At 65.6% G+C, this 55,814-nt stretch carries 52 protein-coding genes and 2 tRNA genes (2 of these 54 only partly in view); 30 read left to right on the top strand and 24 right to left on the bottom strand.

The window, feature by feature from the left end:
• The 14 genes from MJ601_RS09630 to MJ601_RS09695 all read left to right on the top strand — a co-directional run.
• Positions 1 to 52: transfer RNA gene (locus tag MJ601_RS09630), tRNA-Leu, on the top strand; it begins 35 nt to the left of the window's first position.
• Positions 53 to 321: 269 nt separating this feature from the next.
• Positions 322 to 2,682 carry a TonB-dependent receptor gene (locus tag MJ601_RS09635; protein WP_242125740.1) on the top strand — a complete coding sequence of 787 codons (2,361 nt, stop codon included), beginning with the start codon at positions 322 to 324 and terminating at the stop codon, positions 2,680 to 2,682.
• Positions 2,683 to 2,763: 81 nt separating this feature from the next.
• On the top strand, positions 2,764 to 3,813 hold the full coding sequence (locus tag MJ601_RS09640; protein WP_242125741.1) for a tyrosine-protein phosphatase: 1,050 nt from the start codon (positions 2,764 to 2,766) through the stop codon (positions 3,811 to 3,813).
• 241 nt (positions 3,814 to 4,054) lie between these two features.
• Positions 4,055 to 4,840, top strand: a complete 786-nt coding sequence (gene lptB / locus MJ601_RS09645; protein WP_242125743.1) for an LPS export ABC transporter ATP-binding protein — start codon at positions 4,055 to 4,057, stop codon at positions 4,838 to 4,840.
• A 48-nt stretch (positions 4,841 to 4,888) separates the two neighbouring features.
• Positions 4,889 to 6,403, top strand: coding sequence for an RNA polymerase factor sigma-54 (gene rpoN / locus MJ601_RS09650; protein ID WP_242125745.1), 1,515 nt, complete (start codon positions 4,889 to 4,891; stop codon positions 6,401 to 6,403).
• A gap of 60 nt (positions 6,404 to 6,463) precedes the next feature.
• Positions 6,464 to 7,315, top strand: coding sequence for a D-amino-acid transaminase (locus MJ601_RS09655; RefSeq protein ID WP_242125747.1), 852 nt, complete (start codon positions 6,464 to 6,466; stop codon positions 7,313 to 7,315).
• 252 nt (positions 7,316 to 7,567) lie between these two features.
• Positions 7,568 to 8,566 carry a winged helix DNA-binding protein gene (locus MJ601_RS09660; RefSeq protein WP_242125865.1) on the top strand — a complete coding sequence of 333 codons (999 nt, stop codon included), beginning with the start codon at positions 7,568 to 7,570 and terminating at the stop codon, positions 8,564 to 8,566.
• A gap of 82 nt (positions 8,567 to 8,648) precedes the next feature.
• Positions 8,649 to 8,724: transfer RNA gene (locus MJ601_RS09665), tRNA-Val, on the top strand.
• A 100-nt stretch (positions 8,725 to 8,824) separates the two neighbouring features.
• Positions 8,825 to 8,989, top strand: a complete 165-nt coding sequence (locus tag MJ601_RS09670) for a hypothetical protein (RefSeq protein ID WP_242125749.1) — start codon at positions 8,825 to 8,827, stop codon at positions 8,987 to 8,989.
• Between the two features lie 56 nt (positions 8,990 to 9,045).
• A complete protein-coding gene (locus MJ601_RS09675; RefSeq protein ID WP_242125751.1) occupies positions 9,046 to 9,273 on the top strand; it encodes a zinc-finger domain-containing protein in 228 nt (75 codons plus the stop codon).
• Between the two features lie 50 nt (positions 9,274 to 9,323).
• Positions 9,324 to 10,766, top strand: coding sequence for a metalloprotease TldD (tldD, locus tag MJ601_RS09680; protein ID WP_242125754.1), 1,443 nt, complete (start codon positions 9,324 to 9,326; stop codon positions 10,764 to 10,766).
• Between the two features lie 93 nt (positions 10,767 to 10,859).
• Entirely contained in the window at positions 10,860 to 11,435 is a 576-nt protein-coding gene (locus MJ601_RS09685; protein WP_242125756.1) for a DUF924 family protein, read from the top strand.
• Positions 11,436 to 11,593: 158 nt separating this feature from the next.
• Positions 11,594 to 11,932 (top strand): P-II family nitrogen regulator, encoded by a 339-nt coding sequence (locus tag MJ601_RS09690; protein WP_013847864.1) that lies wholly within the window; start codon positions 11,594 to 11,596, stop codon positions 11,930 to 11,932.
• Between the two features lie 13 nt (positions 11,933 to 11,945).
• Positions 11,946 to 13,367, top strand: a complete 1,422-nt coding sequence (locus tag MJ601_RS09695) for an ammonium transporter (protein ID WP_242125758.1) — start codon at positions 11,946 to 11,948, stop codon at positions 13,365 to 13,367.
• A gap of 109 nt (positions 13,368 to 13,476) precedes the next feature.
• On the opposite strand, the gene MJ601_RS09700 is transcribed toward MJ601_RS09695, so the two are convergent.
• The 4 genes from MJ601_RS09700 to crtY form a co-directional block, all read right to left on the bottom strand.
• Complete coding sequence (locus tag MJ601_RS09700; RefSeq protein WP_348635568.1) at positions 13,477 to 14,376, bottom strand: phytoene/squalene synthase family protein; 900 nt, start codon at positions 14,374 to 14,376, stop codon at positions 13,477 to 13,479.
• Between the two features lie 219 nt (positions 14,377 to 14,595).
• A complete protein-coding gene (locus tag MJ601_RS09705; RefSeq protein ID WP_242125760.1) occupies positions 14,596 to 15,177 on the bottom strand; it encodes an LOG family protein in 582 nt (193 codons plus the stop codon).
• A gap of 13 nt (positions 15,178 to 15,190) precedes the next feature.
• The gene (locus tag MJ601_RS09710; protein WP_242125762.1) at positions 15,191 to 16,672 is read right to left on the bottom strand and encodes a phytoene desaturase; all 1,482 of its coding nucleotides are present in this window, start codon (positions 16,670 to 16,672) and stop codon (positions 15,191 to 15,193) included.
• Positions 16,673 to 16,688: 16 nt separating this feature from the next.
• The gene (gene crtY, locus MJ601_RS09715) at positions 16,689 to 17,849 is read right to left on the bottom strand and encodes a lycopene beta-cyclase CrtY (protein WP_242125764.1); all 1,161 of its coding nucleotides are present in this window, start codon (positions 17,847 to 17,849) and stop codon (positions 16,689 to 16,691) included.
• 76 nt (positions 17,850 to 17,925) lie between these two features.
• On the opposite strand from crtY, the gene MJ601_RS09720 reads away from it, so the two are divergent.
• The 4 genes from MJ601_RS09720 (at position 17,926) to MJ601_RS09735 (ending at position 20,287) form a co-directional block, all read left to right on the top strand.
• A complete protein-coding gene (locus MJ601_RS09720; RefSeq protein WP_242125766.1) occupies positions 17,926 to 18,198 on the top strand; it encodes a metal/formaldehyde-sensitive transcriptional repressor in 273 nt (90 codons plus the stop codon).
• Positions 18,195 to 19,256 (top strand): CDF family Co(II)/Ni(II) efflux transporter DmeF, encoded by a 1,062-nt coding sequence (dmeF, locus tag MJ601_RS09725; RefSeq protein ID WP_242125768.1) that lies wholly within the window; start codon positions 18,195 to 18,197, stop codon positions 19,254 to 19,256. Before MJ601_RS09720 ends, dmeF begins: the two co-directional genes overlap by 4 nt.
• Before the next feature lie 158 nt (positions 19,257 to 19,414).
• Positions 19,415 to 19,858 carry a glycine zipper 2TM domain-containing protein gene (locus MJ601_RS09730; protein WP_242125770.1) on the top strand — a complete coding sequence of 148 codons (444 nt, stop codon included), beginning with the start codon at positions 19,415 to 19,417 and terminating at the stop codon, positions 19,856 to 19,858.
• 36 nt (positions 19,859 to 19,894) lie between these two features.
• Positions 19,895 to 20,287, top strand: a complete 393-nt coding sequence (locus tag MJ601_RS09735; protein ID WP_242125772.1) for a hypothetical protein — start codon at positions 19,895 to 19,897, stop codon at positions 20,285 to 20,287.
• Between the two features lie 6 nt (positions 20,288 to 20,293).
• Here MJ601_RS09735 and MJ601_RS09740 read toward each other — a convergent pair whose 3' ends face one another.
• From MJ601_RS09740 to MJ601_RS09755, 4 genes are all read right to left on the bottom strand, one after another.
• The gene (locus tag MJ601_RS09740; RefSeq protein WP_242125774.1) at positions 20,294 to 21,478 is read right to left on the bottom strand and encodes a BaiN/RdsA family NAD(P)/FAD-dependent oxidoreductase; all 1,185 of its coding nucleotides are present in this window, start codon (positions 21,476 to 21,478) and stop codon (positions 20,294 to 20,296) included.
• 2 nt (positions 21,479 to 21,480) lie between these two features.
• The gene (locus tag MJ601_RS09745) at positions 21,481 to 21,909 is read right to left on the bottom strand and encodes a TIGR01244 family sulfur transferase (protein WP_242125776.1); all 429 of its coding nucleotides are present in this window, start codon (positions 21,907 to 21,909) and stop codon (positions 21,481 to 21,483) included.
• Between the two features lie 73 nt (positions 21,910 to 21,982).
• Complete coding sequence (gene recQ, locus MJ601_RS09750) at positions 21,983 to 23,752, bottom strand: DNA helicase RecQ (RefSeq protein ID WP_242125778.1); 1,770 nt, start codon at positions 23,750 to 23,752, stop codon at positions 21,983 to 21,985.
• A gap of 49 nt (positions 23,753 to 23,801) precedes the next feature.
• Positions 23,802 to 24,116 (bottom strand): hypothetical protein, encoded by a 315-nt coding sequence (locus MJ601_RS09755; protein WP_242125780.1) that lies wholly within the window; start codon positions 24,114 to 24,116, stop codon positions 23,802 to 23,804.
• A gap of 95 nt (positions 24,117 to 24,211) precedes the next feature.
• Here MJ601_RS09755 and MJ601_RS09760 point away from each other — a divergent pair, with 95 nt between their 5' ends.
• On the top strand, positions 24,212 to 25,333 hold the full coding sequence (locus MJ601_RS09760) for a serine hydrolase domain-containing protein (protein WP_242125782.1): 1,122 nt from the start codon (positions 24,212 to 24,214) through the stop codon (positions 25,331 to 25,333).
• Between the two features lie 98 nt (positions 25,334 to 25,431).
• On the opposite strand, the gene MJ601_RS09765 is transcribed toward MJ601_RS09760, so the two are convergent.
• The 5 genes from MJ601_RS09765 to MJ601_RS09785 form a co-directional block, all read right to left on the bottom strand.
• Complete coding sequence (locus tag MJ601_RS09765; RefSeq protein WP_242125784.1) at positions 25,432 to 26,220, bottom strand: PhzF family phenazine biosynthesis protein; 789 nt, start codon at positions 26,218 to 26,220, stop codon at positions 25,432 to 25,434.
• Between the two features lie 409 nt (positions 26,221 to 26,629).
• Complete coding sequence (gene aroC / locus MJ601_RS09770; protein ID WP_242125786.1) at positions 26,630 to 27,706, bottom strand: chorismate synthase; 1,077 nt, start codon at positions 27,704 to 27,706, stop codon at positions 26,630 to 26,632.
• A gap of 89 nt (positions 27,707 to 27,795) precedes the next feature.
• On the bottom strand, positions 27,796 to 28,602 hold the full coding sequence (gene fabI, locus MJ601_RS09775; protein ID WP_242125788.1) for an enoyl-ACP reductase FabI: 807 nt from the start codon (positions 28,600 to 28,602) through the stop codon (positions 27,796 to 27,798).
• Positions 28,599 to 29,570 carry a YihY/virulence factor BrkB family protein gene (locus MJ601_RS09780; protein WP_242125790.1) on the bottom strand — a complete coding sequence of 324 codons (972 nt, stop codon included), beginning with the start codon at positions 29,568 to 29,570 and terminating at the stop codon, positions 28,599 to 28,601. The genes fabI and MJ601_RS09780 overlap by 4 nt, the downstream gene beginning before the upstream one ends.
• 14 nt (positions 29,571 to 29,584) lie before the next feature.
• A complete protein-coding gene (locus tag MJ601_RS09785; protein WP_242125792.1) occupies positions 29,585 to 30,517 on the bottom strand; it encodes a DnaJ C-terminal domain-containing protein in 933 nt (310 codons plus the stop codon).
• 151 nt (positions 30,518 to 30,668) lie between these two features.
• On the opposite strand from MJ601_RS09785, the gene pdxH reads away from it, so the two are divergent.
• Both pdxH and MJ601_RS09795 read left to right on the top strand, forming a co-directional pair.
• The gene (gene pdxH / locus MJ601_RS09790; protein WP_242125794.1) at positions 30,669 to 31,244 is read left to right on the top strand and encodes a pyridoxamine 5'-phosphate oxidase; all 576 of its coding nucleotides are present in this window, start codon (positions 30,669 to 30,671) and stop codon (positions 31,242 to 31,244) included.
• A 182-nt stretch (positions 31,245 to 31,426) separates the two neighbouring features.
• The gene (locus MJ601_RS09795) at positions 31,427 to 32,758 is read left to right on the top strand and encodes a dicarboxylate/amino acid:cation symporter (RefSeq protein WP_242125796.1); all 1,332 of its coding nucleotides are present in this window, start codon (positions 31,427 to 31,429) and stop codon (positions 32,756 to 32,758) included.
• 4 nt (positions 32,759 to 32,762) lie between these two features.
• Here MJ601_RS09795 and MJ601_RS09800 read toward each other — a convergent pair whose 3' ends face one another.
• Positions 32,763 to 33,647, bottom strand: coding sequence for a bestrophin family protein (locus MJ601_RS09800; RefSeq protein ID WP_242125798.1), 885 nt, complete (start codon positions 33,645 to 33,647; stop codon positions 32,763 to 32,765).
• A 180-nt stretch (positions 33,648 to 33,827) separates the two neighbouring features.
• On the opposite strand from MJ601_RS09800, the gene MJ601_RS09805 reads away from it, so the two are divergent.
• Complete coding sequence (locus MJ601_RS09805; RefSeq protein WP_242125801.1) at positions 33,828 to 34,421, top strand: Pr6Pr family membrane protein; 594 nt, start codon at positions 33,828 to 33,830, stop codon at positions 34,419 to 34,421.
• A gap of 349 nt (positions 34,422 to 34,770) precedes the next feature.
• Here MJ601_RS09805 and MJ601_RS09810 read toward each other — a convergent pair whose 3' ends face one another.
• The 3 genes from MJ601_RS09810 to MJ601_RS09820 all read right to left on the bottom strand — a co-directional run bounded on the left by MJ601_RS09810 (position 34,771) and on the right by MJ601_RS09820 (position 37,115).
• Positions 34,771 to 35,340 carry an NADPH-dependent FMN reductase gene (locus MJ601_RS09810; protein ID WP_242125803.1) on the bottom strand — a complete coding sequence of 190 codons (570 nt, stop codon included), beginning with the start codon at positions 35,338 to 35,340 and terminating at the stop codon, positions 34,771 to 34,773.
• 154 nt (positions 35,341 to 35,494) lie between these two features.
• A complete protein-coding gene (locus MJ601_RS09815; RefSeq protein WP_021239778.1) occupies positions 35,495 to 35,677 on the bottom strand; it encodes a hypothetical protein in 183 nt (60 codons plus the stop codon).
• Between the two features lie 148 nt (positions 35,678 to 35,825).
• Entirely contained in the window at positions 35,826 to 37,115 is a 1,290-nt protein-coding gene (locus tag MJ601_RS09820; protein ID WP_242125805.1) for an adenylosuccinate synthase, read from the bottom strand.
• A gap of 327 nt (positions 37,116 to 37,442) precedes the next feature.
• Here MJ601_RS09820 and MJ601_RS09825 point away from each other — a divergent pair, with 327 nt between their 5' ends.
• Positions 37,443 to 38,270, top strand: coding sequence for an alpha/beta fold hydrolase (locus MJ601_RS09825; RefSeq protein ID WP_491572902.1), 828 nt, complete (start codon positions 37,443 to 37,445; stop codon positions 38,268 to 38,270).
• On the opposite strand, the gene MJ601_RS09830 is transcribed toward MJ601_RS09825, so the two are convergent.
• The 3 genes from MJ601_RS09830 to MJ601_RS09840 all read right to left on the bottom strand — a co-directional run bounded on the left by MJ601_RS09830 (position 38,264) and on the right by MJ601_RS09840 (position 42,345).
• Positions 38,264 to 39,400: an ATP phosphoribosyltransferase regulatory subunit gene (locus MJ601_RS09830; RefSeq protein ID WP_491572903.1), complete on the bottom strand. Its 1,137-nt coding sequence runs from the start codon at positions 39,398 to 39,400 to the stop codon at positions 38,264 to 38,266. The genes MJ601_RS09825 and MJ601_RS09830 overlap by 7 nt on opposite strands.
• A gap of 71 nt (positions 39,401 to 39,471) precedes the next feature.
• On the bottom strand, positions 39,472 to 41,052 hold the full coding sequence (gene serA, locus MJ601_RS09835) for a phosphoglycerate dehydrogenase (RefSeq protein WP_242125810.1): 1,581 nt from the start codon (positions 41,050 to 41,052) through the stop codon (positions 39,472 to 39,474).
• Between the two features lie 120 nt (positions 41,053 to 41,172).
• Positions 41,173 to 42,345 carry a phosphoserine transaminase gene (locus MJ601_RS09840; protein ID WP_242125812.1) on the bottom strand — a complete coding sequence of 391 codons (1,173 nt, stop codon included), beginning with the start codon at positions 42,343 to 42,345 and terminating at the stop codon, positions 41,173 to 41,175.
• A gap of 160 nt (positions 42,346 to 42,505) precedes the next feature.
• On the opposite strand from MJ601_RS09840, the gene MJ601_RS09845 reads away from it, so the two are divergent.
• Both MJ601_RS09845 and MJ601_RS09850 read left to right on the top strand, forming a co-directional pair.
• Entirely contained in the window at positions 42,506 to 43,189 is a 684-nt protein-coding gene (locus MJ601_RS09845) for an extensin family protein (RefSeq protein ID WP_242125814.1), read from the top strand.
• 41 nt (positions 43,190 to 43,230) lie between these two features.
• Entirely contained in the window at positions 43,231 to 44,109 is an 879-nt protein-coding gene (locus MJ601_RS09850) for an LOG family protein (protein WP_242125816.1), read from the top strand.
• A 201-nt stretch (positions 44,110 to 44,310) separates the two neighbouring features.
• On the opposite strand, the gene MJ601_RS09855 is transcribed toward MJ601_RS09850, so the two are convergent.
• Positions 44,311 to 46,560: a S8 family peptidase gene (locus MJ601_RS09855; RefSeq protein ID WP_242125818.1), complete on the bottom strand. Its 2,250-nt coding sequence runs from the start codon at positions 46,558 to 46,560 to the stop codon at positions 44,311 to 44,313.
• Positions 46,561 to 46,675: 115 nt separating this feature from the next.
• On the opposite strand from MJ601_RS09855, the gene MJ601_RS09860 reads away from it, so the two are divergent.
• From MJ601_RS09860 to MJ601_RS09875, 4 genes are all read left to right on the top strand, one after another.
• Positions 46,676 to 47,347, top strand: a complete 672-nt coding sequence (locus MJ601_RS09860) for a pyrimidine 5'-nucleotidase (RefSeq protein WP_242125820.1) — start codon at positions 46,676 to 46,678, stop codon at positions 47,345 to 47,347.
• Positions 47,344 to 48,183, top strand: a complete 840-nt coding sequence (gene dapD / locus MJ601_RS09865; protein ID WP_242125822.1) for a 2,3,4,5-tetrahydropyridine-2,6-dicarboxylate N-succinyltransferase — start codon at positions 47,344 to 47,346, stop codon at positions 48,181 to 48,183. The genes MJ601_RS09860 and dapD overlap by 4 nt, the downstream gene beginning before the upstream one ends.
• 42 nt (positions 48,184 to 48,225) lie before the next feature.
• Positions 48,226 to 50,082 (top strand): ABCB family ABC transporter ATP-binding protein/permease, encoded by a 1,857-nt coding sequence (locus MJ601_RS09870; RefSeq protein ID WP_242125824.1) that lies wholly within the window; start codon positions 48,226 to 48,228, stop codon positions 50,080 to 50,082.
• 426 nt (positions 50,083 to 50,508) lie between these two features.
• Positions 50,509 to 51,489, top strand: a complete 981-nt coding sequence (locus MJ601_RS09875; RefSeq protein ID WP_242125825.1) for a TerC family protein — start codon at positions 50,509 to 50,511, stop codon at positions 51,487 to 51,489.
• 50 nt (positions 51,490 to 51,539) lie between these two features.
• On the opposite strand, the gene MJ601_RS09880 is transcribed toward MJ601_RS09875, so the two are convergent.
• The 3 genes from MJ601_RS09880 to MJ601_RS09890 all read right to left on the bottom strand — a co-directional run bounded on the left by MJ601_RS09880 (position 51,540) and on the right by MJ601_RS09890 (position 54,683).
• Positions 51,540 to 52,157, bottom strand: a complete 618-nt coding sequence (locus MJ601_RS09880) for a hypothetical protein (protein WP_242125837.1) — start codon at positions 52,155 to 52,157, stop codon at positions 51,540 to 51,542.
• A 67-nt stretch (positions 52,158 to 52,224) separates the two neighbouring features.
• A complete protein-coding gene (locus tag MJ601_RS09885; RefSeq protein ID WP_242125839.1) occupies positions 52,225 to 52,623 on the bottom strand; it encodes an acyl-CoA thioesterase in 399 nt (132 codons plus the stop codon).
• Entirely contained in the window at positions 52,623 to 54,683 is a 2,061-nt protein-coding gene (locus MJ601_RS09890) for a S9 family peptidase (RefSeq protein ID WP_242125841.1), read from the bottom strand. Before MJ601_RS09890 ends, MJ601_RS09885 begins: the two co-directional genes overlap by 1 nt.
• Before the next feature lie 93 nt (positions 54,684 to 54,776).
• Between MJ601_RS09890 and MJ601_RS09895 the strand changes: the two genes are divergently transcribed.
• Positions 54,777 to 55,814: the 5' portion of an aminopeptidase P family protein gene (locus MJ601_RS09895; RefSeq protein ID WP_242125842.1), read on the top strand. Its footprint extends 744 nt past the window's final position; 1,038 of the gene's 1,782 nt are visible here — the first part of the coding sequence; its start codon is at positions 54,777 to 54,779; the stop codon falls past the right edge of the window.

The raw sequence follows: 55,814 nt of genomic DNA on the forward strand, positions 1-55,814 counted from the left end.
AGGTCGTTGTGGCCGAAAGGCCGTGGAAGTTCGAGTCTTCTCGACCGCACCATATAATCCTGCGGGGTATCCCGAACAGTCAGCAGAATGGTGACGCCCATGCAGGCGCGCTTTTTTTGCGCCCTCCTCCCGGTGCCATTCGGCCTATAGCGGCAAGGCGCACCGGAACGCATCCGCACGCGCAGAACATGCAGCGACAGACACAAAAAGATCGTTGCGCAACAAAACCGAAAAGAAAGCTTCGCCTTAGCGCAACATCCCGCCCCTAGGGAGCGCCCAGACCTTCGCAGGAAGGCTTTGCATCAACTTTGGGGGACCATCATGAAACTCCAGCACCTTCTGCTGGCGGGCACCGCCGCGTCCATTCTTGTCCTGTCTGCTTCCTTCCAGACCGCTGCCATGGCAGCGGACAGCGCGCCGGCGGCAGATGCCGCCGATGCCGAGGGCCTTGGCACGATTCTCGTGACCGCTCAGAAGCGCGAGGAAAATCTGCAGGTCACCCCCATTTCCATGTCCGTCATGCGCAGTGACGACCTGGTGAACCGGCACGTCACATCGCTTGTCGATTTGGGCGACGGAGCGATTCCTTCCCTGAAGATCGCGCCCTTTTATTCGCGCAATTCCGCCCTGATCGTGAACATTCGCGGCATCGGGGTGCTGTCGGACGGCAACCAGCCAGCGCGCGACCAGGGTGTGGGCGTCTATATAGACGGCGTCTATCTCGGTCGCGCTCAGGGGCTGGGCACTGCGCTGTTCGACATCCAGAATATCGAGGTGCTGAAGGGGCCCCAAGGCACGTTGTTCGGCCGCAACACCGAAGGCGGCGCAGTGAACATCGTCACGAAGAAGCCCAGCGGCGAATTTCACATGAATGCGACCGGCGGGATCGGCAATTTCGGCAGCTACAAGGGGGAAATGCACCTCGACCTGCCGACCTTGGCCAATATCGCGGTGAAGGTCGACGGCGTGGTTGCGCATCGCGATCCGCTGGTGAAAAATCCCCTGGCAGGTGCGGAGGGCTTCAACCAATATGACAAGCGCGGCCTGCATGTGGAGGCGCTGTGGAAGCCTTCTACGGACTTCAGCGCCGACTATTCCTTCGACATTTCGAAGGATGAATCGACCTCGCTCTATCTCAACCTGATCGCGCCGGGCACGAACCGCCAGGCGTTGCTGGGGACGGTGCAGCCCGACCGCGTGCGGACCGCCAATGTCGGCGTGCCCGAACAGCCGAGCGTCGGCAATGTCCATGGCCATCGCCTGACGCTGGAATGGGACGCGGCGCCGGATCTGACCTTCAAGTCCATCTCCTCCTATCGCAAGCTGCAGCAGAGCCAGTGGGACAATGGATCGGCATCCACGTCCATGTCGAACGCCAGCGGCAATTTCACGAACGCCGCCTTCGCGCGCTACAGCCTCGCCCAGTTCTGGCAGAATCAGTGGAGCCAGGAATTCCAGGCCATTGGCGAAGTCAGCCGCGTCAAATATGTCGCGGGCGCGCTCTATTATCAGGAAAAGGTGCGCGACAATGCGCAGGCCTTCAATACCAACATGTTCACCGATGCGGCGGGATCGGCCTATGTGCTGCGGCAGATCGACTATAATGCGCAACCGATCGACCGTGCGAGCCATGTCACGACCAAGAGCGTCGGCTTCTTTGGCCAGGCGACCTGGACCCCTGCCCTGCTGGACGATAATATCCACCTGACCGGCGGCCTGCGCTGGACCAGGGACAGCAAGCATGGCGAACTGACGATGGTGAACAACGCCCTGCCGATCAATCGCAACGGCGTGTCCGGCGCCATTCCGCTGGATGCGAGCTGGTCGCGGGTCGATCCCATGGTCAATCTGGCGATCGACCTGACGCCCGATGTCCATGTCTACGGCAAATGGAGCACCGGCTACAAATCGGGCGGCGCCAATTCCCGCTCGCAGGAATATGACGCGTTCAATCCGGAAACCGTGTCGATCTTCGAGGTCGGCGCCAAGACCGAATTTTTCGACCATCACGCCCGCTTCAACGTCGCGGCCTATGCCGGAAGCTACAAGAACATCCAGGTCGATTTCAGCCGCCCCTATGAAACGGGCGGGGTGCGCACCACGCGCACGACCACGTCGACCATCAACGCCCCCGGCACGGGCGGCCTGCATGGGATCGAGGCGGAACTGACCGTCAACCCGCTGGAGGGGCTGACCCTGGCCGCGTCCTATTCCTATCAATATGTCCGCATCCCGGCGACGGCGAACCCCTATCCGAACGCCGCCGGCGTTCTCAGCGCCATCGCGGTGCCGATCTACCAGACCTACACGCCCCGGCATTCGGCAAGCGGTTCGATCGATTATGAGCTGCCCATGGATGGCTTCACGCTGCGCGCGCATCTGGACGGCAATTACGATTCGGGCTTCTATGCCAATGCCACCGATCCGGTCTATGCCGGCCCTGGCGCCGCGACCAACGTCTATCAGCCGATCGGCGACAAGGCGTTCATCGCGAACGGCCGTATCTCCGTTGCCGATATCGGCCTGGGGCAGGGCGACGCGAAACTGAGCCTTGCCCTCTGGGCACGCAACCTCTTCAACGAACAGCATCTCTTCTACAAGTCGCTGAGCCCGACTTCGGGCCTGAGCGGCTTCTTCAACGAGCCGCGCACCTTTGGCGGCGAAATAAACATGCGCTTCTGACGGGCCGCCGGGGGCCGGGCAGCCGGTCCGCGCGGCCCCGGACACGGCAATTCGGAACGGACATCTTATGAGGGCAATATCATGAAACGCATGGCCATCCTCCCGCTCCTCATCGGACTGCTCTGCGCGACGGCTTCGGCCCGCACGATCGACACACCCGCCGTGATCCGCAGCGCGCCGGGGGAGTTGACGGTGACATGGTCCGACACCGACCCTGTCGACATCTACTTGTCCGATGATCCCGCCGCGCGCCCGGACCAGATGAAGCTGGTGTCGAAGGGCGACAGGGACGGGCGGGAGAATATCGCCGTCGGCGAACGGGAGCGGCCCTATCTGATCCTGAAGGACAGCAGGTCGGGCGAGACGGTCCGGGTGGCGGAACGACTGCTTCCGCTGCAACAGGGGTCCAATTTCCGCGATGTCGGCGGATATCCTGCCGCAGGCGGCAAGCATGTCCGCTGGGGGATGATTTTCCGGTCCGGCGGCCAGCCGCTGCTGACCGATTCGGACCTGCAACAGATCGGGTCGCTGGGCCTGGCCCATATCGTCGACCTCCGGTCGAGCGAGGAGCGGTCGATCGCCCCTAGCCGTATCGAGGGCGTGCCCTATCAGGCGGTCGGCTATTCGATGGCAGCCATGATGAAGGGCGCCACCCTCAGCAATGGCGAGAATGTCTACCGTCCCATGCCGGTGATGCTGGCGCCGCAACTGAAACTGGTCTTCCAGGACCTGCTCGCAAAAGACGGAGCGGTGGCCTATAATTGTTCGGCGGGACAGGATCGCACGGGCTTCGTGACCGCGATGATCCTGTCAGCGCTGGGCGTTCCCCGCGACGTCATTCTGGCGGACTATCATCTGTCGACCACCTACCGGCAGCCGCAATGGGAAATGCCGAAGATCGATGCCGCGGCCCACGCCAACGATCCAGTTGCCCTGCTGTTCGCGCGATATCAGCAAAATCCGGCCGCTGCCAAACCCCAGCCGCTCAAGGATGCCAGCGGCACATCCTTCCTCTCCTACGCGTTCGACGAAATCGAGAGGAAATGGGGTTCGGTCGACAATTATCTGGCGCAGGAGATCGGCCTCTCCAGGCTGCAAATCGCCGCCCTGCGCTCGCATTATCTGGAATAGGCGCCCGCATGATTTTCCCGTCCGGACGATCTTCGTCTTCGGGCGGGACAGCGCTTTTGCGTGAAACCCGGATTGAAAGCACCCTCGCCAGACCCAATCTAGCCGCCGTTCCGGCCCTTGAGGCCGGCAAAAGTGATTTTCCCCTTGCCCCGGCGGCAATCCCATGCACAAAGCTTGCCAATTGCCGCGCGGGGTCATGGATTTTACCCGCAGCTCATCCTGCGGCAGCAAGGATTATGTGATGGACGACGTGTTGATGCAGGACCGATCCGCCCCGGCATCGCCCCTTCCGCCCAAGGAAGTGGGAGAGGGCCTGTCCGTCATCTCGATCGCGAAGAGCTATGACAGGCGGGTCGTGCTGGCCGATGTGTCGCTGACTGTCGGCAAGGGCGAGGTGGTCGGCCTGCTCGGGCCCAATGGCGCGGGCAAGACGACCTGCTTCTATTCGGTGATGGGGCTGGTGCGCCCGGACCATGGCCGGATCGTGCTGGATGGGCAGGATATCACTGGCCTGCCCATGTATCGGCGCTCCATCCTGGGCCTGGGCTATCTGCCCCAGGAAACGTCGATCTTTCGTGGCCTGACCGTCGCGCAGAATATCGGCGCGGTGCTGGAACTGGCCGAGCCGGACAAGGCGGCGCGTGCCGCACGGCTGGAACAGTTGCTGGAGGAATTCGGCCTCACCCGGCTGCGCGATTCATCGGCCATGGCGCTGTCGGGCGGCGAGCGCCGCCGCTGCGAGATTGCCCGCGCGCTGGCGGCCAATCCCTCGATCGTGCTGCTGGACGAACCCTTTGCCGGGATCGACCCGCTCTCCATCGCCGACATTCGCGATCTGGTGAAGCAGTTGAAGACGCGCGGCATCGGCGTCCTCATCACCGACCATAATGTCCGCGAAACGCTGGAGATCGTGGACCGCGCCTGCATCATCTATGACGGCAAGGTGTTGTTCGCGGGCAGCCCGACCGAGTTGGTCGCCAACGCCGATGTGCGGCGGCTCTATCTGGGCGAGAATTTCTCGCTCTAGCATGGCTGGCCGGTCCCTTCCCCCCAGCACCGGCAAGGGAAGCGGCTGATGGCGCTCGCGCCCCGCCTCGACCTGCGGCAGAGCCAGTCGCTCGTCATGACGCCGCAGCTCCAGCAGGCGATCAAGCTGCTGGCGCTCTCCAACCTGGAGATAGAGGCCTTCGTCGCGGGGGAGCTGGAGAAGAATCCGCTGCTCGAAGCCGGCGGGGCTGACGATTTCACGCCATCGGCCGACGGCATCGACCGCGAGGCCGAAATCCACAGCGTCGCGGCGGAGGTCGGCGACAGCGACCAGTTGATCGGCCAGGGGCTGGGCGGCGCGGATTCACCGCTCGATGTCGATTATGGCGCGGAAACCTTCATCGACAATGGTCCCGCGGATCGCATGGCCGGCCCCGGCACGGGATCCGGCGGCATGGAGCCGCTGGCGGGCAGCAGTGGTGAGGCGCTGGATTTCGACAGTTTCGCCAATCCTGAAAAGGGGCTGCAGGAACATCTGATGGACCAGGCCCGCAGCACCCTGTCGGGCGTCGAGCTGGCCATAGCGACCCAGTTGATCGGCCAGATCGACGAGGCCGGTTATCTGGAAGCCAATCTGCTCGAAACCGCCCATGCCCTGGGCGTACCGCTCCATATGGTCGAGCACGTGCTGAAGGCGATCCACAGCTTCGATCCCACCGGCGTGGGCGCGCGCTCGCTGGCCGAATGCCTCATGCTTCAGGCGATGGATGCGGATCGCTACGATCCCTGCATGGCGAAGCTGCTCGCCAATCTCGATCTGCTGGCCCGGGGCGCCCTGCCGCAGTTGCGCCGCATCTGCGGCGTGGACGAGGAGGATATGGCGGACATGATCCGCGAATTGCGCGGCTATGATCCCAAGCCGGGCCTTCGCTTCTCGCACGAAAGCGCCGCGCCGGTGACGCCCGACCTGTTCGTGCGGACGACGCGCGACGGCTGGGCGATCGAGATCAACAGCGCCACCCTGCCCCGCCTGCTGGTCAACCGGAACTATTATGTCGAGCTCGCCTCCGGTCCGCAGGACAAGACGTCCAAGGCCTGGCTGGCCGATTGCCTCGCGAGCGCCAACTGGCTGGTGAAGGCGCTCGACCAGCGGCAGAAGACGATCATCAAGGTCGCGGGCGAGATCGTTCGTTGCCAGGAGGATTTCTTCCGCAAGGGAGTCGAACATCTGAAGCCGCTCACCCTGAAAGCCGTTGCGGAAGCGATACAAATGCATGAATCGACGGTGAGCCGGGTCACGTCGAACAAATATCTGTCCTGTCCGCGCGGGCTGTATGAGCTCAAATATTTCTTCACCAGCGGGGTCGCCGCGGCCGGTGGCGACGGGACGGTGTCGGCCGAGGCGGTGAAAAGCCATATCAAGGCGCTGATCGCGGCCGAAACGGCGGACGCGATCCTTTCCGACGACACGCTGGTCGACCTGCTGCGCGCCAAGGGCATGGATATCGCCCGCCGCACCGTCGCCAAATATCGCGAGGCAATGGGCATCGGATCGTCGGTGCAGCGGCGGCGGCAGAAGGCGTTGCGCGGGCAAGCGGCTTGACCAAAGCCGCCCGAGACGCAAGATCAGCGGCTTGTCCGATCAAGGGATTGCCATCGCCCCATGTCCGTCGCCTACCTCAACGGCCGCTTCCTGCCGCTGGCCGAAGCCCAGGTTTCCGTACTCGATCGCGGCTTCCTGTTCGCGGACGGCATTTATGAGGTCGCGGCGGTCATCGACGGCAAGCTGATCGACAGTGCGTCCCACCTCGCCCGGCTGGAGCGCTCGACCGGCGCGATCGGCATCGTCCTGCCGCTTTCGCTGGCGGAGATCGAAGCGGCGCAAAAGCAGCTGGTCGCCCGCAACGGCCTGACCGAGGGCCTCGTCTACCTCCAGGTCACGCGGGGCGCCGATGCGACCCGCGACTTCCTGCCGCCGCCCGATATCCGGCCGACGCTGGTGATGTTCACCCAGGCCAGGCCCTTCCTGGACGTGCCCGCGGTGCACAGGGGCATAGCGGTCGCCACCATGCCCGACCTGCGCTGGGCGCGGCGCGACATCAAGAGCGTCGGCTTGCTCGCCCAGGCGATGGCGAAGCGTGCCGCCGCCGACGCAGGCGCGCAGGAGGCCTGGATGGTCGAGGACGGCCATGTGACCGAGGGCGCCTCGTCCACGGCCTTCATCGTGACGGAGGACGGCATCGTCACCCGCCCCTATTCGCAGGCCGTGCTGGCGGGCTGCACCGGCGCTGCCCTGGGGGCGCTGGCGGAGGAGAGCGGCATCGCCGTCATCCGCCGCCCCTTCACCGTGGAGGAGGCGCTGGCAGCCAGGGAAGCCTTCATCACCAGCGCATCGACCCTGTGCCAGTCGGTGGTGCGGATCGATGGCCAGCCGATCGGCGACGGCACGCCCGGCCCGGTCGCGACCCGGTTGCGCGCGCTCTATATCGATTTCGCCCGGCGCACGGCCGTCTGAAAGGCCGGAAAGACGCAAAAGCTGATCCATTTCGGATCAAATTTGCTGCAAGGCCTTTTCCCGCCATTCCGGCGATCAGGAACCCTCCATTTTGGCATGGCCCCATGAGATCATCCCCTTTTGGCCGGGCGGCAACTGGCTCTCCGGCGGAAAACAGCCAGATCATCTCCGTTTCGGAGCTTCGTGCGGCTGCGTAACGAAGGCATTGCGGTACAGTGCGGAAAGTGGGTGAGAGGAGACATCAACGTGGAAATGGACCATTACCAGACCGGCCTCGGAACGCCGCCGGACCGCCCCTTCGGTGAAAAGGACGAACGGCCGCGCCTGCTGATCCTGGCGGACGATGTCTATCTGGACGATGCGGAAAGCCTGAGCCGCGCGGCGGGCCTGCGCCTGCTGGGCAATGTTCCGCTGGAGCAGGCGTCCGAACGGCTGGATACGCAAATCGATTGCGACATCGTCCTGATGTTCTGCATGGCGCCCGACACCCGGCTGGAACGGCTGTTCGTGCAGATCGAAACATTGGCGGTGCAAAGGGACATGCCGGTGATCTGGGTGGCCGGGCTGGATACGATCGACCTCGCCTATGCCTGCCTTCGCAGCGACCGGACCCAGTTGCTGTGCGCACCGGACCATGCCGATCTCGCCGCCGCGCTGCTGGCCGCGGCGGACCGGCGGGAGGTCCGCCTCGTGCATGAGGTGAGCCGGGACAATGAAGGCGTGCGGCTGCAGAAACTGAGCGAGGAGGTCAGCCGCCTCGCCCGCACGCTGGAGGCGCTGACGCTGCGCCCCCGCCACACCACCCCGTCATTCGACCTTGGCCCGCGCATATCGGATCACCCCAGCGACTATATCGGCATGCCCGCGCTGGAACCGGTCGGCAGCGCCGACAAGGGGAGCGAGACCGCCCCGGTGGACGCGACGCAGGTGCGCGACCTGCTGCGCGCCCGGCGGTTGCGGGATGATTTCCTGCCGGCCGACCTGTTCGCCGATCCGGCCTGGGACATGCTGCTGGACCTGCTCGCCGCCCGGCTGGAGCATGAACGCGTGTCGGTGTCCAGCCTCTGCATCGCGTCCGCGGTGCCGCCGACCACCGCCTTGCGTTGGATACGGACATTGACCGAAAAGGGCTTTGTCCAGCGCCATGCCGATCCGCATGACGGCCGCCGCGTCTTCATCGCGCTGGCCGATGCCACGGCCGAAGCGATGACCCGCTGGTTCGCCGCCAGCCGCCGGTTCCTTTGCGCATGAAATGGCCGATCGCCGCTTGACCCGCCCGGAGATTGTCGTAGATAGGCGCCCACCGAACGCCTCCGGACCAGGTCCGGGCATCGGGCGATTAGCTCAGTTGGTAGAGCGTCTCGTTTACACCGAGAATGTCGGCGGTTCGAGCCCGTCATCGCCCACCATTCCCGCCATCACCCAACATTTGCCTGGAAATTATCATGTTTTCGGGCGGCCTGTCCTGCTATGGCGGCGCGACCCAGGCTTTTGCGAGGCACCGGCACCATGTCTCTGACGCTTCTGTTCGGCGGTACGGTTGCGCCCTTCCTGCTGATATTTTCGCCCATCACGCTGGCGGCGGCTCGTGATGGCCTGAGTTGGGACGCGCCCGCCAAGATGCCAGCGAAAAGGCCCTGCCCGAAAAAGCGGCCACCCCTGATGCTGATGTAATCCCGTCCTGTTCGGGATATTGCGGCGCAGCGCGAGCGCTGCTAATCGGTGCGGCCATGATCCAGCCGCCCGAAATCATCCGAGTCTCCAAGTCCCGCGTCTCCTGCGACGGTTCGGGCGATATTCCTGCCGCCCTGGGTCATCCGCGCGTCTTCCTGGAGATTGACGAGCATGGCTATGTCGACTGCGGCTATTGCGACCGCCGCTTCGTGCTGATCGGCAGCGCAGCCGACACGCCGGAAATCGCCGGGCTGCCGGATATTTCCTCGGGCGCCAGCCTTTAAATCTGCGATTTTGATTGGGCCTGAGGGCTGCCGCCCCTATATCGGTCGGCATGACTGACGCTGCTCCCCAGTTCACCGATGCCCGTGGCCTTCTCTATCGCCCCGGCCTGCTCGATCCCGATGGCGCGCGCCGCCTGACCGCAGAGGCGCTCAAAGGCTGCGACGATGGCGAGCTTTACCTGCAATATCGGGCGAGCGAGAGCTTCGGTTTCGACGACGGGCGGCTGAAGACCGCCGATTATTCGACCGATGCGGGCTTCGGCCTGCGCGGCGTGTCGGGCGAAATGACCGGCTTCGCCCATGCCAATGACATCAGCGAGGCCGCGATCCGCCGCGCCGCCGAGACGCTGACGCTGCTCGATCCGGCGAAGGGACAGCCCGCCCCGCCGCCGCAACACACCAACCGGCATCTCTACACCGACGTCAATCCGCTGGAGATCGTGCCCTTCGCCGAGAAGGTGACGCTGTGCGCGGCGATCGACGCCGCCGCCCGCGCCCGCGATCCCCGCGTCGCGCAGGTGTCGGTCAGTCTGGCGGGAAGCTGGTCGGTGGTCGAGATCGTCCGCGCCGACGGCTTCACCGCCACCGACATCCGGCCGCTGGTGCGGCTCAACGTCTCCGTCATCCTGGAGGAGAATGGGCGCCGCGAAACCGGCGTGTTCGGGATTGGCGGGCGCTATCTCTACGATCAGGTGATGGACCCGGCGATCTGGAACCGGGCCATCGACGAGGCGCTGGCGCAGGCACGGGTCAATCTGCGCTCGGTGGCCGCGCCCGCAGGCGAAATGACCGTATTGCTGGGGCCGGGCTGGCCCGGCGTACTGGTGCATGAAGCGATAGGGCACGGCCTGGAGGGCGATTTCAACCGCAAAGGCACCAGCGCCTTTTCCGGCCGCGTCGGCGAGCGCGTCGCGGCGCCGGGCGTCACGGTGGTCGATGACGGATCGATCACGAACCGCCGGGGATCGCTCTCCATCGACGACGAAGGCACGCCGACGCGCGAGAATGTGCTGATCGAGGACGGCATCCTCAAAGGCTATATGCAGGATCGCCTGAACGCGCGGCTGATGGGCGTCGAGCCGACCGGCAACGGCCGTCGCGAAAGCTATGCCCATGCGCCGATGCCGCGCATGACCAACACCTTCATCAAGGGCGGCAAGGACGATCCCGAAGAGCTGCTGTCCCGCATGAAGTCGGGCATTTTCGCCAAGAGCTTCGGCGGCGGCCAGGTCGACATCGTGTCGGGCAAGTTCGTCTTCTCCTGCACCGAGGCCTATAAGGTCGAGAATGGCAAGCTGGGCGATCCGATCAAGGGCGCCACCCTGATCGGCGACGGCCCGACCGCGCTGACCAAGGTGATCGGGATCGGTCACGACTGGGCGCTAGACGAAGGCATCGGCATGTGCGGCAAGGGCGGACAGAGCGTCCCCGCCGGTGTCGGCCAGCCGACGCTGCTGATGGAGGGCCTGACGGTCGGCGGTACGGCGACCTGATCCAGATCGAGGACTCCGGTCGGCGGTACGGCGACCTGAGGCGGACATGCCATGGACTGCGGAACCGGGCGGTCCTTTCGTCTTTGTCACTATATGAATATGTTGACTGACAGTCATGACGCCGTGACCGCGGACTGGGCGGCGGCCCTGCTCGACTTCTGGTTCAATGAAGTCGGGGAAGAAGGGTGGTGGAGCCACGATGCCGCGCTCGACCGGCAATGCACCGTGCGCTTCGGCGATCTGTGGGCGGAAAAACGTGCCTTGTCCTCCGGCGAATTTCTCGAACGGGCCGACGATGCGCTGGCGGCCGTCCTGCTGTTCGACCAACTGCCCCGCAACATGTTTCGCGGGTCGGCGCAGGCCTTTGCCACCGACGGCCTCGCGCGGGACGTCGCCCGGGGGGCCATTGCCCAGGGCTATGACATACAGATTGGCGGAGCGGGCCGCCTGTTCTTCTACATGCCGTTCCAGCACAGCGAAAATTGGGACGATCAGGAATTGTCGGTGAGCCTGTTCGAAGGCGCCGGGGACGCGCGGTCGCTGGACTTCGCCCGACAGCACCGGGCCACCATCGCCCGTTTCGGCCGTTTCCCCCACCGTAACGCGCTGCTGGGACGCCGCACCCGACCCGAGGAACGGCAGGCGGCAGAACAGGGTGCCCACTGGTAGCCTGTTTCTGCCTGTTTTTTAGGCAGAGATGCCGCACTGCACATTTTTTTGGCTTCGCCTACGTAACGGTCTGAAGAGAAGCCCGCATTAACGCGTGTTTAAGAAATTGGCACGCCTCTTGCGAGTATGTCGCCGCACACCATTATCAGGGGGGCGACATGAAACTTGTCATGGCTATCATCAAGCCGTTCAAGCTTGACGATGTCCGCGAGGCTCTTTCCTCGCTGGGCATCGCCGGCATGACGGTGAGCGAAGTGAAGGGCTTCGGCCGCCAGAAGGGGCAGACCGAAATCTACCGCGGCGCCGAATATTCGACCAACATGGTTCCGAAGATCAAGATCGAGGTGGTCTGCGACGACGACCTCGCGCCGCGTGTCGTCGAAGCGACGCAGGCGGCGGCGAATTCGGGCGCCATCGGCGACGGCAAGATCTTCGTTCTCGATGTCGAGCAGGCGGTGCGCATCCGTACCGGCGAAACCGGCGAAACCGCACTGTAAGAAGGGGGAATTAATGTCCTTTTCAAAGAAACTTTGCGGCGTGATGGGGGCGGCTGGCCTGTCCCTGCTCACAGCCGCACCGGCGCTGGCCGCGCCGCTAGTCAAGGCGCCCAACGCCGCGGCCATGGCCACCATGGTCAACAAGGGCGATGTCGCCTGGATGCTCGTCTCGTCCGCTCTGGTCCTGATGATGTCCATCCCCGGCCTGGCCCTGTTCTACGGCGGCCTGGTCCGCACCAAGAATATGCTGAGCGTCCTGATGCAGGTGTTCATGATCGTTTCGGTCACGGGCCTGCTCTGGTGCTGCTACGGCTATTCCATCGCCTTCACCAGCGGCGGTGAAAACCACTTCTTCGGCGGTCTTTCCAAGGCGTTCCTGATGGGCGTCGACGGCACGACCTCCGCCGCGACGTTCAGCAACAACGTCTATCTGCCCGAACTGGTCTATGTCGTCTTCCAGATGACCTTCGCCATGATCACCCCGGCGCTGATCGTCGGTGCCTTTGCGGAGCGCGTGAAATTCTCCTCGCTGATCGTGTTCGTGGTCCTGTGGTCGACGGTCGTCTACTATCCGATCGCGCACATGGTCTGGTACTGGGCGGGCCCGGACTTCCTGGCTGACACCCCGACCGATGGCGGGTTCCTGTGGGCCATGGGCGCACTGGACTTCGCGGGCGGCACCGTCGTCCACATCAACGCGGGTATCGCCGGCCTGGTCGGCGCCCTGATGATCGGCAAGCGCGTCGGCTTCCCCAAGGAACCCATGCCGCCGCACTCGCTGACCATGACCATGATCGGCGCCAGCCTGCTGTGGGTCGGCTGGTTCGGCTTCAACGCCGGTTCCAACCTGGAGGCCAATGGCGTCACGGGCGTCGCCTTCATGAACACCATGGTCGCCACCTGCGCCGCCGCGGTCAGTTGGGCCCTCATCGAACAGATCCACCATGGCAAGGCATCGCTGCTGGGCGCTGTTACCGGTGCCGTGGCCGGTCTGGTCGCGATCACTCCGGCCTCGGGCTTCGGTGCGCCGATGACCTCGATCGTCCTGGGCTTCGCCGTTTCGCCGATCTGCTACTTCTTCGTGGCGTTCGTGAAGGGCAAGTTCGGCTATGACGACAGCCTGGACGTGTTCGGCGTGCACTGCATCGGCGGGATCTTCGGCGCCATCGCGACGGCCATCGTCGCCGACCCGGCGCTGGGTGGTCAGGGCTTCTTCGACTACACCGTCTTCCCGGCGGTCGCTGGCAAGTATGACATGGCCGCGCAGATCATCGTTCAGCTCAAGGCCGTCCTGCTGACGCTGGTCTGGTCGGGTGTCGGCAGCGCGGTGCTCTACTTCATCATCGACAAGACGATGGGTCTGCGTCCGAGCAAGGAAGCCGAAATGGAAGGTCTCGACCTCTCCAGCCACGGCGAGCGGGCCTACAACTACTGAGATTGGCAGGGCGGGCCGACACGCGAAAGGCCCGCCCGCCTCACCCTGTTCCTCCTGCGAACATTCCTGGGGACCGGTACGCAAGTGCCGGTCCTTTTTTTGGCGGAGTTCAGGACCGACTGCGGGTCCAGAGGGAAGCGGGCCTAGGCATTTCGGCGGGCCAGCGGCGGGCGCGGCCGGGAACCTGCAGGCCCGCGCGCAGCAGCCAGCCGAGCTTTTCGCCCCTGGGCGTCGCCACGCGATGGTCCCAGGCCTGTTCACCCCGGCGCGCGACTTCGCGGGCTATGCCGCCATAGATGCCCGCCGCCGCCAGCACCGCCCAGGCGGAGCGGGGCGGCAGGGCGCCAGTGCCGTGGCGGGCGCTTTGCTCATAGGCGGCCGCCATGTCCGCGAGGCGGCGGGCAAGGATGGCCAGGCGCGAGCGGACCCAGGGCTTCATATGCTCGCCGGGCGGGATATCCATTTCGACCAGCCATTCCTCGGGGAGATAGCAGCGGTCGGCGGCTTCATCCTCGCTGATGTCGCGGGCGATATTGGCGAGCTGGAAGGCGAGACCGAGGTCGCAGGCGCGGTCGAGCGTGGCCTCGTCCGCCGGATCGACGCCCATCAGGATCGCCATCATGCAGCCGACCGCGCCCGCGACATGATAGCAATAGCGCAGCATGTCGGTCTCGCTGCGGGGTCGCCATTCGCGGGCATCGAGCGCGAAGCCTTCGATCAGGTCATGGGCGTAGCGTTGCGGAATGGCGCATTCCCGCATGACCAGGCCGAAGCCGTCAAAGGCGGGATCGCCGGTCGGATCACCGTGGAGCGCCGCCCCGGTTAGGACGCGGATCGTCGAGAGGCGCGCCTGCCCGTCCGCCACCCCGCGCATCGTGCCGCCATGATCCTGGCCATCGGCTATGTCGTCGCATTTGCGGCACCAGGCATAGAGCAGCCAGGCGCGCTCCCGCGTCCGCGGGTCGAAAAGCTTCGATGCCATGGCGAAGGATTTGGAACCGCGCGCAATGCTCTCCCGGGCAAGGGCGACGAGAGCGGCGCGGTCGGGAGGAGTGTTGCTGGTCACATTCCCGACATGCCCGCCCCTTTCCTCTCCTGCAAGCGGCAGCGCCTGCCAGGATGGAACCTAGAGCATTTTCGAAGCAGGTGGCATCACCTGCTGGCTCGGAAAATGCGGAAAACAAGGACAAATAGACCATGATCCGATTCAACTCGATCGGATCATGGTCTAGAGGCGTTCCGCCTTCATGGCGAAGATGGTCTCATGCGGCTGATAGGCCGCCATCCTGTCGAGCAGCATTTCGATCGCGTTGGCATGGATCAGGATATTGGCGTGCTGCGCGCGGATGAAGCCCGCCTCGACCATCTGCTGGTTGAAGGTGATGAGCTGGTCGTAGAAACCCGCGACATTGAGCAGCCCGACCGGCTTTTGGTGGTAGCCCAGTTGCGCCCAGCTGATCGCTTCCCACAATTCGTCCATCGTGCCAACGCCGCCCGGCAGCGTCACGAAGCCGTCGGAAAGGTCGGTGAACAACTGCTTGCGCTGGTGCATGGTCTGGACGACATGCAGTTCCGTGCAGCCGCGATGGGCGACTTCGGCGCCGACCAGCGCTTCGGGAATGACGCCGATCACTTCGCCGCCCGCCTCCAGCGCGGCATCGGCGACCGCACCCATCAGCCCAAGGCGTCCGCCGCCATAGACGACGCCGATGCCGCGCCCGGCCAACACATGTCCGACATGGCGGGCGGCTTCGACATAGGCCGGATCGGCCGGGGTGGCCGAACCGCAATAGACAGCCAGTCTCTTCATGATCCCTCTTTGTTTACGCCAGATCTTCCAGCATCAGGGCGGCGGTCGCCTTGGCGCTGCCGACCACGCCGGGAATGCCCGCGCCCGGATGCGTACCCGCCCCTACCAGATAGAGGTTGGGAATGACATCGTCGCGATTATGCGCCCGGAACCACGCGCTTTGCGTCAGCAGCGGCTCCAGGCTGAAGGCGCTGCCCAGATGCGCCGACAGGTCGCGCCGGAAATCGGGCGGCGCATAATGGAACCGCGTCACGATGCGCGACCGGATGTCGGGGATCAGCCGGTGCTGGATCTCGTCCAATATGCGTTCGGCATAGGCGGGCGCGAACCGGTCCCAGTCGATCGGCAGCTTGCCCAGATGCGGCACCGGGGCGAGCGCATAGAAGGTCGAATGCCCGTCCGGCGCCATCGACGGGTCGGTCACGGTCGGGTGGTGCAGGTAGAGCGAGAAATCCTGCGGCAGCACGCCATAATCATAGATGTCGGTCAGCAACCCTTCATAGCGCGGGCCGAACAGGATCATATGGTGGGGGATGCCGGGCCAGCTTCCCCTGATGCCGAAATGCAGCACGAACAGGCTGGGCGACCAGCGCTTGCGGGCAAGCTTTTCCGCCTGCTTTTCCCCGCGCGGGTGATGGCCGATCAGGTCGCGATAGCTGTGCATCAGGTCGGCGTTGGAGGCGACCGCATCGGCCTCCCCCCGCCAGCCGGAGGCGCAGCGGACGGCCACGGCGCGGTCGCCATAGGTTTCGATCTGCACTACGGGATCGGCGAGGCGCAGCGTGCCCCCCAGCCGCTCGAAATGGGTCGCCATCGCCTGGACGAGACGGTTGGTGCCGCCCTTGGCGAACCAGACGCCGCCATCCTTCTCCAGCTTGTGGATGAGGGCGTAGATCGAACTGGTCTGGAGCGGATTGCCGCCCACCAGCAGCGTGTGGAAAGACAGCGCCTGCCGCAGCTTTTCATTTTTCACATGGGAGGAAACGATCGAATGGACGGATCGCCATGCCTGATGCTTCATCAAGGCGGGCGCGGCCCGGACCATCGAGGCGAAGTCGAGGAACGCCACCGATCCAAGCTTGCGATAGCCCTCCTCATAGACGCCGCCCGCATAGTCGAGGAAGCTTTCATAACCCGCGACATCTTCCGGATTGAGCTTGGCGATCTGGGCGCGCAGGGCCGTTTCGTCGTTGGAATAGTCGAAGTTGGTGCCGTCGCGCCAGTTGAGCCGGTAGAAGGGCGAGACGGGGACCAGGCTGACATCCTCCGCCATGTCATGGCCGGAGAGGCGCCATAGCTCGCCCAGGCAATCGGGATCGGTGATGACCGTAGGGCCGGCGTCGAAGACGAAGCCGTCCTTCTCCCACATATAGGCGCGGCCGCCGGGGCGATCGCGCGCCTCGACCAATATCGTCTCGACCCCGGCGGATTGCAGACGGATGGAGAGCGCCAGGCCGCCGAAACCGGCGCCGATGACGATCGCTTTTCTGGTCATCACTATGGCCTGCTCATCAGGCGGAAGGTCTCAACACTGCGCGCATGGCGCTCCTTATGGGCACCGGGGGCCGTCCGCACAAGATACGGATTCGATCCGTCACGGTTGACCGTCCCGCATAGAAGCGGCCGATGAGTCCGGCGTCGAGCCGGTAGAAGCGTTCGAAGATGCGCCAGCGCCGGTCGGGTTCGGCCGCCCGGAACAGCATCTTGCCGAGCAGCCGGTAATAGCCGCCCTGCCGCCAATGCCGGGCCGCCCGGGCGCGTGTCATATGGGCCAGCGCTGCCCCGTCCATCGGCCACGCGCGTTCGACGTCCAGGGCGAAGCGGATCGCGTCGGGCAGGGAATAGCCCGTCATCGGCTGGAACAGGCCCGCCCGCGCCCCGGCCCGCGCCACGGGATCATCGCTGGGCCAGAAACGCTCGAAATCCCCGCCATGGACCACCGGCAGAACGCCGCTTTCCCGATGGACGACCGCCTCGACCGGCCAGCCCCGCGCCTTAGCATAGGCGGCGATCCGGCGATCCAGCACGGGTCCGTCCAGATCGGGGCTGTCGCTATAATAGGTATCCTCGATGAAAAGCGTATGTTCGTCCCAGGGCAGGATATAGACAAAGCGATAGCCATCGACCTGCTCGACCGCCGCATCCATGATGACGGGGCGGGTCAGGCCGTGAGGGGTGCGAAGGCGCAGCGCCTGGCCCACGAATTTCTGCCAGCCGCATTGCAGCGCGGCAAGGTCGCCGCCGCCCCTTGCGTCGATCACCCCGCCAGCCCGGAAGGTGCGGCCATCGGACAGGGCGATGCTGGACGGCGTCAGGGAATGGATGGGCGTTCCCATGAGGATGCGCTCCCCCAGCATCTGCCGGGCATGAGTGTCCAGAAGCCGCGAGGTGGCACTGTTATAGGGGGTGGAGAGCAGACGCTGATGGCCCGGAAAATGCACCTCATGCCCTTGCGGCCAGCGATGGGCGATCATCGGTTCGATCAGCCAGCGATCCCCGGCCGCGACGTCGCTGTCGAAGAAGGACCAGACATGATTGCCGCCCAGCGCCTCCCCGCCCTCCACCAGCAGCAGGCGAACATCCGGTCGCCGGGCCGCGAAGGCCAGCGCGATCAGGCAGCCCGCAAGGCCGCCTCCCGCTATCGCAAGGTCGCAATCCGAAATCGTCGCCATCCTGACCTTGTTAGGGCGGTGGACCGCGAAATGCACAGATTGTTTTCATGTTCCATATAGTATAGGGGGGTACCCTATGCATATCATCGCGGATCGGGACAAGCTGTTGGCGCGGGTGCGGCGGATCGCCGGACAGATCAGCGCCGTGGAGCGGCAATTGGCGGGCGACGCCGGTTGTTCGGAAACCCTGCAACTCGTCGCGTCCGTCCGCGGGGCGGTGGGCAGCCTGATGGACGAGCTGATCGAGCAGCATATGCGGGAACATGTCGCCCGGCCCGGCATCAGCGACGATGCGCGCGAGGCCGCGGCGGAGGAAATGCTGGCGCTGATCCGGCGGTACGGGAAATGAGCATGCATGACGACCATGACCATGGCGGCTATCACCACCCCCGTGACGATCATTCCCATGAGGATCATCCCCATGAGGATCATCCCCATGAGGATCATCCCCATGGTCATGCGGCGCCCGCTGTCGGCGACGAGGATGGCGAGGAAAGCCATTATTTCGATCATATCTACCTGACTCACGGGCATGAAGAAAATGCCCGGCGGACCATGTGGGTATTGTGGCTGACCGCCGTCACCATGGTGGTGGAGATCGCCTTTGGCTGGATCACCGGATCGATGGCGCTGCTCGCCGACGGATTTCACATGGCGACCCATGCAGGCGCCATGGCCGTGGCGGCGGCGGCCTATGGCTATGCCCGGCGCCATGCCCGCAACCCGCGCTACACATTCGGCACGGGCAAGGTCGGCGACCTGTCCGGCTTTGCCTCGGCCCTGATCCTGGCCTTCACGGCCTTGTTCATAGCCGTCGAATCGGCCACGCGGCTGTTCGAACCGGTGACGGTCGCCTTTGGCGAGGCCGCTTTCGTGGCGGTCCTGGGGTTGATCATCAATCTGATCAGCGCCGTGATGCTGGGTCACGACCATAGCCATGACCACGGGCATGACGATGCGCACGGGGACGATCATGGGCATGATCATGATCGCGGGACGGGGCATGGCGACAATAATCTGCGCGCGGCCTATGTGCATGTGCTGACCGACGCGCTGACGTCCGTGCTGGCGATCGTCGCGCTGCTTGCCGGGCGCTACATGGGATGGTGGTGGTTGGACCCGGCGGTCGGCCTGCTGGGATCGGTCGTGATCGCGCAATGGGCCTGGGGGCTGATGAAGGATACGTCCGCCATTCTGCTCGATACGGCGGAACCTGCGTTGATGGCGCGGATCAAGGCGCTGGCGGAAGGGGAGGGAGCGACGATTCGCGACCTGCATGTCTGGCGCATCGGGCCGCACGCCCATGCCGCGATCATCAGCCTGGCGCCGGGCGCCAATGTCGCGGCGGTCAGGCAGGCGGTCAATGCCCTGCCCAGGATGGAGCATGTGACGGTCGAGTGCGGCTGAACGGGCACATGCCGGTCTTTCGGCTGCCGGTCTTTCGATGGACGGCGGCAGGCGCGCGATGACGGGATGTTTCTGAACCATTGCTAACGAGGGCATTCAGCAATCCGTCATCGCACATGTCCCATATCCCTCCTCACAAAGGGTTGGTGGAGATCGACATGTTCAGGAAAATGATTGCAACGGTTTCGGTGGCCAGCGCCGCCATCATGGGCATCGCCGCGGGCACGCCTGCCCTGGCGCAGAGCAATTACCATTATAGCGAACGCTATGAGGGCGATGATGGCAGCTATTATCGCAGCGAAACCTACCGCAACGACGACGGCTATTATGACCGTGGCTATCGCGACTATGATCGCCGCCCGGTCGAATATCGCGACGAATATATCCGCGAACGGCCCCGCCCCTATCGCACACACGCCTATAGCGAGCGCTGCACGTCCGGGACGACCGGCGCGCTGGTGGGCGGCGTTCTGGGCGGCCTGCTGGGCCGGGAGATCGGCCGCGGCGGACGGTGGGACCGGCCAAGCACGACCGGTCTGATCCTGGGCGCCGGTGCGGGCGCACTGGCTGGACGCGAGGTCGAGCGCAGCGACTGCCGCTGAAGCGCGAAAACTGACAGATGGAAGGCGGCGGGTCGCATGAGCGGCGCGCCGCCTTTGCCATGGGCGGCGCAGCAAAATGATAGCCGGGCCACCGATACTGATCCAGGTTTATTGACTCGACTCTGTCGCATCCTTCAGCTTCCACGACCGGAATGCGGTAAAAAAAATCGCACCCAGGAGAGGATGCCCATGGACGCTGCCAACCCGGCCGGAGGAAAGTCTTTTCATGCTCTCCTGATGGAGTGTTTTGCCGAGCAGCGTTCTCCTACCGAAGAGGAGCTTGACTCGATCGCCTCCAAAATCTGGCGGGAAAGCCATGGTTCGATGACGGGCCAGGCATGGCAGGATGTCGCGCGCGGCAGCGACGCCCATATGCAGATGATCCATGCCGCCATGGCCGCGCTGGGCGTGGACCGGCAAGCCGCCTGATCCTCCTCAGAGTACCTGTGCCGCTGCCCAGCCGCTGGCCCAGGCCCATTGGAAATTATAGCCGCCCAGCCAGCCGGTGACGTCGACCGCTTCGCCGATCGCGTGGAAGCCGGGAATATGGCGCGATTCGAGGGTCCGGGAGGAAAGATCGGCGGTCGAAATGCCGCCGATGGTGACCTCCGCCTTAGCGAAACCCTCCGTGCCATTGGGGGTAAAGCGCCATCCGGCAAGTTGGCGTTCGGCCTCCTGCAGCTTGCGGTCGGGCAGGTTGCCGAGGTCGCCGGGCAGAGCGAGGCGTTCGGCCAGGACGTCGGCCAGGCGATCCGGCAGATGCACGCGCAACAGGGCCGCCAGCGTGGCGCGCGGCCGGGCGCGCTTCGTCTCGGTCAGCCAGTGGCCAGGCAGATCCGGCAGGAAATCGAGGTCGATCGCCTCGCCATGACGCCAATAGGAGGAGATTTGCAGGATCGCCGGACCCGAAAGGCCCTTGTGCGTGAGCAGGGCGGCTTCGCGAAAGGCGGTCTTGCCGTGGCGGGCGACGACTTCGGTGGAAACGCCGGAGAGGGAACGGAACAGCAGATCCTCGCCGCCCAAGGTCAGGGGGACAAGGGCGGGGCGCGGTTCGACGATCTTGTGGCCGAACCGGCGCGCCAGATCATAGGCGAAGCCGGTGGCGCCGATTTTCGGGATGGAGGGGCCGCCCGTCGCGACGACGAGCGCGGGGGCCGAGGCGGTCCTGTCGCCATGAGCGACGCGGTAGCGGCCATCGACATGGCCGACGTCGGCGATCGCGTCGCCAAGCCGGATGGTCACCCCGCCCGCCTCGCATTCGGCCAGCAGCATCTCCACGATCTGCCGGGCGCTGCGGTCGCAGAAAAGCTGGCCCAGCGTCTTTTCATGCCAGGCGATGCCATGGCGCTCGACCAGGGCCAGGAAATCGCCGGGCGTGTAGCGGCCGAGCGCCGACTTGGCGAAATGGGGATTGGCCGACAGATAACGGTCCGGCGCGGTATGGATATTGGTGAAGTTGCAGCGGCCGCCGCCGGAGATGAGGATCTTCTTTCCCGGCTGATCGGCATGGTCGATGACGAGGACGCGCCTGCCCCGCTGGCCGGCAGTGGCCGCGCACATCAGTCCCGCACCGCCAGCGCCCAGGACGATGGCGTCGTAGCTTTCGGTACGGCCGGACAAGATCAGCCCGCGGCCAGCGCGTCCATGATCTGGCGGACAGGGGTGACGTCATAGCCCGCCGAGGCGGCCTGCTCGGTCAGCGCGGCCGGATGATCCCCGGCGCGGGCGCGGGTCAGGGCCCAGAGCAGCGTGCTGCGGGTGCCGGAGCGGCAATAGGCCAGCACCTTGCCCTCCCCCGCACCGTCGAGCGCGGCGGCCATGCCGTCGAGCTGCCAGGGAGCAAAGCCGCCATGGGCCACGGGAACGGCGGCGTAGGCGATGCCCGCCGCCTTCGCCGCGGCCTCGATCTCCGCGCCGTTGGTCTGGCCCGGTTCCTCGTCGTCGGGGCGGTTGTTGACGATCATGGTCACGCCCAGCGCCTTTGCTTCCGCCACCTGATCGACGCCGATCTGGGGGGATACATAGATGCTTTTGGTGAGCTGGCGGAACATGGGTCAAAACTCCTTCTTGGGCGCTGCCATGCGCTTGTGGAGCGCGCGATTCAAGGGGGATTGGTGGCGGGGATCAGGCGAAGGGCCGGATCGCCGCGAGGAAGGCATCGCCATAGGCGTCGAGCTTGCGCTGCCCGACACCGCTGATGTGTCCCAGTTCGGTCAGGCTGGTCGGGCGCTGTTCCGCCATTTCCCGCAGCGTCGAATCATGGAAGATGACATAGGGCGGCACGCCCGCCTCCTGCGCCAGTTCGCGGCGGCAGGCGCGCAGCGCGTCGAACAGCGGATCGCCCACCGGATTTTCAGCAGCGCCGGCGCGGGCCGTGCGGCGGCCCTGCCTGCGCGGCGGCAGGACAAGGCTGACCTCCTCCTCCCCGCGCAGGATCGGCCGGGCATTGGGGCCCAGTTCAAGGCCACCATGTTCGGTGGTCTGCAAGGCGTCGCGCACCAGCAGGGCGCGGGACACCGGCCGCAACAGCGCCGTCTCCTCTCCGTCGACGATGCCATAGACGGAGATACGGTCATGGCCCCGTTCGCGAATCTTGTCGGTGACCGCGCCTGTCAGGACCGATTCGATATGGCCGGCGCCGAAGCTCTGGCCGGTGCGATAAACCGCCGAGAGGAATTTGCGCGCCGTCTGGGTGGCATCGATGCTGGCGGGAGGATGGAGGCAATTGTCGCAATTGCCGCAGGTCGCTGGCGGATTCTCCCCGAAATGGCGCAGCAATATCGCGCGGCGGCAGGTGCCGGTTTCGACCAGCGCGCCCAGCGCCGAAATGCGGGTCCGTTCCCCCTGCTGGCGGGCGGGGTCGAGTTCGGAAATGCGCATCCGGGCGCGGGCGAAATCCTCCGCGCCCCAGAAGAGGTGGGCCTCCGCCGGTTCGCCGTCGCGCCCGGCGCGGCCGGATTCCTGATAATAGCCTTCGATCGACTTGGGCAGCCCGGCATGGGCGACGAAGCGGACATCCGGCTTGTCGATGCCCATGCCGAAGGCGATGGTGGCGACCATCACCATATCCTCGCTGGCGATGAAGGCGGCCTGGTTGTCGGCCCGGACCCGCGGATCGAGACCGGCATGATAGGCGCGGGTCGGACGGCCGGTGCGGGAAAGGGTTTCGGCCAGCTTCTCCGTCGCCGCGCGGGTGGGCGCATAGACGATGCCGGGCCCCTGGCTGCTGGCGATCAGGTCGGAAAGCTGGCGGGCGAGGCCGTCGCGCGGGCGGACGGCGTAGCGGATATTGGGCCGGTCGAAGCCCGCAATGACCAGTCCTTCGCGCGGAATGCCGAGCTGGACCAGAATATCGTCGCGGGTATGGGCATCGGCCGTGGCGGTGAGCGCAAGGCGCGGCACGCCGGGAAATTCGTCGAGCAGCGGACGCAGCAGGCGATAGTCGGGACGGAAATCATGGCCCCATTCGGAAACGCAATGGGCTTCGTCTATGGCGAACAACCCGATTTTCGCGGCGCGCAGCAGGTTGCGGAAGCCTTCGCCACTGGCGCGTTCGGGCGCGACATAGAGCAGGTCCAGTTCGCTGTTGCGCAGCCGGTCCTGGGTTTCCCGCCAGTCCGCGTCGACGCTGGTCAGGCTTGCGGCCCGGATGCCGACGGCCTGCGCGGCGCGCAGCTGGTCGTGCATGAGCGCGATCAGCGGTGAGACGACGACGCAGCATCCCTCCAGCGCGACCGCCGGAAGCTGGTAGCAAAGCGACTTGCCCGCGCCGGTCGGCATGATCGCCAGCGTCGGCTGGCCGGCCATGATGCGGCCGACGACCCGTTCCTGCACCCCCCGGAAAGCGGGAAAGCCGAAGACATCGTGCAACAGGGTCGGAATGTCGGGATGCATGAGAGCGGCTCTAACGGGACAATCGGTGGAGGACTAGGGCCATCAGGCGCTAGGGTTCCAGCAGACAGCCCCAGCCGGCGCGATAATGGGCCGTGCGGGACGCGAGCAGCGGGACGGCCGCACTGACCGACTGCGATTCCGGGAGGTCCTTCAGGGAGACCGCCCACATGCCGGGTTCCTTGTCTCCCCTGCAACTGTCCATCGACCGCCCCTCGACATAGCGGCAGGAGCAGGTGATCCGCGCGCCGAATGCCGCCCCGACCTGGGCATGGGCCCGCAGGGCGCTGAAATTCCACGCGAACAGCAATATTACGGCGGTCGCGGCCGCTGCCCCCGCATATATCCATCTCGATCGGCCGGACATGCTTCCCCTTCGCACGCATCATGCAGTGTTCGCCGCCGCATTCCCCGTTCGGCGGACTATTTCGTCCGCGCCGGAAATGCTCTAGGCGGCGGCTTATGAGGCTTGAGCGGAAAAGCGTAAAGCGCCTTGGCGCGGCGGGCGGCATTTTGGCGATGCTGGCGGCGGCGGGCCTGTGGACGGTACGCGCCGCCGCGCCCGAACCCCCGGCCCATATCGCGGGCGATGCGGACGTCGATGCCGCCGCCCTGCGCGCGGCGATCGATCCCCTGTTCGATGGCAAGGCGGGCGAGACGCGCGCGCTGATCGTCATGCATGACGGGGAGATGGTGGCGGAACGCTATGCCCCCGGCTTCGGACCACGGACCAAATTGCTGTCCTGGTCGATCGGCAAGAGCGTCACGGCGGTGCTGATCGGGCTGATGGTGGCGGACGGACGGCTGGCGCTGGATTCGCCGGTGCCGGTCCCGGCCTGGAGCCAGCCGGGCGATCCCAGGGGCAGGATCACGCTGCGGCAGTTGCTTGCGATGACATCGGGCCTCGACCATGCGGAGGATTCCGAACCGCTGGCGCAGGCGGATACGGTGCGGATGCTGTTCACCGACGGGGCGCAGAATATGGGCGCCTTTGCCGAGGCGAAACCGCTCGCCCACCGGCCGGGTTCGGTCTTTTCCTATTCGACCGGCAACAGCATGATTCTGACCGATCTCATGACGCGGATGCTGACCAGCAGCGACGATCCCGACGTGCGGCGGCGGGCCATGCAGATGTTCGTCGACGGGCGGTTGAAGATTCCGGCGCGCCTGCAAAGCCTGACCGTCGAATATGATGCGGCCGGAACGATGATCGGCGGCAGTTTCCTGCATATGACGGCGCGGGACTATGCCCGCTTCGGCGAACTGCTGCGCAACCAAGGGCGCGGGGTTGCGGGGCACCAGATCGTGCCCGAAAAGTGGATCGACTATATGCGCACGCCCTCTCCGCGCAACGCGGCCTATGGCGCGCATCTCTGGCTCAACAGGGATAGCGGGGAAAGCGCGCTGATGCCGGGCCGGGCGCCCGGCAGCCTGTTCGGCTGCGTCGGGCATGACGGCCAATATATCCTCGTTTCGCCCGCCCAGAGGCTGACCGTGGTGCGGCTGGGCATGTCCCCGGCCAAGGAAGAACGGGAGGCGGTGAAGGACGCGCTGGCGAAGCTGGTGGGGCTGTTCCCCCGCTAGAGCATTTTCCAGGCAGGTGGCATCACCTGCTGGCTCGGAAAATGCGGAAAACAAGGACAAATAGACCATGATCCGATTCAACTCGATCGGATCATGGTCTAGAGCAGGAAACTGCCCTCTATCACCGTGCGGCAGGCGCCGGTCAGCATCACCCGCCCTTCCGAAAGGCGGCAGCCCAGGCGGCCGCCACGGGCCGAAGCCTGCCAGGCGCTGAATTTCGTCCTGCCGAGGCGCGGCGCCCAGAAGGGGGTCAGCAGGCAATGGGCCGAACCGGTGACCGGGTCTTCATCGATACCGGCGCCGGGAACGAAGACCCGGCTGACGATATCGCTGTCATCCCCCGGCGCGGTGGCGATCAGCATGATGTCGCCCAGAGCCTTGAGCGCCGCGAAATCGGGTTTCAGGGCACGCACCGCCGCCGCATCGGGAAAGAGGAACAGGCTATAGCCGCCATCGCGCCAATGCGATTCGACGGGATGGCCGCCCAGGCCCGCCGCCAGATCGGGCAAGGGGCGCGGCTCCATCGACCATGCAGGCAATGACAGGGTGTAGCCGTCGCGGTCCCGCGAGACGGTGAGCACGCCGGCATCGCGCGTACGGAAACGAACCGCGATGTTGCCGCCGATCAGCACATGGCCGCTCGCCAGCGTGGCATGGCCGCACAGCTTGACCTCCACGGCGGGCGTGAACCAGCGCAGGGCATAGTCCGCCTCCGGATCATCAGGCGTGGGCACGGTGAAGGCGGTTTCGGAGAGATTGTTTTCCGCCGCGATCCTCTGAAGCGTCGCATCGTCCAGCCATTGGCCAAGCGGCATCACGGCGGCAGGATTGCCGGTGAACGGGGCGTCGGCGAAGGCGTCGACCTGGGTGAAGGGCAGGCTGGTCATGGGCGGTCCTTTTCGGCTTTGACGCCATCATGCTGTCGCGAGGGGCGGCTTTACAGGGCCGCTTCGCCGGAAATGGTCTGCGCCGCCCGAAGCAGAATCGGCCAGGCAACACCCGCGGCGTGGCAATGGGATCCATGGTCGGTCAATTACCGATCGGGCGTCGTGGGGAGGTGGAAACGAAATGGGCCAGCCATGGTTGCATGGCTGGCCCGTGTTCGCGGCTGAAGGGGACGTTTTGACCGCCAATCCATGCTGAACCCGAAGGTTGCAGAGGAATGGCGCTCCCCAGGCTTACGCACTGCCGCTCGCCCTCCCGCGGGCGATCTGTGACAATGATGTTACCGCAGATTGAGCGAGTCGTCTCGACAGAATCGCGTCTTTACCGAAATTAAGGCTCGATTCGGCGCTTTCAGTCGTCGCCGCACTGGGCCCGGTGGAGAAGTTTCTGATCCGCCAGTACCAGCGCCATCATCGCCTCCACCACCGGCACGCCGCGAATGCCGACGCAGGGGTCGTGCCGCCCCCGGGTGATGATGTCCGATGCAGCGCCTTCGCGTGTGACGGTTTCGACCGGGATCAGGATAGAGCTGGTCGGCTTGAAGGCTATGCGGACCTTGACCGGCTGGCCGGTGGAGATGCCGCCCGCTATGCCCCCGGCATGATTGGCGAGGAAGACGGGCTTGCCGTCATTGCCCGGCCGCATGGGATCGGCATTCTGCTCGCCGCGCAGGCGGGCGGCGGCGAAGCCATCGCCGATCTCCACGCCCTTGACCGCGTTGATGCTCATCATCGCGGCGGCCAGTTCGCTGTCGAGCTTGGCATAGAGCGGCGCGCCCCAGCCCGCGGGAACGCCACTCGCCACGCACTCGACCACCGCGCCGAGCGAGGAGCCGTCCTTGCGCGCATCATCCACCAGCTTTTCCCAGCGCTTCGCGGCCTGCGGATCGGGGCAGAAGAAGGGGTTGTTGTCGATCTCGCCCGCATCGAAGCGGGCAAGGTCGATCGCGTCGCCGCCAATCTCGCTGACATAGGCGAAGATGTCGACATCGGGGATGACGAGCCGCGCGACGGCGCCGGCGGCCACGCGGGAGGCCGTCTCGCGGGCGGAGGAGCGGCCGCCGCCGCGATAGTCGCGAAAGCCATATTTGGCGTCATAGGCATAGTCGGCATGGCCGGGGCGATAGGCCTTGGCAACGTCGCCATAATCCTTGGAGCGCTGGTCGGTATTCTCGATCATCAGGCTGATCGGGGTGCCGGTGGTCCGCCCCTCGAACACGCCGGAGAGGATGCGCACCTCGTCCGCTTCCCGGCGCTGGGTCGTGAATTTCGACGTGCCGGGCTTGCGCTTGTCCAGCAAGGGCTGGATGTCGGCTTCGCTCAGGGGCAGGCCGGGAGGGCAGCCGTCGACAACCGCGCCGATGGCGGGCCCATGGGACTCGCCCCAGGTCGAGAAGCGGAAGACGCGGCCGAAGGTGTTGAAGCTCATATGTCCTGCCTTTTGGATGAGGTGATTGCCCTCACCCTCCCGCCGCTTCGCGCCGGGCCCTGCCCTCCCCCCGGCGGGAGAGGGTCTCGTTACTTCTCCAGCGCGATGTCCGGCGCATCCTCGGCCTTCATGCCGATGACGTTGTAGCCCGCGTCGACATGGTGGACTTCGCCCGTCACCCCTGCCGCGAGATCGGACAAGAGATAGAGGCCTGCGCCGCCCACATCCTCGATCGTCACGTTGCGGCGAAGCGGGCTGTTCAGCTCGTTCCACTTCATGATGTAGCGGAAGTCGCCGATGCCGCTGGCCGCGAGCGTCTTGATCGGCCCGGCCGAGATCGCGTTGACGCGGATATTTTCCGGTCCCAGATCCATCGCCAGATATTTGACGCTGGTTTCCAGCGCCGCCTTGGCCACGCCCATGACGTTATAATGCGGGATCACCTTTTCCGCGCCATAATAGCTCAGGGTCAGCAGGCTGCCGCCCTCTGGCATCAGTTCGCGCGCGCGCTTGGCGACGGCGACGAAGCTGTAGGCGGAGATGTTCATCGTCAGCAGGAAATTTTCCAGGCTGGTGTCGACATATTTGCCGCGCAGCTCATTCTTGTCGGAAAAGCCGATGGCGTGGACCACGAAGTCCAGCTTCCCCCACTTCGCCTTCAACTCGTCGAAAGCGGCGTCCAGCTTGTCCATGTCGGACACGTCGCAATCGATCAGCAGGTCCGAACCCAGTTCCGCCGCCAGCGGCCGGACCCGCTTGGCCAGCGCCTCGCCCTGATAGGAGAAGGCCAGTTCCGCGCCCTGCGCATGCAGCGCCTTCGAAATACCCCAGGCCAGCGACTTGTCGTTCGCCAGACCCATGATCAGACCGCGTTTTCCCGCCATCAAGCCTGTCATTCCGTCGTTCCATTCCCTTTATCGGCCTGCGCGGCGGCTTGGGCTTCCTCTTCCGGGAATTCCGCCAGCGCCGCATTCAATTCCGCGCCAATTACCACGCCAAGCCCGACTAGGAAGAAAAAAATCAGCGTAATCATCACGCCGGCCAGGCTGCCATAGGTGCGGTCATAGCCGCCCAGCAGCGAAAGGGTGGGCGGAAGCAGCAGGGTGACGCCATACCACCACAATGTCGTGGCGATCGCGCCCGGCCATTTGGGGAAGCGCGGGTCCTTGTAGAGGCTGGGGGTGAGGGAGACGTAGAGATAGTAGAGCGCCACGCCCAATATCGCCATCGGCACCATCTTGGTCAGGCTGACGATCTGGATCGCGTCATCGGCAAAGGGCAGGATATTGTGCAGGAACTGGTCCACACCAGTGATGATGACCTGCAGGGAAAAGGCGAACATCACCGCGAACACGCTGATCAGCGTGATGCCGATGGCGGTCAGGCGATAATGCCAGAAGGGACGCGTGCTCTTGGTGCCGTAGGCGCGGCGCAATATGTCCCTGATCGTCTCTATGAGGCTGCCGACCGTCCAGAGGCCCACCAGACCGCCCAGCCAGAGCAGCGGTCCGGTGCGGGCATGGAGGACGTCATGGATCGGCTGACGCACCACGTCGGCGACGCCCCGCGGCACATTTTCCAGAAAGGCATTGACCGCGGCGAGGCCGTCCTGCGACCGGCCGAAGATGCTGGCCACCGCCGCCGCCACGATGAAGAAGGGGAACAACGTCATCAGCGACAGATAGGCGAGGTTCCCCGCATGGATGAAGCCGTCGCTATAGGTGCCGACGGCCACCCGCTTCATGATTTCAAAGGCATGACTGCCCGGCCGCACACGGTCGAGATGGCGGTTGAGCTGGGCGCGGGCCTCTTCCGTGATGTGTTTGCGGCGGGATTCGGGTGACAGGGGAGACGGTTGCGGCATCCTCCCCTAACCCCTCAAACGCCCAGATGGGTCCGCACGGCGCGGCTGTCGTGCCAGCCCTCGACGAGCGCCTGGATCGCCGGATCCTGGGCGGGCACATCGATCAACAGGGTGACGAGCTGGTCGCCGCGCTGGCCGCCCTTGCCATGGAAACCCCGGCCGCGCAGGCGCAGCGTCTTGCCGGAGGTCGCGCCGGCGGGGACGCCCAGCATCACCGGGCCATCGACCGTGGGCACCTTGACCTTCGCGCCCTTCACCGCTTCATCGAGCGTGATCGGCAGGTCGAGCAGCACATTGTCGCCGTCGCGGGTGAAGAAGGCATGCGGCTTGATCTCGATCGTCACGATGGCGTCGCCCGCACCGGCGGGTCCGGGCTGGCCCTTGCCCGACAGGCGCATCTGCGTGCCGGTCTCGACGCCTGCGGACAGTTTGAGGTCGATGGTCTTGCCGTCCTGCAGCGTGATCCGCTGCGGGGCCAGGGTCGCCGCGTCGACGAACTGGACGGCCAGGCGATAGGAGACATTGGCGCCCTTTTGCGGCGGGGCGCCGCGACCGAAGCCGCCAAAGCCTCCGCCGCCGCCCGCGCGCCGCCCGCCGCCGAACAGCCCTTCGAAAATATCGCCGAAATCCGCGCCGCCCTCGTTGAACTCGAAACCGCCGCCCTGTCCCGGATGGCCGCGAAAACCGCCACTGCCTCCGCCGAAGCCGAAGGGCGCGGTGGGGTTGCCTTCACCGTCAATCTCGCCACGGTCGAACCGGGCGCGCTTGTCCTTGTCCGACAGCAGGTCATAGGCGCTGGTGACGGCGGAGAATTTCTCCGCGGCCTTGGGATTATCCTTGTTGCGGTCGGGGTGCAGTTCCTTGGCGAGCTTCCGGTAGGCGGACTTGATCTCTGCCTCGCTCGCGCCGCGCGCGACGCCCAATGTGGAGTAGGGATCAGCAGCCATCGCCGGTAACATGTCCTTTTGCTTGAAAAACCCGTTGGACGCATGGGCTGAATGCCATCCGTCCTGGCCCTATGTGGCGAAAGCGGCGGGATGGTTCAAGCGTGGGAAAGCCTTATCGACATGGCTTTATCCGCCGCGTAAACCGGCACGCATGACCGATCCCTTTGCCCTGTTCGACGCCTGGTACGCCGAGGCGCGGGAAACCGAACCCAATGACAGCAACGCCATGGCGCTGGCCACGGCCGATGCGCGCGGGCGTCCTTCGCTGCGCATGGTGCTGCTGAAGGGACATGGGCCGGACGGCTTCATCTTCTACACCAATTTCGAGGGGCGCAAGGCGGCCGAGCTGCTGGAAAATCCCCATGCTGCGCTGCTGTTCCACTGGAAATCGCTGCGGCGCCAGATCCGGATCGAGGGGCCGGTGGGCGCTGTGGACGATGCCATCGCAGACACCTATTTCGCGACGCGCAGCCGCGACAGCCAGTTGGGCGCATGGGCATCGGACCAGTCGCGTCCGCTGGAATCGCGGGATGTCTTCATGGCCCGCTATGAGGAAGTCAGCCTGCGGTTCGCGGGCGGCCCCGTGCCCCGCCCGCCGCACTGGTCGGGCTTTCGCGTCGATCCCGAGCGCATCGAATTCTGGCAGGACCGCGAGCATCGCCTGCATGAGCGCCGGCTGTTCGAACGGACGGAGGCGGGCTGGCGCGAGGGGCTGCTCTACCCCTGAAGCTCGTCGTCCCGGCGCGGCCGCTGGAAAAGGCGGCGCGGAATCTGTGCTCTCATTCGTCTAACGCGATGACAGCCCGGCGCAGCTCGATTGCGGGCGCTTCGGGTGCCTGTTAGGTGTAGCCGCCATACGGGACCGGAACAGTTATGCAGCGCGGCAAACGCGGCGGTTAAAGGAACAAGATGCGAAATCGACTGACGGCGTTCATCCTTGCGGGCATGGTTCTGGGGGTGATCGTGGGCTTCGCCACCAATATGTGGGTGGGTGGCGACAAGGGCCTGGCGAAGGATGTGGCGGGCTATTATCATCTGCTGGCCGACATCTTCCTGCATCTGATCAAGATGATCATCGCGCCGCTGGTCTTCTCCACACTGGTCGCGGGCATTGCCCATATGGGCGACAGCGCGGCGCTGGGGCGGATCGGCGGGCGCGCGCTCGCCTGGTTCATCATCGCCAGCCTGATTTCGCTGACGCTGGGCCTGATCTTCGTCAATTTCTTCGCGCCCGGCGAAGGATTGAACCTGGTCCGGTCGGGCGCGGACAGCGGCGTCAGCACCGAGGCGCTCAACTTCCGCGACTTCATCCTGCATGTGTTCCCGACCTCCATGGTCGGGGCGATGGCGGAAAATTCGATCCTGCAGATCGTCGTCTTTTCCCTGTTCGTCGGCGTGGCACTGACCGCCATCGGGGAAAAGGGCAAGCCCATCGTCACCGTGATCGAGGCGATGGTCGAGCTGATGCTGCAGGTGACGGGCTATGTCATGCGGGTCGCCCCCTTCGCCGTGTTCGGGGCGCTGGCGTCGGTGGTGACGACCGAAGGGCTGGGCGTGCTCAAGACCTTCGGCGAACTGGTGGGCGAATTCTACCTGTCGCTGCTCGCGCTGTGGCTGCTGCTGTTCGCGGCGGGATCGATCTTCCTCGGCAAGCGGATGGTGAAGCTGGTCCGCTATGTGCGCGAACCGATCCTGATCGCCTTTTCCACCGCCTCGTCCGAAGCCGCTTACCCGAAGATGCTGGAGCAGCTCGACCGGTTCGGCGTACCGCGCCGCATCTACAGCTTCGTGCTGCCGCTGGGCTATTCGTTCAATCTGGACGGGTCGATGATGTATTCGACCTTCGCGACGATCTTCATCGCCCAGGCCTATGGCATCGACCTGCCGATTGCGACGCAGATCACCATCCTCCTCGTCCTGATGGTGACCAGCAAGGGTATCGCCGCCGTGCCGCGCGCGTCGCTGGTGGTGGTCGCCGCGACGCTGGGCCAGTTCGACCTGCCGGTGGAGGGCGTGGCCTTCATCCTCGCGGTCGACCATTTCATGGACATGGGCCGCACCGCCACCAACGTGCTGGGCAATGCCATCGCCACATCCGTCATCACCAAATGGGAAGGGATGCTGGAGGTCGAGGAACCCGAATATGTGGCCCATCCCAAGGCACCCGCCCACACGCCCGCGCATGGCCGCGCCGGGCTGGAACTGGCGTCGGACATGGTGGACGACGAGCGGCAGGGCTGATCCGTTACCAGAGGATGCCCCTGACCGGCTGGACCGGCGGGGGCGCTTCGTCACCGATGGATTGCAGCAGGTCGATCTCGATCGTCCGGCACATCGCCGCCAGCGGCACGTCATGGACCGCATTGGCGAAGGGATCGACCAGGTCGTCCCCGATGCGCAGCACCGCCAGGAACATGAGGCCGGCCACGGTCGATCCCAGCGGGGTCGCGAAACCCAGCGTCTCCACCAGCCCGATCGGCAACAGCAGGCAGAAGAGATGGGTGAAGAAGGTCGGCAGGAAGCGATACTGGATCGGCAGCGGCGTGTTCTTGAGCCGCTCCATTCCGCCCTGGGCATTGGCGATGTCGACTAGCACCCGCTCCATCTGGGTCTGCTGGATAGTGTCGATCCAGCCTTCCCGCCGGGCAAGGTCGATGCGGCGGCCGGTGCTGTCGAGCAGGCCGTTGGCCGGGTTGGCGCGGGCGAGCGCAAGGCCCCTGTCCCTTTCCTGCAGGAAGGACGTGACCGTTTCGTCGATCGGCTGGCGGCGCAGTTGCAGGCGCAGCGCGTTCACATAGGCGATCTGGCGCTTGATGATTTCGCGCTTCAGATCCTTCGCCTCCGGATCGGGCAGGAAATTGCGGGTGGCGCGGGCCAGGCTGCGCGAGGCATTGATCATCGCGCCCCACAGGATGCGCCCCTCCCACCAGCGCTGGTAGGAGGAGTTGCTGCGAAAGCCGAGGAACAGCGCCAGCGCCGAACCGAAGAGGGTGAGCGGCAGCGACGGCGCCTTGAAGGGCAGCCCATAATAGGTCACCGTCACCGCGCAGTCCCAGATGAAGAGCAGGGCCAGAGGTTTCCACACTTCGGCGGCGAGCGTGCGCATGTTGGGAACGGCGTTGACGATCATGCGGGTCTCCTGAAGGACTGGACGGCGCCAACGTCCGGTGGTCGCGATATGTCCGGTCCGTTGCAATAAAATATCCCTGTCGTAATGAAACCCTGCAAGGATAGGGTCGGGCGGCGGTTGCGGCGATCGCCCGGTGCAGTGCGGAACGGAGGCGGGGGCGTGAGGCGAGGACCGAAGCGGATGACAGCCGGGGTCGTGGCATTGACCGCGGCGGCCGGGCTGGCGATCCAGTTCCATGCGACATTCGACCAGAGCGGATCGGTGGGCGGGACATTGTGGGTTCTGGCGCGCTATTTCACCATATGGACCAACGCGGCGGTGGCGCTGGCCTTCGCCGGAGTGGCGCTGGGCGCGCGGGTGACGGCGCGGCGGATCGGCGGGGTGACGATGGCGATCCTGCTGGTCGGCGTGGTCTACGGCCTGTTGCTGCGCGGGCTGATGAGCCTGAGCGGAGGCGCGGTGCTGGCCGATCTGCTGCTGCACAAGCTGGTGCCGGTGCTGGCGGTGCTCTGGTGGATCGCCTGCGCGCCCAAGGGCAAGCTGCGCCGGAGCGATCCGCTATGGTGGGCGGTGTTTCCGGGAGCCTATCTGCCCTATGCGCTGCTGCGCGGGGCGATGGAGGGGACATATGCCTATCCCTTCATCAATGTCGCCAGGCTGGGGATCGGGCAGGTTCTGCTGAACGCGCTGACGATCGCGGCAGGCTTCCTGATCGCGGGCTATGCGCTGCTGTGGATGGACCGGCTGCTGGGCCGCGGGGTGCGGCGGGGTTGATGCGTTCCAGCGCTTCGCCGCCGTGGTCCGTCATGCCATCCTGCAGGATTTGGGTGACATAGGTGACACGATGGAGGGGCATGGAAACCGCCATTCCCGGGGCCCGCTATCCAGCGGATCATGTCGGATTTTCAAAGAGCCGGGCCATGGCTTAGCGCGGAGGGGCGACGATAGGACAGGGAAAAGTGAGGGGCGGGTTGAAGGCCCGCGATCCTGTAGATCGCACCCCCTCACCCAGCTACGACCAGGCAGCAAGCTGCCATCCGCATCGCCAGGGCATTTTCGAAGCAGGCGGCATCAGCTGCTGGCTCGGAAAATGCGGAAAACCAAATACGAAAGGAGCATGTCCTCATCCGGCTTTCCGGACAGCCTCGGCCCAATAGACGAGATTGCGCGCGAAGCTGGCAAAGCCGCGTTCGAGTGCGGCGCCGCCTTCGCCATGGGGGCGGGATTCGGCGTCGAGCGTGTCGCCGATCTGGCCGACGCCGAGGCGGTCGGGGATGACGGTCATGCCCATGGCGTTCAGCGTCACCGTCCAGTTGGCATGGCTGTTCACACCGGCATAGCGGCCCATGGAATAGCTCGCCACGCCCGCGGGGCGGCGGTCGAATTCCTTGAGGAAATGGTCGGTGAGATTCTTGAGGCCCGGCTGGACGCCGCGATTATATTCGCCCGCGACGAAGACGAAGGCATCGGCGGCGGTGAGCCTTTCCGCCAGCGCCGCCATGGCGGCGGGCGCCTCGCCAGGCGGATAGTCGCTGTAGCGCAGGTCGAGCATGGGAAGACCGACGGCCCTGGCGTCGATCAGTTCGGCCTTGTGGCCCAGGGCCTGGAAGCCGCCGACCAGATAATCGGCCAGCCGGATGCCAAGGCGGCCGCGCCGGTAGGAGCCGTAAAGGACGAGGATATCGAGCGCCATGGGGGCCTTCCTTGAAGGGGAAGGCAAGTGTCGCACCCCCAAGAGGCGCCGTCCAGTGCCTCAAGCTGCTGCCCGTTCCCATGACGGCAGGAAGATGGTTGCACGCCCGGGACGGGGCTCCTGCCTGCGCGGGAGCACCATCATTTCAGCGCGGCTATCGCAGCTTCGCGATGCTCAGTCCGTCCTGCTTGGCGCGGGCCTTCACCGATTCCTCGCTGCGGGTCAGAGCCTTGGCGATGGCTTTCAGCGCCATGCCCTTCTTCGCCAGCGTGTGGAGCTTTTGCAGCTCATCCGCCGTCCAGGGCTGCTTGTGGCGCTCGAATCGTTTGTCAGTCATGGCAGGAGCATGGGTGGATATTCAGTTCAGGGCGAGGCGAAAATGCCGGGTTTCGAGAACCGGCGCGCAGCGTGCTTCCGGCACGTGAGTACCGGAAGCGCAGAAAACCGGCATGTGCAGCCCGCCATGGACTGAATGGCCGCACATGCTAATCCGCGAAGGGATCGCGCACGAGGATCGTGTCCTCGCGCTCCGGGCTGGTGGAGACGAGCGTGACCGGGCAGCCGATCAGTTCCTCGATCCGGCGAATATATTTGATCGCCTGCGCGGGCAGGTCCGCCCAGCTGCGGGCGCCCGCCGTGGTATCCTGCCAACCCTCGATCGTCTCGTAGACCGGTTCGGCCTTCGCCTGATCCTGCGCATGGGCGGGGAGATAGTCGAAGCTCTGGTCGCCGATCCGGTAGCCGACGCAGATCTTCAGTTCATCGAAGCCGTCCAGCACGTCGAGCTTGGTGAGGGCGATGCCGGTGACGCCCGACACGGCGACCGACTGGCGCACCAGCACCGCGTCGAACCAGCCACAGCGGCGCTTGCGCCCGGTGACGGTGCCGAATTCATGGCCGCGTTCGCCAAGGCGCTGGCCGACGTCATTTTCCTGCTCGGTCGGGAAAGGGCCGGAGCCGACGCGGGTGGTGTAGGCCTTGACGATGCCGAGCACGAAGCCGGCCCCGCTGGGGCCAAGGCCGGTGCCGCTCGCCGCCGTGCCCGCGACAGTGTTGGAGGAGGTGACGAAGGGATAGGTGCCATGGTCGATGTCGAGCAGGGTTCCCTGCGCGCCTTCGAACAGGATGCGCTTGCCTTCGGCCTTCGCCTTGTTGAGCGTCAGCCAGACGGGCTTGACGAAGGGCAGGATGAAGCTGGCGATGTCGGTGAGTTCCGCCATCAGCGCGTCGCGGTCGATCGGCGCTTCGTTGAAGCCCGCGCGCAGGGCATCGTGGTGCGCGGTCAGGCGGTCGAGCTGCGGGCCGAGATCGTCGAGATGGGCAAGGTCGCAGACGCGGATGGCGCGGCGGCCGACCTTGTCCTCATAGGCCGGGCCGATGCCGCGGCGGGTGGTGCCGATCTTGCCCGCGCCCGACGCGTCCTCCCGCAGGCCGTCCAGGTCGCGGTGAAAGGGCAGGATCAGCGGGCAGGTTTCCGCGATCTGGAGGTTTTCAGGCGTGATGGCGACGCCCTGCCCCCTGAGCTTGGCGACCTCGTCGCGGAAGTGCCAGGGGTCCAGCACCACGCCATTGCCGATCACCGACAGCGTGCCGCGCACGATGCCCGAGGGGAGCAGGGAGAGCTTGTAGACATTCTCGCCCACGACCAGCGTGTGGCCGGCATTGTGGCCGCCCTGGAAGCGGGCGACGACGTCGGCACGCTCCGACAGCCAGTCGACGATCTTGCCCTTGCCTTCGTCGCCCCATTGGGCGCCGATCACGGTCACATTTGCCACAGATACAGTCCTCCGCCCGCCGCGCGGACCGGCCATGCCCTTCGACGGGACTCGGCATGCCGGTGGGATAGAGTGGGCGCGCCGACAGCATGGGCGCCCTGTGCGGGGCGCGCGTTAGCCGGGAGCGGCCGGCGCGTCAAGGCGCAGGGATTACACTTTGATACAGCGCGGCGGGTTTACGGGATCGGGCGCTGTGGCAGGATCGGGTTCGGGATTGGGAAGGGGTTGCGACCTATGCGGCGATTCTCTCTGGGTGCGGTTCTGGCTTTGGCGGTCATCGGATCGGGCGTGGAGGCGCAGGGCCTACGCGAACGCTGGCGGGCGCGGATGGCCGAGGGTCAGCAAGGCGCCGGACAGAAGGCGCCGGGCGGCCAGACCATGGCCTATGGCAAGGATGCGTCGCAGGTGCTGGATTACTGGCCCGCCGCGACGACAAGCGAAACGAAGAAGGCGCCCCTCATCATCTTCGTCCATGGCGGCGGGTGGAAGCGCGGGAGCAAGGACAATGCCACCGGCGCGGAGAAGGTCGGCCATTATCATGGCCTGGGCTATGCCTTCGCGTCGATCAACTACCGGCTGGTGCCCGATGCGACGGTGGAGCAACAGGCGCAGGATGTGGCCGATGCCGTGGCCTATCTGCGCGGGAAGGCCAGGGTGCTGGGCTTCGATCCGGACCGAATCGTGCTGATGGGGCATAGCGCGGGGGCGCATCTGGTGGCGCTGGCGGGCACGGACATGCGCTATTTCGCCAGGGCCGGGTTGCAGCCCGACGCGGTGCGCGGCGTGATTCCGCTGGATGGCGCGGCCTATGATGTGCCCAGGCAGATGGCCGAGGGCAACCGCTTCATGGCGGGCACCTATGAGCAGGCCTTCGGCACCGATCCCGCGCGGCAGAAGGCACTGTCACCGACCTTCCATGCCGAACAGCCCAATGCGCCGGGCTTCCTGATCCTGCATGTCGACCGGGCGGACGGGACGGCGCAGTCGGAGGAACTGGCGGCAGCGCTGCGCAAGGCGGGAACGCCCGTGGAAATCGAGGCGCTGGAGGGGCAGGGCCTGCGGGGGCATATGCAGATCAACCGGTCGATGGGCGATCCCGATTATCCGGGGACCGCCATCGTCGATCGCTGGCTGAAACGCGTCTTCGATCAGTAGGCGCGGGGTTCCGCGCCGTCGAGCCAGTGCGAGCAGCGCAGTATCTCGCCATTTTCCTGCCCCGTCAGCGCGGCGATGGTCTGCCAGCCTTCCGCACGCAGTTCAGCCGCGCGGGCCGTGTCATGGTGCAGTGGCAGGAACAGGCGACGGGGGGATTCGCCGCCGAAGCCCGCATCGATCAGCGGATCGGGATAGAGCGAGAAGCCCATGGCCGGTTCCTCCGAACCATCGGCGCGGATGATCGCATAGCTGCCGCCCCGGCCGATCTCGCCGGTGAAGCCCTCGGCAAAGATCGAGAAGCCGAACCAGTTCTGATATTCGAAACCGTGGCGCTCGGTTGGGTCAAGCGTCAGGGTGATGTCCCAGCCGATCGGCCTGGCGATGGCGCGCAGGCCCGCGATGCGGCTGTCGATGGCGCCGCCGAGGTCGGCGCTGAGCGCTTCCAGCCGCTCCATCGCGGCGTGGAAGGGACCGGTCGCCTCGATCAGCGGCAGATAGGCAGCGGCAGCGGGGCTGATCGCGGTGAGCGCGCCCGCATCCTTGGCGTCGAGTTCGGTGCGAACCGCCTCGATCTCCTGCGGGGCCAGCGGCAGCGGTCCGGCGGCGAGCGTGTCGATCAGGTCCGGCAGGGTGAAATCGATGGTGATGCCGGTGACGCCAGCGGCCTGCAGCGCTTCGATGGCGACATTCACGATTTCCACTGCGGCGGCGACGCTGTCGCTGCCGATCAGTTCGGCGCCGACCTGGAACCGCTCGCGTTCCGGGCGGAGCTGATTCGCGCGCAGGCGGATGACCGGCCCGGCATAGGAGAGGCGCAGCGGGCGCGGCGCGGCGGCGAGACGGGTGGCGGCGATGCGGCCCACCTGCGCGGTCATGTCGGGGCGCAGCGCCAGGCTGCGCTGGGACACCGGATCGATGGCGCGGACAAGATCCTGCGCCTTCATCGATTTCAGGCGGCCGACCAGCGTTTCCTCGAACTCCGCGATCGGCGGCATGACGCGCTCATAGCCATGGGTGGCGACGGTATCGAGCACGCGGCGCGCCAGGCGCGCGGAAGCCTCTGCCTGCGGCGGCAGGCGGTCTGACAGTCCTTCGGGGAGGAGGCCGGGCGGGATCGTGGCGCTCGTCATGGTCATGGGCTGGCCCTTTAGCGGATTATACGCAATAGGCCAGCCCGAACCATCTTCAAGCCCCGGCGCGATCAGGCGAAGCGCAGCAGCTTGACGGTCTTGACGCCCGCCAGCTTGCAGATGTCGCTGAGGACGGCCTCGTTCACCACGCCGTCGACCGAGAGCAGCAGCACCGCTTCGCCGCCCTGGTTGCGGCGGCCGAGGTGGAAGGTGCCGATGTTGACGTTCGCCTCGCCCAGCGTCGAACCCAGGCGGCCGATGAAACCGGGCGCATCCTGGTTGACGATATAGAGCATGTGCCCGGCGAGATCGGCTTCGACCTTGATGCCGAACAGTTCGACCAGGCGCGGCTGGGCATGGCCGAACAGCGTGCCCGCGACCGACTTGTCGCCATTTTCCGTCTTTACGGTGACGCGCACCAGCGTCTGGTAATCGCCCTCGCGGTCATGGCGCACCTCGCGCACGTCGAGGCCGCGTTCCTTCGCCAGGAAGGGCGCGTTGACCATGTTCACCGTGTCGGAATAGACGCGCATCAGCCCGGCCAGCACCGCCGCCGTGATCGGCTTCTGGTTGAGTTCGGCGGCATGGCCCTCGACCTCGACCGCGACGCTCTGGATGCGGTCGCCCTCAAGCTGGCCGACCAGGCTGCCCAGTTCCTCCGCCAGCGCCATATAGGGCTTGAGCTTCGGGGCTTCCTCCGCCGAGAGCGACGGCACGTTCAGCGCATTGGTGATGCCGCCGTCGAGCAGATAATCGCTGAGCTGCTCGGCCACCTGGAGCGCGACATTGACCTGCGCTTCATCGGTCGATGCGCCCAGATGCGGGGTGCAGATGAAGTTGGGGGTGCCGAACAGCGGCGATTCCTTCGCCGGTTCGGTCGCGAACACGTCGAGCGCGGCGCCGGCGACATGGCCCGAATCCAGCGCTTCCTTGAGCGCGGCTTCGTCGATCAGGCCGCCACGGGCGCAGTTGATGATGCGCACGCCCTTCTTGGTCTTGGCGAGATTTTCCTTCGACAGGATGTTGCGGGTCTGGTCGGTCAGCGGCGTGTGCAGCGTGATGAAGTCGGCCTTCGCCAGCAGCGTGTCGAGGTCGGCCTTTTCCACGCCCATCTCGACCGCGCGTTCCGGGGTCAGGAAGGGATCGAAGGCGACGACCTTCATCTTGAGGCCGAGCGCGCGGCTGGCGACGATCGAGCCGATATTGCCCGCGCCGATCAGGCCCAGCGTCTTGCCGGTGACTTCGACGCCCATGAAGCCGTTCTTCGGCCACAGGCCCTGCTGCGTCTGGGCGTTGGCTTCGGGAAGCTGGCGGGCCAGCGCGAACATGAGGGCAATGGCATGTTCGGCAGTGGTGATCGAGTTGCCGAACGGCGTGTTCATCACGATCACGCCCTTGGACGAGGCGGCCGGGATGTCGACATTGTCGACGCCGATCCCGGCGCGGCCGATGACCTTGAGGTTGGTGGCGTGGTCGAGAATATCCTTGGTGACCTTGGTCGAGCTGCGGATGGCGAGGCCGTCATACTGGCCGATGATCGCCTTCAGCTCGTCCGGGGTCTTGCCGGTGATCTCGTCGACTTCGACGCCGCGTTCACGGAAGATCGCGGCGGCGCGGGGGTCCATCTTGTCGGAAATAAGGACTTTGGGCATCTGGAATATCCTATGTTTGCCGTCGCCCCGGGCTTGACCCGGGCCCCGCTTTCTCAGCGGACGGACGGAAGAAGAAGCGGGACCCCGGCTCAGGGCCGGGGCGACGTCAGGAAATAGGGGTCAGGCAGCCTTCACGGTCGCATAGGCCCAGTCGAGCCAGGGACCGAGCGCCTCGATGTCGGCGGTTTCGACGGTCGCGCCGCACCAGATGCGCAGGCCTGCCGGGGCGTCGCGATAGCCCGCGACGTCGTAGGCGGCGCCTTCCTTCTCCAGCAGAGCGGCGAAGCTCTTGATGAAGGCTTCGTCCGCACCCTCGACGGTCAGGCAGACGCTGGTGGTCGAGCGCGAGGCTTCGTCGGCGGCGAGATGGCCGAGCCAGTCGCGTTCCTCGACGATCCTGTTCAGGGCCGCCGCATTGGCGTTGCTGCGCGCGATCAGGCCAGCGGCACCGCCCACCGACTTGCCCCATTCGAGAGCGAAGATCGCGTCCTCGACGGCCAGCATCGAGGGGGTGTTGATCGTTTCGCCCTTGAACACGCCCTCGGCGAGCTTCCCCTTCGAGACGAGGCGGAACACCTTGGGCAGCGGCCAGGCGGGCGTGTGAGTTTCGAGGCGTTCGACCGCGCGGGGGCCCAGGATCAGCACACCATGGCCGCCCTCGCCACCCAGCACCTTCTGCCAGGAGAAGGTGGCGACGTCGATCTTCGCCCAGTCGATGTCATAGGCGAACACCGCGCTCGTCGCGTCGGCGAAGGTCAGCCCCTCGCGATCGGCGGGAATCCAGTCGGCATTGGGCACGCGCACGCCCGAGGTGGTGCCGTTCCAGGTGAACAGCACGTCGTTCGAGAAATCGACGGTGGAAAGGTCGGGCAGCTGGCCATAATCGGCGCGGATGATCGTCGGGTCGAGCTTCAACTGCTTGGCGACGTCCGTCACCCACCCCTCGCCGAAGCTTTCCCAGGCCAGCGTCGTCACCGGGCGCGCGCCCAGCATCGTCCACATCGCCATTTCGAAGGCGCCGGTGTCGGAACCGGGGACGATGCCGATGCGGTGGGTTTCGGGCAGGTTGAGCAGTTCGCGCATCAGGTCGATGCAATAAGCGAGACGGGTCTTGCCGATCTTGGCGCGGTGCGAGCGGCCGAGGGATTCAGCGCTCAGCTTGTCGGCGCTCCAGCCCGGAGGCTTGGCGCAGGGACCGGAAGAAAAAAAGGGGCGTTCGGGTTTCTTGGCCGGCTTGGTCGTCGGCTTGGCGGCAGGCGCAATGGTGGCGTCTGCGGCGATCATATCAGTCATGTACGCTTCTCCTTGCAGAGAGCACGCGCGGCGTTGGGACCGCGTGGCCCGCTGGCCGCCCTAAAGTCTCCGGCAAAAGAGTCAAGGCGAATGTCTCGGTGCGATGAACCGAGTCCGCCGTTAACCCCTGAGCCAGCCGGACGTGGTAAATGCTGCCCTCATGTTCGAGCGGGTAAGGGGGAAGGCGATCTTTCGCGGCCTGGCGCTGGCGGTCATGTTGACGCTGGCGAGCTGCGGTGGCGATCTGGTTCCGCCCGGACGCGTGGAACGCCCCTCCAGGCCCGTCAGGACGGCGCGCCCGGCAACGCCACCGGCGATGGAAGTGCGCCAGTGCATGGCGAAGCTGACCTCCCAATCCATCCTCTTCACCCCCCTGCCCGACCAGAATTTCGGCGGCGGATGCAGCGCTTATGGCAGCGTCAAGCTGATCGATATCGGCGTGCCCGCCACCAATCTGGGCGCGATGACCTGCGATCTGGCGGCCAATTTCGCGGCCTGGGCACGCTATGGCGTGCAGCCCGCCGCACGGCTGATCCTGGGCGCGGAGATTGAGAGGATCGAGACCTTCGGCACCTATAATTGCCGCCCGATCGCGGGCAGCGGCAAGCTGTCCGAACATGCGCACAGCAATGCGATCGACGTGTCGGCCTTCGTCCTGAGCGACGGGCGGCGCATTTCGATCGAAAAGGACTGGAACGGGGACAAGCGGACCCGGCAGTTCCTGGAAATCGTGCATGCCAGCGCCTGCAAGCGGTTCAGGACGGTGCTCAGCCCGGATTACAACGCCGCCCATCACGACCATTTTCACTTCGATATGGGAGGAAGAGGCGGCTTTTGCCGATAAGCGCCTTGGCTTTGTCACGTTCGCGTCCTAGCTTGCTGGAAATGACCAGAAAAGAAATCGAAGAACGCAAATTCCGCCCCGCCCGTCAGGAAGCCGCCGATGCCCGCAAGGGCGTCGAAACCCCCCAGACCAGCAGTTCGGCCTATCGCCTCGCCTTCCAGGACACCGAATTCCTGCTGCGCGAGGATCTGCGCCCGGTCCGCTTCCAGCTTGAATTGCTGAAGCCGCAATTGCTGATGGATGAGGCGAAGATCGAATCGACCTTCGTCTTCTACGGCTCCGCCCGCATTCCCGAACCCGATCAGGTGCAGGCGCGGATCGATGCCGCCACCACGCCCGAGCAGAGGCGCATCGCCGAAAATCTGGGCCGGAAGGCGCGCTATTATGACGAAGCGCGCAAGCTGGCGCGGATCGCGGCGCAATATCCGGTGAATGAAGCGGGTTGCCGCCATTTCGTGGTCTGTTCCGGCGGCGGCCCGTCGATCATGGAAGCGGCCAATCGCGGCGCGGACGATGTCGGCCAGACCACCATCGGCATGAATATCGTCCTGCCGCATGAACAGGCGCCCAATCGCTTCGTCACGCCGGAACTGAGCTTCCAGTTCCACTATTTCGCGCTGCGCAAGATGCACTTCCTGTTGCGGGCGCGGGCGCTGGCCGTGTTCCCCGGCGGCTTCGGCACGTTCGACGAGATGTTCGAGCTGCTGACGCTGATCCAGACCGGCAAGATGAAGCCGATCCCCATCCTGCTGTTCGGGCGCGAATTCTGGACGCGGGTGGTGGATTTCGAGGCGCTGGCCGACGAGGGCGTGATCTCTCCGTCGGACCTCAACCTGCTGACCTGGGTCGAGACGGCCGAGGAAGCCTGGGAAGCCGTGCAGGCCTTCTATCAGGACAGCGAGACCCCCGGCTGCGGCTGAGGAATCAGCGCGCGCTGCGTCGCACCGGATGCCCGTCGCGCGCGCTGGTTTTTTCGCATCCTTTCGTGCCTAAAAGCGGCTCCCGCCTTTACGCCCTAGAGCGGTTTTCGATCTGATGGAATCAGATCGAAAACCGCTCTATTCTTTTGATTTCACGCGATTTCTGAACCGTCAGATGATGCCATCTGACTGGAAATCGCTCTAGAAATCCAGATTGTAGCGCAGGGCGGCCCCGATCTCGTCGGGCATGGCCGCGATATTGCCGCCCTGGCGCCGCCAATAGCTGTTGAGGCCGAGCCATCCGCCCGCGGCCGGCAGGCCATAGCTCGCCTCCGCGTCGATCTGTCGCCCCTGCGGCGCGAGCGAAAGGCGTCGCCGCTCCATCAGCGCCGTCCCGCTGGCATAGTCATAGGAGACGGGGAGCAACAGGTCGAGCCCACCCCTGTCGACCCGCAAAGGCTGCGACAGGCGCAGCGCGAAACGGTCATGCCTGCCCAGCAATCCGTCACGGCCGGCATCGAGCGACCAGGCGCTGCCTTGCAGACGCAGCGCCGTCGCGCGGGTCCAGCCGTGGCGCGCCCCCACCGCCAGCGTCCAGCCTGAACCGGCGTCGAACGTCGCGCCCATGTCCACGAACAGCGTCGTACCCGCCCCTGCTCCCAAGGCCGGGCCGAAGCGGGCGCCCAGCACGCTGTTTTCCTCCCGGAGCAGGGACAGGCCGCCATGGAAGTCGAACGCGGCGCCCCTCGCCTCCCATCCGAAACGCGCCATGGCATAGCGGTCCCGCCGATCGGGGTGCGCCGTGACCGGCTCATGATCCATCACCCTGCCGCTCTCCATCGAGGCCATCAGCGCCAAGCCGGGTCCAAGGACGGTCCGGACGCCAAGGCTGGTCATGCCGATCCGGTCGAAGCCCGGCGATGCCGCGGCGGACCGGGCGACCAGAAAATCGCCGGGCGCGCTCGCGCTGTCCCTGTCGGCGCTTTCCGACAGGCCCAGCATGACGCGGGTCCGCGCGTTCAGCGACAGGGCGATGCTGCCCGACATCGGCCGGCTGCGGGCCTGCGGATCGGGCGGCAGGGCAAGGCCGCCAGGATTGGCGGGACCGATGCGCGCGGGGGCGAGGCTGAGCGAAAGAGTCGCTGGTCCAGCGTCCAGCGCCACATGGGTCCGCCGGTCGAGCAGCGACGGCGTCAGCGTCAGGGACTGGGCGGCGGGGGTTAGCGTGCGGCCGATATCGAGCCGATAGGCGCGGCCCAGCCGGTCGATCATCACGGCGCTGGCCGATGCCGTGCCGCCTGCGTCGCCCATCGCACTCGACAGGCTGGCATTGCTGGTGACCGACACCGGCACGGCGCTGCCCGCAAGACTGGTCGCGCCCTGCGGCGCGAAGGCGGCGGCGATGTTCAATATGCCCCGGCCATAGACGGAATCGGTGCCCGCCGCCCCCGCATCGGTGGCGCGCGACAGCAGCAGGTCGACGATCTGCGCGCCGCTAAGGGCCGGGAAGGCCTGCGCCAGCAAGGCCGCCGCGCCTGCGATCTGCGGCGCCGAGAAGGAGGTGCCGTCATAGAGGAAATGCGCCCCGGTCTGGTCCTGCGACAGCACCGATTCGCCCAGCGCGAACAGCGTATTGCCCTCAAAACCCTGCGCCGCGTTGGAAAAGCTGCTGCGCACATTCGCCGCATTGACCGATCCGGCGATGATGACAAGGCCAAGGCTGACGCTGGCGGCGGAAAAGCTGGCGGCGAACGCGTCCGGCGCGGCCTGTCCATCATTGCCCGCCGACACCACGATGATGATGCCCGCCGCCGTCGCCCGGCTGACCGCGTCCAGCAATCCCTGCGAGGCGGAATCGCCGCCCAGCGAGATATTGACGACACGGGCGCCGTTGGTGCGGGCATGGTCGAGCGCCTGGCTGATGGCGCCATCCTCGAAGGCGCAGCCATTCTTGCCGGTCCCGGTGCAACTGCCCGGCGTATCCGTCCGCAGCGCCAGGATGGTGGAGCCCCAGGCCATGCCCTGCACGAAGACATTGTCGCGGGCCGCCGCCAGGACCGTGGCGACCGCGGTGCCATGGCCGCCTTGATCCTCGATCGAGCCGTTGCCCGCGAAATCGGCCGAGGCGGGGCTGATGCGCCCCGCAAATTCGCTGTTCGATCGCGCAATGCCGCTGTCGATGATGCCAACCGTCACGCCCGCCCCGCTGGCGCCCGCATTATAGGCGGCGAGCGCGCCATGTTGCGACGGGCCGGTCGAGCGGCGAAATTCGGCGGTGTCGTAATTGACGGGTGCGGGGGTGGGCGATGGCGCCGGGGTGGGAGTCGGCGTCGCGGTCGGCGTGGGCGCGGGGGCCGACTGGACTCCCCCGCCCCCGCCGCAGGCGGCCAGCAACAGAAACGGCGCGAGCGTCAGCCCGGTGGCACGACGGCGGATGCTTTGCTTGTCCATGACCCTTTCCCCACAGCCCGCAGATAATCCTAAAAGCGGAATGTGAACATAAATTTCATGGCGCCCGGCCGACGTCGCGCTTGCCCCTGCGGCGCGGCAGGATTAGGGCGCGGCCATGCGCGCGGACCTTGCCCATATCGATTGCTGGATCTTCGATCTGGACAATACGCTCTATCCGGCGAAGGCGGACCTGTTCGCCCTGATCGACGTGAAGATGGGCGAGTTCATTCAGGGCCTGCTCGGCTGCGACCCGGTCGTCGCGAGGCAGACGCAGAAACGCTACTTCCTGGAGCATGGCACGACGCTGTCGGGCCTGATGCACCATCATGGCATCGAGCCGCGCGCCTTCCTCGACTATGTCCACGATATTTCGATGGATCGGCTGGAGGTGGACGAGGCGCTCAATGCCCATATCGCGGCGCTGCCGGGGCGGCGGCTGATCTTCACCAATGGCGATGCCGCCTATGCCGGGCGGGTGCTGGACAAGCTCGGCCTGTCGGACGCGTTCGAGCTGATCCACGACATCCATGCCTGCCAATATGTGCCCAAGCCCGATCCTTCGGGCTATGCGGAACTGTGCCGGGTGCATGGGGTCGATCCGGCGCGGGCCGCCTTTTTCGAGGATATGGCGCGCAACCTGAAGCCCGCCAAGGCCATCGGCATGACGACCATCTGGGTCAATAACGGCTCGGAGGCGGGCGGCCATGGGCATCATCCCGACTTCATCGATTTCGAAACCGACCATCTGACGCCGTTCCTGGCGGATATTCTTGAGGGAAAATCATGAGCAACGACCTGATCGCGACCATCGACGCCGCCTGGGAGGACCGGGCCAATGTCAGCCTGACGACGCAGGGGGCCGTGCGTCAGGCGGTCGACAAGGCGCTGGCGATGCTGGACGGCGGCGAGGCGCGCGTGGCAGAGCCGACGGCGGACGGTTGGCAGGTCAACCAGTGGCTGAAGAAGGCGGTGCTGCTGTCCTTCCGCCTCAACGACAATGTGATGATCGACAATGGTCCGGGCGCGGGCCATTGGTGGGACAAGGTGCCCAGCAAGTTCGCGGGCTGGGACGAGGCCGCCTTCCGCGCCGCCGGTTTCCGCGCGGTGCCCGGTTCCTTTGCGCGGGCCGGGGCGCATATCGCGAAGAATGTGATCCTGATGCCCAGCTTCGTGAACATCGGCGCCTTCGTCGACGAGGGCACGATGGTCGATACCTGGGTGACGGTGGGAAGCTGCGCCCAGATCGGCAAGAATGTCCATCTTTCGGGCGGCGTGGGGATCGGCGGCGTGCTGGAGCCGTTGCAGGCCGATCCGGTCATCATCGAGGATGACTGCTTCATCGGCGCCCGTTCCGAAGTCGTGGAGGGCGTGCGCATCGGCAAGGGTTCGGTGCTGTCGATGGGCGTGTTCATCGGCCAGTCGACCAAGATCATCGACCGCGCCACCGGCGAAATATTCATGGGTGAAGTGCCGCCCTATTCGGTGGTGGTGCCCGGCTCGCTGCCCGGCAAGCCGCTGCCCGACGGCACGGCGGGGCCGAGCCTCTATTGCGCGGTGATCGTGAAGCGCGTGGACGCGCAGACGCGCTCCAAGACCGGCATCAACGAACTGCTGCGCGACTAACTTCTCTGGATCGAGGCGGCATGAAATCCTACATAGGCGTTCATGCCGCCATCCACGCCTGACCATTCGCCCCTTCCGCCCGTCTGGGCGACGTTGCGGCGTTTCCTGCCCTATCTCTGGCCCGCCGATGCCCCGGCCCTGCGGCGGCGGGTCGCGATTGCCATGGTTCTGGTGCTGGTGGCCAAGGCCGTCAGCCTGGCCATGCCCTTCGCCTATAAGGGCGCGGTGGACCGGATGGCGCCGGGCATGCAGTCGAGCGCCGGCCTCGCCATCGCGCTGGTGGTCGCCTATGCGGGCGCGCGGTTCGGCAGCGTGCTGTTCGATAACCTCCGCAACGCCATCTTCGAGCGCGTCGGGCAGGAGGCCGGGCGGCGGCTGGCCGACGATGTGTTCGTGCACCTGCACCGGCTGTCGCTGCGCTTCCATCTCGACCGGCGGACGGGCGCTGTCACCAAGATCGTCGAGCGCGGCACGAAAAGCATCGACACGATGCTCTATTTCCTGCTGTTCAACATCGCGCCGACGGTGCTGGAACTGGCGGCGGTCTGCGTCATCTTCTTCCTGAAATTCGGTCCCGGCATGGTCGCGGCGACGCTGGCGATGGTGGGGCTTTACATCTGGTTCACCCGCACCGTCACCGAATGGCGCAACCAGTTGCGCCGCGACATGGTGGACATGGACACCAATGCCGTCGCCCATGCCGTCGACAGCCTGCTGAATTTCGAGACGGTCAAATATTTCGGCGCGGAGGATCGCGAGGCGGCGCGTTACGGCAAGGCGATGCGGCGCTATGCCAATGCGGCGGTCAAATCCGAAAATTCGCTGGCCTGGCTCAATATCGGCCAGTCGCTGGTCACCAACCTGATGATGGCGGGCGCCATGGCCTATACCGTCTGGGGCTGGAGCCGGGGCCAGTTCTCGACCGGCGACGTGGTGCTGGTGAACACGCTGCTGTCCCAGCTTTTCCGGCCGCTCGACCTGCTGGGCATGGTGTATCGCACCATCCGCCAGGGGCTGATCGACATGGAGGCGATGTATCGGCTGATCGATACCCAGGCGGAGATCAGCGACGCGCCGGATGCACCGATGCTGCATGTCGAGGCGGGCGAGGTGCGTTTCGACCATGTGCATTTCGGCTATGATCCGGAGCGCGAGATATTGCATGGGGTGAGCTTCACCGTCCCGGCGGGCAGGACGCTGGCCATTGTCGGGCCTTCGGGCGCGGGCAAGTCCACCATCGCGCGGCTGCTGTTCCGCTTCTACGACATACAGGGCGGGCGCATCCTGATCGACGGGCAGGATATTTCGCGGGTGACGCAGGCCTCGCTGCGGGCCGCCATCGGCATCGTGCCGCAGGACATGGTGCTGTTCAACGACACGGTCGGATATAATATCGGCTATGGCCGCGCCGACGCGACGCAGGCGGAGATCGAGGATGCGGCCAGGGCCGCGTCGATCCACGATTTCATCATGGGCCTGCCGCAGGGTTATGACACGCGGGTGGGCGAGCGCGGCCTCAAGCTTTCCGGCGGGGAGAAGCAGCGGGTGGCGATCGCCCGCACGCTGCTGAAGGATCCTCCCGTGCTGGTGCTGGACGAGGCGACCAGCGCGCTGGACAGCCGCACGGAGACGGAAATCCAGGACGTGCTGCGCAACATCGCGCGCAAGCGGACCACGCTGATCGTCGCGCATCGCCTGTCCACCGTGGTCGATGCCGATGAGATCATCGTGCTGGAACAGGGCCGCATCGTCGAGCGCGGGCGCCATGCCGATCTGGTCAGGGCCAACGGGCTGTACGCGGCCATGTGGGCGCGGCAGGCGGCCGAGCGGGACGATATGGCGAGCGAGCCGGGCATCGACGATGTGTTCGAAATGGTCGAACTGCCCGTCACCCGATAGAGGATTTTCGAAGCAGGTGGCATCACCGGCTGGCTCGGAAGAGGCGGCAAAGCAGGGATGATGGAGCATGACCCGATTCAATTTGAGCGGATCATGATCCAGGATTTGGGTGACATAGGTGACACGATGGAGGGGTTGAAAAGCGCGCCCCTTCCGCCTTTTCCCGCAATGTCAAAGAGCCGGTGCCTGTGTAGCCCGGGCGGGCCGCTGTAGGACAGGGGAAAATCGCCCCGGTTGATTCCCGCCACCCCCTCCTCTATCTTGCATGCCGCGGACCGGGCCCCTCTGGCGCGCTGGATTGACAACAGCGCGTGATGTCGGACCGCATCGGATGATCCGGTGCGACTGACGGCCAGGCCCCTGCCCCTTCCCATCGCAACGGATCCTCCGGTCAACCATTGTCGTTGAACGAGAGGAGCTTATCCCATGGAATTTCTCTTCGCGGACTGGCTGGGGACGCCCGCCTGGTTCTGGCTGGCCTTTCTGGCGATCGTCGCGGCGCTGACGGCGTTCGACCTCGGTTTCCTGCACAAGGAGAACCGGGAGATCGGCATCGGGGAGAGCCTGAAGCTTTCCATTTTCTACATCAGCGTCGCCTGCGCCTTTGGCGGCTGGATCTGGTTCGCGCGCGGGCCGGAGCCGGGGATGCAATATTTTACCGGCTTCTTCATCGAAAAGGCGCTGTCGATCGACAATGTCTTCGTCATCGGCCTGATCTTCTCCACCTTCGCCATTCCGCCGCGATACCAGTATCGGGCGCTGCTGTGGGGCATAGTGGCCGTGATCGTGCTGCGCGGGCTGATGATCGCGGGCGGGGCGATGCTGCTGCATCAGGCCTATTGGGTGCTGTATCTCTTCGCCGCCTTCCTGATCTTCACCGGCATAAGGATGATGTTCGGCAGCGACCAGCCGATCGATGTCGGCCACAATCCGGCGGTCCGCTTCATTTCCCGGCATATGCGGGTGACGCCCGAACTGCATGGCGAGCATTTCCTGGCCCGCATGCCCGATCCGAAGACGGGCAGGATGGTGCTGGCGGCGACCCCGCTGCTGCTGGCGCTGGTGGTCATCAATATCGCCGACCTGGTGTTCGCGGTGGACAGCGTGCCCGCCATCTTCGCGATCACGACCGACACCTTCATCGTCTATACGTCGAACGTGATGGCGATATTGGGGCTGCGGGCGCTTTACTTCGCGCTGTCGGCGATGGTCCACCGCTTCCATTATCTGAAATATGCGCTGGCCGCGATCCTGGTGTTCATCGGCGCCAAGATCTTCGTCGCCGACTTCCTGCTGGAGGGCGGCAAATTCCCGCCTGCCCTCAGCCTGGGCGTGACCTTCGCGCTGATCGGCGCCGGGGTCGGCTGGTCGCTGTGGAAGACGAGGACGGAAAAGCGGCTGGCCTGATCCTGCCACGCCCGCGGGGAGCGCCCCGCGGGCGTGGGCCAGGAACCCGATCAGCGGCTGGTGACGGTGGTCGTGGTCTTTTCCACCACCGAAGCCCGTACCGGCGCGGTCGTCTTGCGCACGATCTTGCGCTTGACCGGGGTGGTCCTGCGGGCCGTGGTCGCGGGGGCGGTTTTCACCGTCTCGGTGGTCACGGTGGTGGTGGCCGGAGCGGGAGTCGCCGCAGCGGCGCGCGCGGCGCGGGCATCGGCAGCCGCGGAAGCGGCGGCACGTTCGGCCGCTTCCGCCCGTGCGTTGGCGGCGGCGGCATCCTGCTGTGCCGCGACCGCGGTCGATGCCTGGACCTGCGCGTCTGTCTCCACGCGGGCCTGGCTCTGGCCGATGGCGGTGTCGGCAAATTGCTGCGCATCCACGGCCGAACGGATGGCGGCCTGTTCCTTGCCGCTCTTGAGCTGTTCCTGCGCCAGGCGGAGCGAGGCCTGGGCCTTGGCAAGCACGGCGGGATCGGCGTCACCGGCCTTCAGCCTGGCGGCGGCGTCGATCTTGCCCTGCGCCTGCGCGATGGCGGCCAGCGCCCTTTCCTCGTCACCCGCCAGCGCGGGCCCGGTTGCGAGAAATAAAGCCGATGCAGCAGCAAGAACACGCATGGACGCATCGAAGTTACGCATAACCTCTCCTCTCATCATTATCGACGAGGCGGAAAACGTGCGATGAGTTGAGGAAGTTCCGGTTCAGTCAAGTGTCCAGAAAGGGCGCGGCAACCTCCGGAGGAACGCGCAGGATACGGCCCGTTTGCCTGTCGATGATCGCCCATGTCGATTTGGCCGACACTTTTACTTTGCCGTCCGGACCTGTAAATTCCATATGGCGGTCGAAGCGGGCGCCCCGTGGACCCTGCGGGATCCAGGTCCGGACAGAAACCGTTTCACCCTGCCGGACGTTCCCGCGATAGTCGATCTCATGCCGGGTCACGACCCAGACATAATCGTCGAGATGCGCCGGATCGGCATCGCGGGTCCAGTGCTCCGTCGCGACCTGCTCCATCCACTGGACCCAGACCGCATTGTTCACATGGCCCAATATGTCGATATGCTCCGGCCCGGCGGTGATATGCGTGGTGTAGCTGGAGGCCATCAGTCCGCGACGCCCAGTTGCCAGAGGATGAAGGCGAATTCCTCCGCCGTTTCGTGGAGGCTTTCGAAGCGGCCCGACTTGCCGCCATGGCCCGCGCCCATATTGGTCTTGAGCAGCAGCATGTTGGCGTCGGTCCTGGTCGCGCGCAGCTTCGCCACCCATTTGGCGGGTTCCCAATAGGTGACGCGCGGGTCGTTGAGACCGGCCGTGACCATCAGCGGCGGATAGGGTTGCGCCCGGACATTGCTGTAGGGATCATAGGACAGGATCGTCTCGAACGCGGCCTTGTCCTCTATCGGGTTGCCCCATTCGGGCCATTCGCCGGGCGTCAGCGGCAGCGTTTCGTCGAGCATGGTGTTGAGCACGTCGACGAAGGGCACATGCGCCACCACCGCGCCCCAGAGGTCGGGATCGCTGTTGACCACCGCGCCCATCAGTTCGCCGCCCGCCGAGCCGCCGGAGATGCTGATCCTGCCCTTCGACGTATAGCCGCGCTCGATCAGCCCCTTCGCCACGTCCACGAAATCGGTGAATGTATTGACGCGCTTGTCGAGCTTGCCGTCCAGATACCATTGCTGGCCCAGATCGTCGCCGCCCCGGATATGGGCGAGCGCGAAGGCGAAGCCGCGATCCAGCAGGGACAGCCGGCTGGTGGAGAAGCCCGGCTCCATCGCGATGCCATAGGCGCCATAGCCATAGAGATGCAGCGGTGCGCTGCCGTCGCGGGGGAGGTCTTTCGGATAGACGATGGACACGGGGATCTGCGTGCCGTCGCGGGCCGGGATCATCAGCCTTTCCGTGGCGTAGCGGGCCGCATCATAGCCCGACGGAATTTCCTGCACCTTCAGCACTTCAAGCGCGCCGGTGGCGAGGTGATAATCGTAGATGGTGTCCGGCGTGACCATCGATTCATAGCCGATGCGCAGCTTTGTCACATCATATTCGGGATTGTCGTCGAGGCTGGCCGAATAGCTGGCCTCCGGGAAGGGAATGCGCCTGGGACTGTGCGTCGCATAGTCGCGCAGTTCGATCTGGTCGAGGCCGTCCTGCCGCCCTTCGGTGACGTAGAAGCTTTTGAACAGGGTGAAGTCGGTCAGGTAGAAATGCGGGTCCGGCCCGATCACCTCCTCCCACCGGTCCGGCGTTTCCAGCGATGCCTTGACCAGCCGGAAATTGGGATGGGTGTCGTTGGTGCGGATGTAGAGCGTGCCTTCATGCTCATCGACCTCATATTCGCGGCCGGGCTGGCGGGCGGCGACGAGCAGCGGCGTGGCCGTGGGATTGTCGGCGGGGAGCAGCCAGGCCTCGGTCGTCACATGGTCGCCCGTCGCGATGACGATCCACTTTTCCGAGGAGGTGAGGCCGACCGAGACGCGGAAGCCTTCATCATCCTCATGGAACAGTTCGATATCGCTTTCGACCGGCTGGCCCAGCCAGTGCAGGCGGGCATTGTCGGTGCGCCACTGGTCGTTGGCGATGCCGTAGAGCAGCCCCTTGCCGTCGGAGGTCCAGACCAGCGAGGAGAGGGTGTCGGGGATGATTTCAGGGAGCAGCTCGCCGGTAAAGAGATCCTTGATCCGCGCCTCGAACCGTTCCGAGCCATTATTGTCGATCGCATAGGCGAGGTAGCGGCCGTCCGGGCTGACCGACATGGCGCCGAGGCGGAAATATTCGTGACCCTCCGCCAGTGCGGGTTCGTCCAGGATCAACTGATCCTCGCCGCCGGCAACGGGCTTGCGATACCATTTGCGGTACTGGGCGCCGATCTCGAAGGCGCGCCAGTAGATATAGTCGCCGTCCTTCTGCGGGACCGAGCTGTCATCTTCCTTGATGCGGCCCTTCATCTCCTCGAACAGCCTGTCGGTCAGCGCCTTGTGCGGTGCCATCGCGGCCTCGAAGAAGGCGTTCTCCTGCTCCAGATAGGACAGCACCGCCCTGTCCTTCACCTCCGGATAGCCGGGATCGCGCAGCCAGGCATAGGCATCCTCCACCGTGATGCCGTGATGGGTGAAGCTGTGCGGGCGGCGGTCGGCGATGGGGGCTTTGGCGGAAGCGGTCATTCCATGTCCTGATCTGGCGTAACGGTGCGGGTCTGCTTATGTTGGCGGCCATAGGCCCTGCGCAAGAGGGCCGGCAAGTCCAAGGAAAATTTGATGTCTACTCATGAAGATCGCCTGAAAGCCCTGCGCGCCCAGCTTGTGCGGGACAGGCTGGACGGCTTTGTCGTGCCGCTGACCGACGAGCATATGAGCGAATATGTGGGTGCCTATGCGCAGCGGCTGGCCTGGCTGACGGGGTTTCAGGGGTCGGCGGGCAGCGCGGTGGTGCTACCGGAGGAAGCGGCGATCTTCGTCGATGGACGCTATACGTTGCAGGTGCGCGAGCAGGTGGATGCGGCGCACTGGCAATATGAGAGCGTGCCGCAGACGTCCGTGGCGGCATGGCTGGGCGAACATGCCCCGGCCGGCGGGCGGATCGGTTACGATCCCTGGCTGCATACGCGCGCCTGGGTGAAGGCGGCGGGCGAGGCTCTGGCCGAGCGGGGCGCGGAGCTGGTGGCGGTGGACACCAATCCGGTCGATGCGGTGTGGCCCGACCGCCCCGCCCCCAGCGACGCCAAGCTGGTGGTGCATGAGGAGCGCCATGCCGGGCAGTCGGCGGCGGAAAAGCGGCAGGCGATGGCCGACTGGCTGGTGGCCAGACATGCCGATGCGGTGGTGCTCTCCGCGCTGGATTCGATCGCCTGGACGTTCAATATCCGGGGCAAGGATGTGGAGCGCACGCCGGTCGCGCTGGCCTATGCCATCGTCCATGCCGATGCGACGGCGGACCTCTATGTCGCGCCGGAGAAGATCGACGAGGCGGTGATGAAGCATCTGGGCAATGCGGTGCGGGTGCATGACCGCAGCCGCTTCGCCGAGGCGCTGGCCGAGCTGTCGGGCAAGATGGTGGCGGCCGACCCGGAACGGGCGGTGGCGGCGATCTTCGAGGGGCTGGATGCGGGCGGGGCGACGGTGCTGGCGCTGCGCGACCCGGCGGTGCTGCCCAAGGCGGTGAAGAACCCGGTCGAGATCGCCGGGCACAAGGCGGCGCAGGCACGGGACGGGGCGGCCCTGTCGCGCTTCCTGCACTGGATCGCGGTCGAGGCGCCCAGCGGCCGCGTCGACGAGCTGGGCGCGGCGGCGCGGCTG

The sequence above is a fragment of the Sphingobium trunci genome (assembly GCF_022664535.1).
Taxonomy (GTDB): Bacteria; Pseudomonadota; Alphaproteobacteria; order Sphingomonadales; family Sphingomonadaceae; genus Sphingobium.

What these genes read in the sequence shown, in the direction of transcription:
- MJ601_RS09675 (WP_242125751.1), top strand. Translation starts at nt 9,046, where the DNA reads ATGATCCAGCCGCCCGAAATCATCCGAGTCTCCAAGTCCCGCGTCTCC.
- MJ601_RS09840 (WP_242125812.1), bottom strand. Translation starts at nt 42,345, where the DNA reads ATGACTGATATGATCGCCGCAGACGCCACCATTGCGCCTGCCGCCAAG.
- MJ601_RS09670 (WP_242125749.1), top strand. Translation starts at nt 8,825, where the DNA reads ATGTCTCTGACGCTTCTGTTCGGCGGTACGGTTGCGCCCTTCCTGCTG.
- dmeF (WP_242125768.1), top strand. Translation starts at nt 18,195, where the DNA reads ATGAGCATGCATGACGACCATGACCATGGCGGCTATCACCACCCCCGT.
- fabI (WP_242125788.1), bottom strand. Translation starts at nt 28,602, where the DNA reads ATGACAGGCTTGATGGCGGGAAAACGCGGTCTGATCATGGGTCTGGCG.
- MJ601_RS09805 (WP_242125801.1), top strand. Translation starts at nt 33,828, where the DNA reads ATGACAGCCGGGGTCGTGGCATTGACCGCGGCGGCCGGGCTGGCGATC.
- MJ601_RS09850 (WP_242125816.1), top strand. Translation starts at nt 43,231, where the DNA reads ATGACCAGAAAAGAAATCGAAGAACGCAAATTCCGCCCCGCCCGTCAG.
- MJ601_RS09705 (WP_242125760.1), bottom strand. Translation starts at nt 15,177, where the DNA reads ATGAAGAGACTGGCTGTCTATTGCGGTTCGGCCACCCCGGCCGATCCG.
- MJ601_RS09695 (WP_242125758.1), top strand. Translation starts at nt 11,946, where the DNA reads ATGTCCTTTTCAAAGAAACTTTGCGGCGTGATGGGGGCGGCTGGCCTG.
- crtY (WP_242125764.1), bottom strand. Translation starts at nt 17,849, where the DNA reads ATGGCGACGATTTCGGATTGCGACCTTGCGATAGCGGGAGGCGGCCTT.
- rpoN (WP_242125745.1), top strand. Translation starts at nt 4,889, where the DNA reads ATGGCGCTCGCGCCCCGCCTCGACCTGCGGCAGAGCCAGTCGCTCGTC.
- MJ601_RS09710 (WP_242125762.1), bottom strand. Translation starts at nt 16,672, where the DNA reads ATGACCAGAAAAGCGATCGTCATCGGCGCCGGTTTCGGCGGCCTGGCG.
- MJ601_RS09780 (WP_242125790.1), bottom strand. Translation starts at nt 29,570, where the DNA reads ATGCCGCAACCGTCTCCCCTGTCACCCGAATCCCGCCGCAAACACATC.
- MJ601_RS09785 (WP_242125792.1), bottom strand. Translation starts at nt 30,517, where the DNA reads ATGGCTGCTGATCCCTACTCCACATTGGGCGTCGCGCGCGGCGCGAGC.
- MJ601_RS09635 (WP_242125740.1), top strand. Translation starts at nt 322, where the DNA reads ATGAAACTCCAGCACCTTCTGCTGGCGGGCACCGCCGCGTCCATTCTT.
- MJ601_RS09730 (WP_242125770.1), top strand. Translation starts at nt 19,415, where the DNA reads ATGTTCAGGAAAATGATTGCAACGGTTTCGGTGGCCAGCGCCGCCATC.
- MJ601_RS09685 (WP_242125756.1), top strand. Translation starts at nt 10,860, where the DNA reads ATGAATATGTTGACTGACAGTCATGACGCCGTGACCGCGGACTGGGCG.
- MJ601_RS09810 (WP_242125803.1), bottom strand. Translation starts at nt 35,340, where the DNA reads ATGGCGCTCGATATCCTCGTCCTTTACGGCTCCTACCGGCGCGGCCGC.
- MJ601_RS09690 (WP_013847864.1), top strand. Translation starts at nt 11,594, where the DNA reads ATGAAACTTGTCATGGCTATCATCAAGCCGTTCAAGCTTGACGATGTC.
- MJ601_RS09655 (WP_242125747.1), top strand. Translation starts at nt 6,464, where the DNA reads ATGTCCGTCGCCTACCTCAACGGCCGCTTCCTGCCGCTGGCCGAAGCC.
- MJ601_RS09745 (WP_242125776.1), bottom strand. Translation starts at nt 21,909, where the DNA reads ATGTTCCGCCAGCTCACCAAAAGCATCTATGTATCCCCCCAGATCGGC.
- MJ601_RS09760 (WP_242125782.1), top strand. Translation starts at nt 24,212, where the DNA reads ATGAGGCTTGAGCGGAAAAGCGTAAAGCGCCTTGGCGCGGCGGGCGGC.
- MJ601_RS09815 (WP_021239778.1), bottom strand. Translation starts at nt 35,677, where the DNA reads ATGACTGACAAACGATTCGAGCGCCACAAGCAGCCCTGGACGGCGGAT.
- MJ601_RS09875 (WP_242125825.1), top strand. Translation starts at nt 50,509, where the DNA reads ATGGAATTTCTCTTCGCGGACTGGCTGGGGACGCCCGCCTGGTTCTGG.
- serA (WP_242125810.1), bottom strand. Translation starts at nt 41,052, where the DNA reads ATGCCCAAAGTCCTTATTTCCGACAAGATGGACCCCCGCGCCGCCGCG.
- MJ601_RS09845 (WP_242125814.1), top strand. Translation starts at nt 42,506, where the DNA reads ATGTTCGAGCGGGTAAGGGGGAAGGCGATCTTTCGCGGCCTGGCGCTG.
- MJ601_RS09885 (WP_242125839.1), bottom strand. Translation starts at nt 52,623, where the DNA reads ATGGCCTCCAGCTACACCACGCATATCACCGCCGGGCCGGAGCATATC.
- recQ (WP_242125778.1), bottom strand. Translation starts at nt 23,752, where the DNA reads ATGCATCCCGACATTCCGACCCTGTTGCACGATGTCTTCGGCTTTCCC.
- lptB (WP_242125743.1), top strand. Translation starts at nt 4,055, where the DNA reads ATGGACGACGTGTTGATGCAGGACCGATCCGCCCCGGCATCGCCCCTT.
- MJ601_RS09825 (WP_491572902.1), top strand. Translation starts at nt 37,443, where the DNA reads ATGGCCGAGGGTCAGCAAGGCGCCGGACAGAAGGCGCCGGGCGGCCAG.
- MJ601_RS09830 (WP_491572903.1), bottom strand. Translation starts at nt 39,400, where the DNA reads ATGACGAGCGCCACGATCCCGCCCGGCCTCCTCCCCGAAGGACTGTCA.
- tldD (WP_242125754.1), top strand. Translation starts at nt 9,324, where the DNA reads ATGACTGACGCTGCTCCCCAGTTCACCGATGCCCGTGGCCTTCTCTAT.
- pdxH (WP_242125794.1), top strand. Translation starts at nt 30,669, where the DNA reads ATGACCGATCCCTTTGCCCTGTTCGACGCCTGGTACGCCGAGGCGCGG.
- aroC (WP_242125786.1), bottom strand. Translation starts at nt 27,706, where the DNA reads ATGAGCTTCAACACCTTCGGCCGCGTCTTCCGCTTCTCGACCTGGGGC.
- MJ601_RS09880 (WP_242125837.1), bottom strand. Translation starts at nt 52,157, where the DNA reads ATGCGTAACTTCGATGCGTCCATGCGTGTTCTTGCTGCTGCATCGGCT.
- MJ601_RS09765 (WP_242125784.1), bottom strand. Translation starts at nt 26,220, where the DNA reads ATGACCAGCCTGCCCTTCACCCAGGTCGACGCCTTCGCCGACGCCCCG.
- MJ601_RS09890 (WP_242125841.1), bottom strand. Translation starts at nt 54,683, where the DNA reads ATGACCGCTTCCGCCAAAGCCCCCATCGCCGACCGCCGCCCGCACAGC.
- MJ601_RS09800 (WP_242125798.1), bottom strand. Translation starts at nt 33,647, where the DNA reads ATGATCGTCAACGCCGTTCCCAACATGCGCACGCTCGCCGCCGAAGTG.
- MJ601_RS09755 (WP_242125780.1), bottom strand. Translation starts at nt 24,116, where the DNA reads ATGTCCGGCCGATCGAGATGGATATATGCGGGGGCAGCGGCCGCGACC.
- MJ601_RS09860 (WP_242125820.1), top strand. Translation starts at nt 46,676, where the DNA reads ATGCGCGCGGACCTTGCCCATATCGATTGCTGGATCTTCGATCTGGAC.
- MJ601_RS09720 (WP_242125766.1), top strand. Translation starts at nt 17,926, where the DNA reads ATGCATATCATCGCGGATCGGGACAAGCTGTTGGCGCGGGTGCGGCGG.
- MJ601_RS09795 (WP_242125796.1), top strand. Translation starts at nt 31,427, where the DNA reads ATGCGAAATCGACTGACGGCGTTCATCCTTGCGGGCATGGTTCTGGGG.
- dapD (WP_242125822.1), top strand. Translation starts at nt 47,344, where the DNA reads ATGAGCAACGACCTGATCGCGACCATCGACGCCGCCTGGGAGGACCGG.
- MJ601_RS09660 (WP_242125865.1), top strand. Translation starts at nt 7,568, where the DNA reads ATGGACCATTACCAGACCGGCCTCGGAACGCCGCCGGACCGCCCCTTC.
- MJ601_RS09735 (WP_242125772.1), top strand. Translation starts at nt 19,895, where the DNA reads ATGAGCGGCGCGCCGCCTTTGCCATGGGCGGCGCAGCAAAATGATAGC.
- MJ601_RS09855 (WP_242125818.1), bottom strand. Translation starts at nt 46,560, where the DNA reads ATGGACAAGCAAAGCATCCGCCGTCGTGCCACCGGGCTGACGCTCGCG.
- MJ601_RS09640 (WP_242125741.1), top strand. Translation starts at nt 2,764, where the DNA reads ATGAAACGCATGGCCATCCTCCCGCTCCTCATCGGACTGCTCTGCGCG.
- MJ601_RS09870 (WP_242125824.1), top strand. Translation starts at nt 48,226, where the DNA reads ATGCCGCCATCCACGCCTGACCATTCGCCCCTTCCGCCCGTCTGGGCG.